Source organism: Posidoniimonas corsicana (genome assembly GCF_007859765.1).
GTDB classification, from domain to species: domain Bacteria; phylum Planctomycetota; class Planctomycetia; order Pirellulales; family Lacipirellulaceae; genus Posidoniimonas; species Posidoniimonas corsicana.
In genome coordinates this window covers 1,503,738-1,561,197 of the sequence record NZ_SIHJ01000001.1, presented here as the reverse complement: position 1 = coordinate 1,561,197, position 57,460 = coordinate 1,503,738, and the positions used below count along the sequence as shown (strand labels likewise).

At 66.7% G+C, this 57,460-nt stretch carries 45 protein-coding genes (1 of these 45 running past the window's edge); 21 read left to right on the top strand and 24 right to left on the bottom strand.

Annotation, left to right across the window (positions count from 1 at the left end; all coding sequences use genetic code 11):
* A protein-coding gene (locus tag KOR34_RS06020) for a beta strand repeat-containing protein (RefSeq protein ID WP_146563104.1) crosses the window boundary here: on the bottom strand, positions 1-2,226 show its 5' portion. It extends 2,250 nt beyond the left edge of the window; 2,226 of the gene's 4,476 nt are visible here — the first part of the coding sequence; the start codon lies at positions 2,224-2,226; its stop codon lies off the left edge, out of view.
* Positions 2,227-2,396: 170 nt separating this feature from the next.
* On the bottom strand, positions 2,397-2,546 hold the full coding sequence (locus KOR34_RS26455) for a hypothetical protein (RefSeq protein WP_197531186.1): 150 nt from the start codon (positions 2,544-2,546) through the stop codon (positions 2,397-2,399).
* Here KOR34_RS26455 and KOR34_RS06015 point away from each other — a divergent pair.
* A complete protein-coding gene (locus KOR34_RS06015) occupies positions 2,545-2,826 on the top strand; it encodes a DUF2089 family protein (protein WP_197531185.1) in 282 nt (93 codons plus the stop codon). The two genes, KOR34_RS26455 and KOR34_RS06015, sit on opposite strands and share 2 nt — an antisense overlap.
* 41 nt (positions 2,827-2,867) lie before the next feature.
* Positions 2,868-4,100, top strand: coding sequence for a tetratricopeptide repeat protein (locus KOR34_RS06010; protein ID WP_146563100.1), 1,233 nt, complete (start codon positions 2,868-2,870; stop codon positions 4,098-4,100).
* A 555-nt stretch (positions 4,101-4,655) separates the two neighbouring features.
* Here the strand turns inward: KOR34_RS06010 and KOR34_RS06005 are convergent.
* Positions 4,656-5,510 carry a formyltetrahydrofolate deformylase gene (locus tag KOR34_RS06005; protein WP_146563098.1) on the bottom strand — a complete coding sequence of 285 codons (855 nt, stop codon included), beginning with the start codon at positions 5,508-5,510 and terminating at the stop codon, positions 4,656-4,658.
* A gap of 70 nt (positions 5,511-5,580) precedes the next feature.
* Positions 5,581-6,489 (bottom strand): HDOD domain-containing protein, encoded by a 909-nt coding sequence (locus tag KOR34_RS06000; RefSeq protein WP_146563096.1) that lies wholly within the window; start codon positions 6,487-6,489, stop codon positions 5,581-5,583.
* A 275-nt stretch (positions 6,490-6,764) separates the two neighbouring features.
* Between KOR34_RS06000 and KOR34_RS05995 the strand changes: the two genes are divergently transcribed.
* Positions 6,765-8,228: an AAA family ATPase gene (locus tag KOR34_RS05995; RefSeq protein WP_146563094.1), complete on the top strand. Its 1,464-nt coding sequence runs from the start codon at positions 6,765-6,767 to the stop codon at positions 8,226-8,228.
* A gap of 19 nt (positions 8,229-8,247) precedes the next feature.
* Here the strand turns inward: KOR34_RS05995 and KOR34_RS05990 are convergent, their stop codons facing one another.
* Positions 8,248-9,435 carry a competence/damage-inducible protein A gene (locus KOR34_RS05990; RefSeq protein WP_146563092.1) on the bottom strand — a complete coding sequence of 396 codons (1,188 nt, stop codon included), beginning with the start codon at positions 9,433-9,435 and terminating at the stop codon, positions 8,248-8,250.
* Between the two features lie 209 nt (positions 9,436-9,644).
* On the opposite strand from KOR34_RS05990, the gene KOR34_RS05985 reads away from it, so the two are divergent.
* On the top strand, positions 9,645-10,808 hold the full coding sequence (locus KOR34_RS05985) for a hypothetical protein (protein WP_146563090.1): 1,164 nt from the start codon (positions 9,645-9,647) through the stop codon (positions 10,806-10,808).
* Positions 10,809-11,186: 378 nt separating this feature from the next.
* Here the strand turns inward: KOR34_RS05985 and KOR34_RS05980 are convergent, their stop codons facing one another.
* Entirely contained in the window at positions 11,187-14,300 is a 3,114-nt protein-coding gene (locus KOR34_RS05980) for a secretin N-terminal domain-containing protein (protein WP_197531184.1), read from the bottom strand.
* Positions 14,301-14,557: 257 nt separating this feature from the next.
* On the bottom strand, positions 14,558-15,178 hold the full coding sequence (locus KOR34_RS05975; protein WP_197531183.1) for a glycine zipper domain-containing protein: 621 nt from the start codon (positions 15,176-15,178) through the stop codon (positions 14,558-14,560).
* Between the two features lie 227 nt (positions 15,179-15,405).
* Between KOR34_RS05975 and KOR34_RS05970 the strand changes: the two genes are divergently transcribed.
* On the top strand, positions 15,406-15,993 hold the full coding sequence (locus KOR34_RS05970; RefSeq protein WP_146563084.1) for a type VI secretion system tube protein Hcp: 588 nt from the start codon (positions 15,406-15,408) through the stop codon (positions 15,991-15,993).
* A gap of 3 nt (positions 15,994-15,996) precedes the next feature.
* On the opposite strand, the gene KOR34_RS05965 is transcribed toward KOR34_RS05970, so the two are convergent.
* Together KOR34_RS05965 and KOR34_RS05960 are read right to left on the bottom strand one after the other, a co-directional pair.
* Entirely contained in the window at positions 15,997-17,433 is a 1,437-nt protein-coding gene (locus KOR34_RS05965) for a DUF1593 domain-containing protein (protein ID WP_146563082.1), read from the bottom strand.
* Between the two features lie 35 nt (positions 17,434-17,468).
* Positions 17,469-18,755, bottom strand: a complete 1,287-nt coding sequence (locus tag KOR34_RS05960; RefSeq protein WP_146563079.1) for a DUF1593 domain-containing protein — start codon at positions 18,753-18,755, stop codon at positions 17,469-17,471.
* A gap of 916 nt (positions 18,756-19,671) precedes the next feature.
* Here KOR34_RS05960 and KOR34_RS05955 point away from each other — a divergent pair.
* From KOR34_RS05955 to KOR34_RS05945, 3 genes are all read left to right on the top strand, one after another.
* Positions 19,672-20,928 carry a trans-sulfuration enzyme family protein gene (locus KOR34_RS05955; protein ID WP_146563078.1) on the top strand — a complete coding sequence of 419 codons (1,257 nt, stop codon included), beginning with the start codon at positions 19,672-19,674 and terminating at the stop codon, positions 20,926-20,928.
* 103 nt (positions 20,929-21,031) lie between these two features.
* The gene (gene acpS, locus KOR34_RS05950) at positions 21,032-21,415 is read left to right on the top strand and encodes a holo-ACP synthase (protein ID WP_146563076.1); all 384 of its coding nucleotides are present in this window, start codon (positions 21,032-21,034) and stop codon (positions 21,413-21,415) included.
* Between the two features lie 92 nt (positions 21,416-21,507).
* Positions 21,508-22,521 carry a hypothetical protein gene (locus KOR34_RS05945; RefSeq protein WP_146563074.1) on the top strand — a complete coding sequence of 338 codons (1,014 nt, stop codon included), beginning with the start codon at positions 21,508-21,510 and terminating at the stop codon, positions 22,519-22,521.
* A gap of 47 nt (positions 22,522-22,568) precedes the next feature.
* On the opposite strand, the gene topA is transcribed toward KOR34_RS05945, so the two are convergent.
* Positions 22,569-25,247: a type I DNA topoisomerase gene (topA, locus tag KOR34_RS05940; RefSeq protein WP_146563072.1), complete on the bottom strand. Its 2,679-nt coding sequence runs from the start codon at positions 25,245-25,247 to the stop codon at positions 22,569-22,571.
* Between the two features lie 305 nt (positions 25,248-25,552).
* Between topA and KOR34_RS05935 the strand changes: the two genes are divergently transcribed.
* Positions 25,553-27,982 (top strand): hypothetical protein, encoded by a 2,430-nt coding sequence (locus KOR34_RS05935; protein WP_146563070.1) that lies wholly within the window; start codon positions 25,553-25,555, stop codon positions 27,980-27,982.
* 32 nt (positions 27,983-28,014) lie between these two features.
* Here the strand turns inward: KOR34_RS05935 and glgB are convergent, their stop codons facing one another.
* The 3 genes from glgB to KOR34_RS05920 all read right to left on the bottom strand — a co-directional run bounded on the left by glgB (position 28,015) and on the right by KOR34_RS05920 (position 31,312).
* The gene (gene glgB / locus KOR34_RS05930) at positions 28,015-30,240 is read right to left on the bottom strand and encodes a 1,4-alpha-glucan branching protein GlgB (RefSeq protein ID WP_146563068.1); all 2,226 of its coding nucleotides are present in this window, start codon (positions 30,238-30,240) and stop codon (positions 28,015-28,017) included.
* A 38-nt stretch (positions 30,241-30,278) separates the two neighbouring features.
* A complete protein-coding gene (locus KOR34_RS05925; protein ID WP_146563066.1) occupies positions 30,279-30,929 on the bottom strand; it encodes a hypothetical protein in 651 nt (216 codons plus the stop codon).
* A 164-nt stretch (positions 30,930-31,093) separates the two neighbouring features.
* On the bottom strand, positions 31,094-31,312 hold the full coding sequence (locus KOR34_RS05920; RefSeq protein ID WP_146563065.1) for a hypothetical protein: 219 nt from the start codon (positions 31,310-31,312) through the stop codon (positions 31,094-31,096).
* Positions 31,313-31,740: 428 nt separating this feature from the next.
* Here KOR34_RS05920 and KOR34_RS05915 point away from each other — a divergent pair, with 428 nt between their 5' ends.
* From KOR34_RS05915 to KOR34_RS05905, 3 genes are all read left to right on the top strand, one after another.
* Positions 31,741-32,145, top strand: coding sequence for a hypothetical protein (locus tag KOR34_RS05915; protein WP_146563063.1), 405 nt, complete (start codon positions 31,741-31,743; stop codon positions 32,143-32,145).
* 105 nt (positions 32,146-32,250) lie between these two features.
* Complete coding sequence (locus tag KOR34_RS05910) at positions 32,251-32,685, top strand: hypothetical protein (protein ID WP_146563061.1); 435 nt, start codon at positions 32,251-32,253, stop codon at positions 32,683-32,685.
* Positions 32,686-32,812: 127 nt separating this feature from the next.
* Positions 32,813-33,604: a DUF1559 family PulG-like putative transporter gene (locus tag KOR34_RS05905; RefSeq protein ID WP_146563059.1), complete on the top strand. Its 792-nt coding sequence runs from the start codon at positions 32,813-32,815 to the stop codon at positions 33,602-33,604.
* A 3-nt stretch (positions 33,605-33,607) separates the two neighbouring features.
* On the opposite strand, the gene KOR34_RS05900 is transcribed toward KOR34_RS05905, so the two are convergent.
* From KOR34_RS05900 to KOR34_RS05890, 3 genes are all read right to left on the bottom strand, one after another.
* Positions 33,608-34,939, bottom strand: a complete 1,332-nt coding sequence (locus tag KOR34_RS05900; RefSeq protein ID WP_146563057.1) for an HD domain-containing protein — start codon at positions 34,937-34,939, stop codon at positions 33,608-33,610.
* Between the two features lie 56 nt (positions 34,940-34,995).
* Positions 34,996-35,694, bottom strand: coding sequence for a hypothetical protein (locus KOR34_RS05895; RefSeq protein ID WP_146563056.1), 699 nt, complete (start codon positions 35,692-35,694; stop codon positions 34,996-34,998).
* Between the two features lie 116 nt (positions 35,695-35,810).
* Positions 35,811-36,308: an acetolactate synthase gene (locus tag KOR34_RS05890; protein ID WP_146563054.1), complete on the bottom strand. Its 498-nt coding sequence runs from the start codon at positions 36,306-36,308 to the stop codon at positions 35,811-35,813.
* 190 nt (positions 36,309-36,498) lie between these two features.
* Between KOR34_RS05890 and KOR34_RS05885 the strand changes: the two genes are divergently transcribed.
* From KOR34_RS05885 to KOR34_RS05875, 3 genes are all read left to right on the top strand, one after another.
* Positions 36,499-36,888: an acyl-CoA thioesterase gene (locus KOR34_RS05885; RefSeq protein ID WP_146563052.1), complete on the top strand. Its 390-nt coding sequence runs from the start codon at positions 36,499-36,501 to the stop codon at positions 36,886-36,888.
* 133 nt (positions 36,889-37,021) lie between these two features.
* Entirely contained in the window at positions 37,022-37,612 is a 591-nt protein-coding gene (locus KOR34_RS05880) for a DJ-1/PfpI family protein (protein WP_146563050.1), read from the top strand.
* A gap of 416 nt (positions 37,613-38,028) precedes the next feature.
* On the top strand, positions 38,029-39,582 hold the full coding sequence (locus KOR34_RS05875) for a class I adenylate-forming enzyme family protein (RefSeq protein ID WP_146563048.1): 1,554 nt from the start codon (positions 38,029-38,031) through the stop codon (positions 39,580-39,582).
* Positions 39,583-39,787: 205 nt separating this feature from the next.
* On the opposite strand, the gene KOR34_RS05870 is transcribed toward KOR34_RS05875, so the two are convergent.
* On the bottom strand, positions 39,788-40,531 hold the full coding sequence (locus KOR34_RS05870) for a gamma-glutamyl-gamma-aminobutyrate hydrolase family protein (RefSeq protein ID WP_146563046.1): 744 nt from the start codon (positions 40,529-40,531) through the stop codon (positions 39,788-39,790).
* Between the two features lie 550 nt (positions 40,532-41,081).
* Entirely contained in the window at positions 41,082-41,789 is a 708-nt protein-coding gene (locus KOR34_RS05865) for a CPBP family intramembrane glutamic endopeptidase (protein ID WP_146563045.1), read from the bottom strand.
* A 94-nt stretch (positions 41,790-41,883) separates the two neighbouring features.
* On the opposite strand from KOR34_RS05865, the gene KOR34_RS05860 reads away from it, so the two are divergent.
* Complete coding sequence (locus tag KOR34_RS05860) at positions 41,884-42,960, top strand: 3-oxoacyl-ACP synthase III (protein WP_146563043.1); 1,077 nt, start codon at positions 41,884-41,886, stop codon at positions 42,958-42,960.
* Positions 42,961-43,008: 48 nt separating this feature from the next.
* On the opposite strand, the gene KOR34_RS26450 is transcribed toward KOR34_RS05860, so the two are convergent.
* Both KOR34_RS26450 and KOR34_RS05850 read right to left on the bottom strand, forming a co-directional pair.
* Positions 43,009-44,592 (bottom strand): serine/threonine protein kinase, encoded by a 1,584-nt coding sequence (locus KOR34_RS26450; RefSeq protein ID WP_228714524.1) that lies wholly within the window; start codon positions 44,590-44,592, stop codon positions 43,009-43,011.
* A gap of 464 nt (positions 44,593-45,056) precedes the next feature.
* Positions 45,057-45,872 (bottom strand): enoyl-ACP reductase FabI, encoded by an 816-nt coding sequence (locus KOR34_RS05850; protein ID WP_146563041.1) that lies wholly within the window; start codon positions 45,870-45,872, stop codon positions 45,057-45,059.
* Positions 45,873-46,072: 200 nt separating this feature from the next.
* Here KOR34_RS05850 and KOR34_RS05845 point away from each other — a divergent pair, with 200 nt between their 5' ends.
* The 4 genes from KOR34_RS05845 (at position 46,073) to KOR34_RS05830 (ending at position 52,818) form a co-directional block, all read left to right on the top strand.
* Positions 46,073-48,010 carry a S16 family serine protease gene (locus KOR34_RS05845; RefSeq protein ID WP_146563039.1) on the top strand — a complete coding sequence of 646 codons (1,938 nt, stop codon included), beginning with the start codon at positions 46,073-46,075 and terminating at the stop codon, positions 48,008-48,010.
* Between the two features lie 215 nt (positions 48,011-48,225).
* Positions 48,226-49,686, top strand: coding sequence for a Gfo/Idh/MocA family protein (locus tag KOR34_RS05840; RefSeq protein ID WP_146563037.1), 1,461 nt, complete (start codon positions 48,226-48,228; stop codon positions 49,684-49,686).
* A 277-nt stretch (positions 49,687-49,963) separates the two neighbouring features.
* Complete coding sequence (locus KOR34_RS05835; protein WP_228714523.1) at positions 49,964-51,322, top strand: MFS transporter; 1,359 nt, start codon at positions 49,964-49,966, stop codon at positions 51,320-51,322.
* A gap of 38 nt (positions 51,323-51,360) precedes the next feature.
* Positions 51,361-52,818 (top strand): sulfatase family protein, encoded by a 1,458-nt coding sequence (locus KOR34_RS05830; RefSeq protein ID WP_146563036.1) that lies wholly within the window; start codon positions 51,361-51,363, stop codon positions 52,816-52,818.
* 7 nt (positions 52,819-52,825) lie between these two features.
* On the opposite strand, the gene KOR34_RS05825 is transcribed toward KOR34_RS05830, so the two are convergent.
* Positions 52,826-53,257, bottom strand: coding sequence for a 3-hydroxyacyl-ACP dehydratase FabZ family protein (locus KOR34_RS05825; RefSeq protein WP_146563034.1), 432 nt, complete (start codon positions 53,255-53,257; stop codon positions 52,826-52,828).
* On the opposite strand from KOR34_RS05825, the gene KOR34_RS05820 reads away from it, so the two are divergent.
* Entirely contained in the window at positions 53,229-54,158 is a 930-nt protein-coding gene (locus tag KOR34_RS05820; RefSeq protein WP_146563032.1) for an SHD1 domain-containing protein, read from the top strand. The genes KOR34_RS05825 and KOR34_RS05820 overlap by 29 nt on opposite strands.
* Before the next feature lie 93 nt (positions 54,159-54,251).
* Here KOR34_RS05820 and KOR34_RS05815 read toward each other — a convergent pair whose 3' ends face one another.
* From KOR34_RS05815 to KOR34_RS05805, 3 genes are all read right to left on the bottom strand, one after another.
* Positions 54,252-54,731 carry a putative signal transducing protein gene (locus KOR34_RS05815; protein WP_197531181.1) on the bottom strand — a complete coding sequence of 160 codons (480 nt, stop codon included), beginning with the start codon at positions 54,729-54,731 and terminating at the stop codon, positions 54,252-54,254.
* Positions 54,732-55,354: 623 nt separating this feature from the next.
* Complete coding sequence (locus KOR34_RS05810; RefSeq protein WP_146563028.1) at positions 55,355-55,651, bottom strand: hypothetical protein; 297 nt, start codon at positions 55,649-55,651, stop codon at positions 55,355-55,357.
* A gap of 24 nt (positions 55,652-55,675) precedes the next feature.
* On the bottom strand, positions 55,676-57,166 hold the full coding sequence (locus KOR34_RS05805; RefSeq protein ID WP_146563026.1) for a phytoene desaturase family protein: 1,491 nt from the start codon (positions 57,164-57,166) through the stop codon (positions 55,676-55,678).
* Positions 57,167-57,460: the final 294 nt, after the last annotated feature.

Here is a 57,460-nt window from a genome sequence, read left to right as displayed (position 1 = left end):
CGGGTTGGTGTCGTTGATCGCCACCGCGATGCCGGCCGTGCCGTTGCGGGTGACGTCGCTGCTGACCGTGACGTTGGCGGCGGCGTCGTTGATCTCGATGCTGGTGGCGTCCTGCGTGGTGATGCTGGCGCTCTGGACGGTCACCGCCCCGGCGTTCTCGGTGATGGTCACCGTGCCGCCGGACGTGGTGGTGTTGTTCACGGTCGCGGCGAAGTCAACCGACTCCTCGTTCCGGTAGATCTCGGCCGCCTGGCCGTTGATGTTGGTCACCGTGTTGCTGGAGCCGATCGCCACCGTGCCGGTGGTCTCGGAGACCGAGAAGCCGACCGCGCCGGCGGCGCCGCCGGTCAGGCTCGAGTTGATCACGTCGACCATGCCCGCGGTGGTGGTGAACGACATGCCCACCAGGCCCGAGCCGCCGCCGTCCCAGTCGTAGCCGTTCACGTCCAGCGTGCCGCCGCTGTGCGTGTTCGACACCGCCAGGCTCGTGGCGCCGTTGTTGGTGCTGGTGATGTTGGTGATCGAGATCGCCTCGTTCAGCGTCACGTTGGGCGAGCTCGGGTCGGCCGTCGTGGCGGCGTCGATGCTGATGTCGTTGCCGCCGACGCTGTCGAACGTGATGTTGTCCAGCGTGGCGTTGAACGCGATCGTGGTGTCGGAGCCGTCGACGATCTCGGCCGGCGTGAGCACGATCGCGTCGCCGGTGGTCCCGTTGATGGTCAGGTCGTGCAGGTTCGGGTTGCCGGCGCCCGCAGAGCCGTCGATCGCGGTGACGCCGCCATTGATGGTGAAGCCAGCCACCTCGTTGTCGTTGGCCAGGACCACCGCGGCCGCGCTGGCGGCCGTGTTGTTGATGATCGGCGAGACGCCGGACATGGCGCCGTCGCTGCTCTCGGGCAGGGCGATCGTGCCAAACTGGTCGGTGTTGATGTTGAACGTCAGGTCGTTGCCCTCTCCCAGCAGACGCTGGAAGTCCTGCAGCGTAGCGGTCTGATCCGCGTAGGTGGTGTTGGCGTGGACCAGCACGATGTCGCCGTCCTGGCTGGCGCCCTGAACGGAGTCGAGCGACTGCAGCGGGTTCTCGAACGAGCCGTCGCCGCCCGCGGCCGCGTTGGAGTCGACGTGCACCACGCGGATCGCCTCGGACTCGCCGTCGCCGTCGAAGTCGTGCGTCAGCTGGTCGATCTGGCCGGCCACCTGGTCCTGGTAGACCGGGACGTAGTCGTTACGGATCACGCGTTCACGGAACCGGTCGGTCAGGTCGCCGCAGAATTGGGTGTTGGTCCGCGTGCGGCCAATAAACCAGGTGATGCTGAACACGGTGTTGGTGGCGAACAGGTCGTCGTCGGTGACCTTGAGCTGCAGCGCCAGGTCCGGCGTGGCGAAGCCACGGACGCCGAGCTGGTAGCCCGCGGTGTCGACGCCGTCGCCGCCGTACAGGCCGTAGCCGCCTGCGAACGCCCAGAAGTCGTTGTTGCCGACCCGGCGGGCGGCCTCCAGCTCCGTCAGGTGCATCGCGTTGTCGCGGCCGGTGAGCGTGTCGGTGCCGATGTTGAAGCCGCTGTAGCCGAGCCCGTCGCCGGCGATCTGCGTCTCGCCGAGCAGGGTTTGATTCTCCAGCACGAACGAGGCGTTGGCCCGCAGGTCCCACCGCTCGCCCAGGAGCTCGCCCGACAGGCCGAGCTGCGGGAAGAAGTTGTCGTTCTGGGTCGAGGAGCCGTCGGCCCAGATGCTGACGCCCAGGACCTTCTGGTTGTCGCCGAGCAGGGAGTGGTCGATGTCGATGATCGTCCTGGCGCCGAGGCCCAGGTTGAAGCCGACCTTGGACTCGTCGTTGAGGGTCACCTGCCCATCCAGGAACCAGGCGCGGTCGCCGTCCTGCTGCATGAACATCGTGCCGAGGTCCAGGTTGCCCGCGGACTGGCCGTAGCTCTTGGTGTTGTACTGGGCGCGGAGGTGGCCGCCGAGCGACGGGCTGTAGCTCATGCCGCCGCCGCTGTACGACGAGGGGCCGCCGTACGGCGCCGCCGGCGGCAGCTCAGAGCCGGTCACGCCGGAGGACATCGTGCGGCTGGGCGTCGAACCCGCCGCGCCCGTGTCGCCCGTGCCGAACAGGTCGGGCGGCAGCGACAGCGTGCCGCCGCTAGAGCCTTCCTGGGCGGATGCGGAGGAACTGCATAGGCACAACGCAACTGCGAGGGCGGCAAGGCTGCAACGAACGGGCATGTCGGACTCCGAATATCGGACGATCGTATTGGCGGTAGATGCGGAAGAGACCTTGGGCCGGGGCCCAAGGCGGCGGGACAGTAACCGCGGTTGCCCGGCAGAGCAACCCCAGTTTCTCAGAAATATCCCCCAATTCTTGCCAGGTCCTCGTCAGACACAAAAACAACTTCCTAGTCGGCTGCGATTCCTGTTTTTGAAAGTTTTTGACACACCGATTGAATATTATTAAACTCTCGTCGAACCACTGCTAACGGAATCCAGCCCATGCCGCCCACCAACCAATGCCCGTTCTGCCAGCGAACGATGGAGGTCAGCGTCATGCGATGCGAGCCCTGCGAGGTCGAACTGCGGGCCGCGTTCCCCGCGTCTCGGCTGGCGGACCTGCCGACCGAGCACCAGCGGTTCATCGAGCTGTTCGTGCTTGCCGGTGGGTCGCTCAAGCAGATCGCCGAGCAGGCGGGCGTGTCGTACCCGACGGTCCGTTCGCGGCTGGACAAGGTGATCCTCACGCTTCGCGAGTCCATTGAGGCGTCCAACCGGCAGGCCAACAAGAAACCAACCACGCTGCCCGACGCTGCGCAGGTGCTCAAAGCGATCTAGCACCGCGCGTCCGGCGCCCCTTCCCTACCCCCGCTCGAGCCATGAACGATCCGGCTGCCACCAACGACGCGCTCTCCGCGGTTCTTGCGGACAGCGACTCGCTGCTTGCTGATTCCCTGCTGCAGGACGACCGGCGGCGGCGTCGCCGACGGCGGCTTGTGGCGATCGTGTGCCTAGGAGGTGCTCTGATGATTGGTATCGCTGTTGTGTTAGCGGCCGGCGGCCTGGCGGCCGTCGCGTCGGACGCGGGCGCGCAGCCCGCTTCGGCGTTGAGCCAGGAGGGCTGGAAGCTGTGGCAGAGCGGCCAGATGGCCGAGGCGGAGAAGAAGTTCGAGGCCGCCGTCGAGCAAGACCCCAAGGACGTGAGCGCGTGGAATGGGCTCGGCTGGGCCCGCTTCAACGGCGGCGACTCGGTCGGCGCGGTCGAGGCGTTCGACCAGTGCGTCAAGCTAGCGCCCAAGCACCCGGCGGCGCAGAACGGGCTGGGGCAGGTCTACCTGAGCTGGAACGAGTACGAGCCGGCGGAGAAGCACCTCAAGAAGGCCGCGCCCAATGCGCCGGCCGCGTGGTTCGGCCTCGCGCGGCTGTACATGCTGACCGGCGAGTACGACCAGGCGAAGCGGTGGATCCGCAAGTCGCTGACCCAGCAGCCGGGCGACGCCGACCTGAAGCGGCTGCTCGAGTCCGCCAAGAAGGGAGAGCTCGACGAAGAGACCCGCGCCAAGATGGTCGGCCCCGGCAGGCCGTCCGAAGCGGAGCAGAAGCTGGCGGCGGACCCCGACCGGCTGACCGTTCCGCAGGCGTGGCAGCTGCTCAACCGGGGCCAGCCGGACAAGGCCGCCGACGCGTTCGCCAAGATCCTGGAGGTCGACGCGGACAACTTCGGCGCCAACAACGGCATGGGCTTCGCCCTCCTGAACGCCGGCGAGGCGGGCAAGGCGAAGGCGTACTTCAACAAGTGCCTGGAGCTCGAGCCGAAGGCGGCCGGCCCGATGAACGGCCTGGCCCGCTGCCTGTACTCCGAGGACAAGCTGGACGAGGCGATCGCGCTGTGGGAGAAGATGCAGAAGCAGAACCCGGGCGTGAACGCCGCCACGGTCGGGCTGGCTAGCACCTATCTGGAGCAGGGCGAACACGCCAAGGCGCTGCCTTACTACCAGCAGCTGCTCAAGGCCTACCCCAAGAACCAGCAGTACCGCCAAGCGGTTGAGGCGTGCGAGGAGGCGATCGCCCAGGGGAAGGACGCCGAGTCCGACAAGAAGAAGCAGAGCTGAAGAAGGGTGGCCGGCAGGGCCGACCCGCGGGGCCCCACCGTTTGGCGACAGAAGGCCCCACGCGCCAAGCTCCTACCGACCACGCGCTGAAACCCAATGTAACCTGACGGGCCGCGCGGTGCGACGCACCGAGCGGCCCGTTTTGCGTGCTCGTCCGACCTGCTTCTAGGAGAGCGGAATGCAATCCGCTGCGGGGCTGTCTCGCCAGGTGTCGCGTCCAATCGGGGGGCGGCTTTCGCTCGGTTAGTTGCTGAAACCGGCCACCCAGCGCGTTCTAATACGGGGTGCGGGCGGTTGGACGCCTATCGAAGTCAGGGATAGCGAGCACCCCGGCGCCAAGCGTCACGGCACTGCCGTTTTGTCCGATCTTGATTGGCAAGAACGGACAAAACCCCGGCAGGCCGTTCCCGAGGAGGTCAACATAATCGACTAGCGCGAAAGCACTTACAGAAAAAACAAGGGATCATACGCCCCGAGTTTTGTCCCCTCCACGCGTGTTTTTGGACAAAACACTTCGGACAGAATCGTCGGCTACAGGGTGGTGCGCGGGCCGGTTTAGCTGAGCGCCACCACGCGGTTGAAGTGCAGCTGCACCTCGCCGTCGACAACGCGGCGGACGCCCTCGACCAGGCAGTCGGGCTCGTTGTCCTCCTGGCCGCGGCGGACGATGTCCTCCAGCGGGGTGCCGGGCGGCACGGTGAAGGTCGCCTGGTTGATAATCTGGTTGCCGGCGTCCAGCTCCGGCACGATGAAGTGGCACGTGGCGCCGTAGGTCAGCATCCGGCTGGCGTAGGCCTCGTGGTAGGGCCGCATGCCGGGGAAGCTGGGCAGAAGCCCGTGGTGCAGGTTGATGATCCGCCCGCCGGCGTAGCTCCAGCAGCTGGCCGGCGGCAGCACCCGCATGTAGCGGGCGAGGATGACGTAGTCCACCTGGTGGTGGTCGCAGATCTGCAGCAGGCGGTCGTCGTCGGGGCTGCCGGCGTCGTCGCCGATCGACTCCCAGGGGACGTCGAACTGCTCGGCAAGTCGGCGGCACTTCTTGCGGTTGCCGATCATGACGGCCGCCTCGGCCTTGATGTGGCCGTCGCGGATGCCGCGCAAGAGGGCGAGCGGGGTCTCGGGTCGGTAGGTGACGCAGATCGCCAGCCGCGGCTTGCGTCCCTGGCGGTCGGGGCTCCAGGTGCGGATCGACAGGCCGGTCGACTTGGCGACCTCGGCCATCGCGTCGTCGACCTCGCCGCGGACGGCCGGTTCGATCTCGACGCGGGTGAGCATCGAGAACACCGAGTGCTCGTCGTGGTCGAACATCTGGATCTCGGCGATGTTCGCGCCCAGACGCGTCACGGTGTGCACGATCGGGTCCGCCAGCCCTCGGTTGTCGGGGCCCACGGCGGTGATGATGAGCTGCATGGGGGTCCTCTGTTCCTGCTGGGACCAGTCGGGATGCCCGCATTCTAGCAGAGGCGGGCGCCGCGATGAATCAGCGGTTGGTCAGCTCCGCCACGCCCTGCAGGGTCACGTCGAGTTCTTCCCACAGCCCACGGAGCTTCTTGTTGGTCAGGTTCAGGTGCTCGATGGCGTCGTCGGCGACGATGCGGCGGCGGTCGATCGAGCCGTGGCCGCAGCGGGTCACGAGGTAGTTGGCGGCGGCGATCAGCGCGGCGAGGTCGCGGGACTCGGGCGGCGCGGCCATCGGCGCGTGGTGGAACTCGATCGCCTCGATCGTCTTGCGGCCGAAGCCCACCCGCGAGGCGAGGTAGGCGCCCAGCTGCGCGTGGTCAAACTCCAGCACTTCCTGCTCGGCGTTCACCCAGTCCTGGCCGGACGTGAACCGGACGAACACCCGCGGCGCGTGCTCGGGCATGTGCTGCTCCAGCACGTTGAGGCCGAGGTCGTGCACCAGGCCGGCCAGGTAGGCCGCCTCGGGGTCCTCGATGCCGCAGCGGGTCGAGATCAGCCGCGCCACGGCGGCGGTGCTGACCGAGTGGTCCCATAGCTGGCGGGGGTCCAGGTTGCCCACAACGGACGGCGCCTTGAACTGCTCGGACATGGCGATCGTGAGGGCGACGTTCTTCACCTTGTCGACGCCCAGCAGCGAAACGGCCGTCTGCAGGTCCGACACCTCGTTCCGCAGGCCGTAGTAGCTGGAGTTGATGAGCGTCAGCAGACGCACAGAGAGCGCCTGGTCCTTCTCGATGACCATCCGCAGGTCTTCGGCGCTCGGCTCGGCGCGGGTCGCGACGGCCAGCACCTGGGGCACCATCGAAGGCGGCGACGCGAGGTTGGCCAGGCGGTCGAACAGGGCCTCGAGTTTCGGGTCGACCGAAGCGCTGAGGTGCGCCGACGTCTGCGGCTCGTCGGCCGCGGGGGTTTGCGTAGTGGCACTCACAGTAGTCGTCGCCAGAGGTGATGGGTTTTCGCCTTCAGCCGGGTCCCTTGGCCGGGTACTGATGAAGCCTATCACACGACTTTGGAGGGAGCGGACGGCGCCCACCGGGGTCCGTCATTTCTGACCCTGCGCGCCTGTCGCACCCGCCCGGGCCGCTACAGACGGACCAGGCGAGCGCCGGCCCGCAAGCCGCTTGCCTAATCCCGCACATGACCTAGGTTTGAGGTGGCCCCGGCCGCTCCTTATTACCGCGTCTCCCTTTGGTGGGTCTCAGCATGTCCAACGCCCCGCTCGCACAAGACCAAGCGCCCGCTCTCGACGGGCAGCAGCGGCTCGACGAGTTGATCAGCCGCATCAACACCCTGACATCGGACAGCGGCGCCGGGGTGGAGCCGTCGGCCGCGGCGGCGCCAACGCAGTCGGCGCCGCCCTCCCCCTCCCCGCAGCAGCCGGCGCGGCGCCCTGCGCACGCGCCCCGCGCCGAGTGGCGCCCGGAAGAGCCCAAGTCATTGGCCGCGGGCGGGCTCACGGACAGCGAGGTCGAGGACCTCATCCTCAAGCTGCTGACCAGCCGCAGCGAGGCGACCGGCCGGCTGATCTCCGAGACCGTCCGGCTGCCGTTCGGGCTGGTCGACCCGCTGCTGCAGAACCTCAAGCAGGACCGCATGGTCGCCCACAAAGGCGCGGCCATGATGAACGACTACGTCTACCAGCTGACCGAGCTGGGCCGCGAACGCGGCAAGAAGCTGGTGGAGCACTGCACCTACTTCGGCAGCGCCCCGGTCACGCTCCGCGACTACGTAACCGCGGTCAAGATGCAGACCATCGCCGACCAGCACCCGACCGAGGCGGACCTGCACCGCGCGTTCGAGGACCTGCTGATCGACAAGCGGATGCTGCGCCGGCTTGGCCCCGCCATCAACTCCGGCCGCGGCCTGTTCCTCTACGGCGCGCCGGGCAACGGCAAGACCAGCATCGCCGAACGCGTCACCAAGGCGTTCGGCCAGTACGTCTGGATCCCCCGCGCGTTGGGGATCGACGGCGAGATCCTGCGGCTGTTCGACCCCAGCATGCACGAGGAGGCGCCGCTGGAGGCCGAGGACGGCCTGATCGACAGCAGCCGCGCCGACCAGCGGTGGGTCCGCATCCGGCGGCCGACCATCGTAGTGGGCGGCGAACTCACCATGGACGCGCTGGAGGTGACGCTCAACACCGCCACCAACGTCAGCGAGGCGCCCGTCCAGCTCAAGAGCAACTGCGGCACCCTGGTGATCGACGACTTCGGCCGCCAGCGGATGACCACCGACGAGCTGCTCAACCGCTGGATCGTGCCGCTCGAAAAGCGGTACGACTTCCTCAACCTGGCCAGCGGTAAGAAGATCCAGGTGCCGTTCGACCAGCTGATCGTGTTCTCAACCAACCTCGAGCCCCGCGACCTGGTGGACGACGCGTTCCTGCGTCGTATCCCGTACAAGATCGAGGTCAACGACCCCGAGGAGGGCGCGTTCCGCAAGCTGTTCGAGATCATGGCGCCGATTGTCGGCGTGCAGTACGACCAGGCCGCGCTGGAGTACCTAATCGCCACGCACTACAAGGCGGTCGACCGGCCGATGCGGTGCTGCCAGCCCCGCGACCTGCTGCTGCAGATCCGCAACTTCACCCGCTACGTCGGCGGCGACCCGGTCATGTCGCCGGAGAACTTCGACGCCGCGGTGGAGAACTACTTCGCGGTGATGTAAACCGGCGACGCGGTCGCCTCTACTCGGCGCCCATCAGCCGCTTGCGGAGCTCGTTCAGCGCCAGCTTGGCGGAACGGTCGGCATTGATGTCCGGGTGCACGGCGTTCGGGATCTGCCGCAGCCGCACCCCGCCCTCGTAGGCGATCGCAACCACGACCGACTCGACCGGCAGGTCGATTTCGCCGCGGGCGAGGACCAGGGCCAGGTCGGCGCCGCGGTCAGCCCGCAGCCGCTCGGCAGCGGACGAAGCGGCGCGCTCCCCCCGCTGCAGACGAGGCGTGACCTCGCTCGACAGCACAACCTCTCCGTTGGGGTCGGCCTGCGCCAGCCAGTGCACCAGCAGGCCGTCGGAGGCCGCGTCCCACACGGCAAGCGTCTGGCCGAGCGACGCCAGGGCCCGCAGCACCACGTGCTGCAACTCTTCATCCTCCTCGCCGAACACCAGCGCGCCGAGCGTCTGGCGGATCTCGTCCTCGGTGGGCGCGATCGCCGCCCGGCAGGCCGCCTCGTCGGCGCCCGAGGCCGTGATCCGCAGCGTGATGGTCGCCTTGTGCACGGTGATGCCGACCAGCGGCTCGCGCTGGCGGGCGATCAACTCGGGCATCATCTGCTCCAGGTGGCTTTCGCCGACCCCAAAGCACTTCAGCCGCCGGTGCCGGATGGTGCGGGGCGCGGGCTGCAGCGTCTGGATCGCCGGCAGCACGCTGTCGGTCCACATCGGCTTCATCTCTGCCGGCACGCCGGGCAGGGCGAACAGAGAGCACGGCCCCTGACCCGGCCGGTCCACCGACATCGCGACGCCCGGCGCCGTGCCGTGCTCGTTGCCGATGGGCCGCGCACCAGCGGGAAACATCGCCTGCAGGCGGTTGCGTTCGGGCATCTCGCGGCCACGGGACGCAAACATCTCTTGGATCTTGGCGAGCGATACTTCGTCCAGCTCGAGCGGCACGCCCGCGGCGGCGGCCATCGACTCGCGGGTCAGGTCGTCGGCCGTGGGGCCCAAACCGCCGGTTGTGACGACCACGTCGGCCCGGCTGATGGCGGCGGAGAACGCGTCCACGTTGGCCCGCAGGTCGTCCGCCACGGTGGTGTGATAGAGGACGTGCACGCCCGCGTCGGTCAGGCGACTGGCCAGCCACTGGGTGTTGGTGTCCAGCCGCTGGCCGGTGGTCAGCTCGTCGCCGATGGCAATGATTTCGCCACGCATGCAGCAATCCCTAGCCTGGGAGAGTAGTTTCGTTCAGTCGTGCATTGTGCCCGCGGCGCCCCAATTCGCCCAGGGCGTTGACCGGCATGTTTCCAGGGTGGCGTCTAGCCGCGATTACAATAGAGTTTCACCGAAACCTGCTAGGCGCCCAGGCGGTTTAATCCGCTGCGGCCTTCTACCCCTACGCCCCCAATTCAAGACGCCCCCAGATGCTTGTCAGGAACCTGCTTGTCGCCTGCGTCGCGGCGGCCCTCACCGTTTCGTCGCTCCCCGCCCCCACCGAGGCTCAACCGCCCGGTCGGGGAGACTTCCGTCGCGGCGGCGGCGACGAGGAGGGGGGCCGCGGTCGAAGAGGACGGGGGGGTGAAGAGCGGGGACGCGGCGGGTTCCGCGGCGGTCCCCCTGGAGGGGGAGAGGAGCGCGGTCGGGGAGGCTTCCGAGGCGGCCCTCCCGGCGGCGGTGAAGAACGCGGCCGGGGCGGTTTCCGCGGAGGGTTCCGCGGCGGCCCGGGCGGCGGGGATGACCGCGGCCGCGGACGCGGCGGCGATGACGATGACCGGGGCGGCAACCGCGAGGACCGCCGGGCCGGCTTTATCCGCTCCTGGGACCGCGACGGCGATGGCTACGTCACCAAGCAGGAAGTTCCCGAGCGGATGCACGGGTTCCTGGACCGCCTGGCCGAGCAGGCCGGCGTGTCGGCCGACGGCCGCATCAAGGTCGAGACGCTCGCCGGCCTCAGCCGTGGCGGCGACAACGACGACCAAGCCAACCCCCTCGATTTCGGCGAACCTGCCGAGGAGAAGCAGACGCCGGGTTTCGGGATCTCCGTCGGCGGTGACGCCGGCACATCGGGCTTCATCCCGTCGACCGAAGAAGAGCTTGAGGGCGCGCGTGACTCCGCCGATGGCCTCGTTCGGCGGTACGACGAGAACCGCAACGGCATCCTCGAACGGGATGAGTGGACAAAGATCAGCGGCAGCCCGGCCAACGCCGACACCAACCGCGATGGAAAAATCAGCCGTACCGAGCTGATCAACCGGCTGATTGTAATGCGTCGGGCCCGCGGCTCCAGCGACGACGAAGACCGGGAGGAATCCGACCGGGGCTCAGACCGCCGCGAACGGGACCGTGACCGGTCGGCCTCTTCATCAGGCGGCGGCGAGCGCCGCTCCTACCGGTTCGTCACGGCCGAGGAGCGGATCCCCAAGGACGCCCGGAGCTGGATCACCGATCACGACAAGAACGGCGACGGTCAGGTTGCGATGCACGAGTACAGCAGCAACTGGACCGACAGCCGGGTCCGCGACTTTGCCCGCTACGACGCGAACTCCGACGGCATCATCACGCCCGAAGAGTACCTGTCGAACAAGTAAGACCGGGCTTCGCTGCTGCGGGTTCCAGGGAGATTGTCGCTATCCCGCGACGCCTCCTCACCCCCGTTCTGTCACATCCAGGCCGGCCCCATGCCGTACGGGTTAGGCCTGACCGGTGCTGGAGAGTGAGTTCTCCCCCAACGCGAGAACGCCACCCCCACTTTGCTGGTGTGGAGGCTGTGGCGATGCCGCCCGGACGGCCGCCCCTAAGAGCGTTTCAGGCAATGCGGAGGCGCGGCTGAATTGCCTTCGAATCATCGCCCCTCTCTCGCCGCCGTCCGCGGGGAGGAAGGCGGAGCGTCGCATGCCTAGGGCGCGACTACCTAAGTCAGCCCACGTGTCGGAGCAGTTGGGCTGCCAGTTCCGGCTGCCGCCCGGCTAGCGACCGCGGCCGCCACCGCCACCTCGGCCACCGCCGCCGCCACCCCGTCCTCCACGTCCACCGCCGCCCTCGCGGGCACGCTGCAGGTTGCGGAAGAACTCCATGCGGCGGCGCACCTCGTCGGCGTTGTTCTGGTTGTTGCCGCGGTTGCGGTTGTTGTCGCCGGCGTTGGGTTGGTTGGTGGTGCTGGAGGTCACGGCCTGGGCGCCCAGAAGCGACTCCAGCGCGTCCTTCACCGCTTCGGCGTTGGTGTGCTGCAGCGAAACCACGCGGGTCGACTGCGGGGTCTCGAGCCCCTCGGCGTCGAGCTGCCGGACGAGCTGCGCAACCTCTTCGAACAGCGGGTCCGGCGCTCGGACGATAAGAGCGTTGCTGCGGGTGTCAACGCCGATCGACATCTTAGACGGCTCCTGGTCGATCCCACCGCCGCCGCCCCCACCACCGCCGCGTCCGCCGCGTTGGAGCATCCGCATCAAGTCCCGCGGGTTGGGCTGGTCGCCCCCGCCGCCACCGCCGCCCTGCAGCCGGTCGGAGTACACCTGCTTGACGACTTCAGCCACGGCCGCGGCCGACGAATTCTCAACCATGATCATCCGAGCGCGGCCGCCCGCCTCGACCGAGGCCGGGCCGGTCCGCTGGTCGACGATTTTCAGGAGCTGCTCGACCATGTCGAGGTCCTGGGGATTCGCGTAGACAATTAGCGCGTTGAGCCGCAGGTCGGGCACGATATCGACCGCGCCGGAGCTGAACCCAGCGGAGCTGCCGCCCAGCCCGCCGAGGCCGAGCAGGTCGCCCATCATGCCGGCGCCCATCTCGTCCATCATGCCGCCGGCGATGTCGCCCATCAGGCTGCCCCCGCCGCCCGAGGCGCCGAAGATGGCGCCCAGGATCTCGCTGGCGGAGCTAGCCTCGGCGTACTTCAGGTAGAACACGGCGAACTGCCGCCCCCCGCTTGTCGGCCCGGCGGCCGAGCGGAGCAGGTCCTCAAACTCGTCCAGCGCCTCGGTGTCCTCGCTGGCGAGGAGCAGCCCGCCCGGCCCTTCCGCGACGACAATCGTCGCGCCCGAGGCGGTCTTGAATTCTTGTGTCGGGCCGGTCGGCAGCGGCTGCTGCTCGGCGGCGAATCGGAACGGCGACGTGCGGGCGTGCGAGGCGCTCGGGTCGCGCGGCGTCGGCTCCGGCTGCGCCGCGGCCGGTTCTTCATCGCCGCCCTGGTCGAGCCAGCGGTAGAATTCGTCCAGCCGGGGATCGCCAATGGCTGGTGCTGTTGGCTGGTTGGGCTGGGCTTCCTCGGCGCCGCTGGGGCGGTACTCGCGGATGTCGGAGTCGGCCGACGGGGTCACGATGCGGATCTTGTTGCTGCGGAGCGCGGGCCAGACCTGCTGGACCTGGGCCAGGGCGCCGCGGGCGGCGGAGCCGGTCAGCGGCACCATGCGGATGTTGCCGCCCGACCCGCTGGCGAGCGCACCGCCGCCGCTGGAGCCGAGCTGGCTGAGCAGGCTCTTGATCTCGCGGATCTGGGGCGGCGTCGCGCGGACGATGAGGCTGTAGGAGTTGAGGTCGGCCTCGACGATCGGCGCCTTGGGGTCGGGCTTCTCGGCGGTGCCGGTGTTGAACAGCTTGTCGACGGCCAGCTTGGCGAGCGTCGGCTCGACGCGGTCCAGCGCGATCACCTCCACCTGCCGCACGTCCTGCTGCATCTGGTTGAGCGTGGCGCGGATCGTGGCGTGGTCCGATGGGCGGGCCAGGGCCACCAGGTTGCCGGTGGCGGCGTCGGCCGCGATGCGGGCGCCGGGGGCGTCGGCCAGCAGCGTCTGCAGCACTTTCAGCACCAGCTCGCTGTCGATGCCGCCGGTCGAGTACACCTCGAGCTGCGGCGTCTCGACCGAGCCGGCGCCGGCGGCGGCGTCCTGCTTGTCGACCAGCCGCAGCACCTCCTCGACCCGGGCGATCTCCTCGGCGTCGCCGCGGGCGAAGATCTTGCCGCCCAGCGGGTCGACCGCCAGCTGCAGCGTGCCCGCGGGGGTGGCCAGCGCGTCGCTGGGGATGCCGAGCATCTGGCGGATGATCGGCAGGGCCTCGTCCACCATCACATACTGCAGGGCCAGCTCGCGGATGTCGCCGTCGCCGGGGCCGTCGATCGACTCGATCACACGGCGGATCGCCTTGATGCGGCCCACGGTCTCGGTGACCTGGATCATGTTGGCCTTGGTGAGCACGATGATCTTGCCCTGCGGCCCGACCATCGCGTTGAGCTCCTCGGCCAGGTCGCCCGACGGCATGCTGCGGACGTTGAACAGCACCCGCACCAGCTCGTGCGAGCCGTGCTCGTCGAGCTCGTCGACCGACACGTCGGTCACCAGGTTGGGCGGGATCTCGTCCTCCAGGTTGATCAGCAGCAGCATCCGGTCCTTGCGGACCAGCGTGTAGCCCTTGGTCTGCAGCACGTTGTTAATGACGTCCATCGCCTCGCCGACCGTGTAGCGGCGGTTGTCGCGGTAGTTGAACGTGCCGCTCGGCGGGGCGTCGAGCACCAGCGACAGGTCCGCCTGATCGGCGAACCAATCGAGCACGTCCTCCCACGGCTGGAAGCGGAAGTTGAACGACAGCCGCCCATCGCCGTCGCGGGTCGCCGATTGGTCGGCTGGCGACGCCTCGCGAGGGGCTTCGGCCCGCGCTGGCGGCGCGTCGTCCCGGCGAGAGGTCGTGGGGGCATCTTGCGGGGCAGCCGGCGCGGCGGGGTCGGCGGTCGGCGATTCGGCCTGCGCCTGGGCGGGCGGTTGCTGCATCGACTCCACCTCGCCCAGCACGTGGGCCACGGCGTCGTAATGCGGGCTGGGGTTCTCTTGAAGCAGCGCAGTCAGCTTGGCCTGCTGGTCGTCATTGAGGATGGCGAGGGCCTTCCGCTCGGACTCCAGCCGGAACGGCGCCAGGACGGTTTTCTGCTCTTCGGCCGGCAGCCGGCTGGCCTTCATCGCGGCGTCGATGCCGTCCAGCTCGCGCTGGTCGGCGAGCGCTGTGAGCTGCTGGCTCTGCTCCGGGCTGAGGCCGAGTTGCCGGGCGGCGTCGGGCTTTACGAGCAGGTCGACGAAGCCCACAAGTTCGGGCATGGCCGCGGAGGCTGCCCCGGCGAGCAGGGACACAGCGATCAACATCGCCAACGGGAGGTGGCGGACAACAACGGCCATACGGAGCATCACCCTGTTCACGGTCCTAAGACCGCGCGTCACCCGCGCGGCCGAGTATGCGAGTGGGCGCGGCTGCGCCCTCTCAGAACGTGGCCTCGGGGACACCCCAGAAGGCCTAACCCCACTATAGTTCGACAGTTACGTCAAATCCAATCCGCGGGGCAGGCGGGCGACGGCAATCAATGCCCGACGCTGACCGACCACCCTACGCGGGGGCCGCAGGCACGCCGGTGGTAGTGGTGGAAGTGCCGCGGTGGGGGATAAAACACCGGCGCTCCGTAATGGTGTTCCTCGATTATCACCGGTTGGGCGGCCGACGCCTGGGCCACGGCCGGCTGGGCCGGCGGGTTCATCATGGCCTGGATCGCCTCGGTGGGCACCCCATTTTGAGACAGCAGCACCACCTCGTTGGCGGTCAGTGGGTGGGCCACGCCGGAGGTCTGAACGTACTGCGTGATCAGCCGCGGGTCGACGCCCGACTTGCTCATCGCGATCACCTCGTCGACGGTCGCCGCGCCGGCCGATACCTGGCGTCCCATCTGGGTGGCGATCGCCGCCCGGTTTTCCGCAGCCAGGCGGTCCATCTCGCCGCCGACGGCGCCGCCAGTCAACGCTCCGATGCCGGCGCCAATCACCGCCCCTGCGCCGGCGTCGCCGGTCTGGCTGCCCACCAGGGCGCCGATGCCGGCGCCCGCCAGGCTGCCCGCGGCCGCGCCGCGATCCGCGTAGTACGGAGAACGACACCCGGCCGCCAACACGGCCAGCAGCGTCAACCAGGCGTAGGGGGTGCGCATCGTCATGGTTCCGAACATCGGCCGGGGCGGGGTCGGGCCTAGAGGCAGGCGTGCTAGCGTCGTTAGAGTCGCCCGGCGACGTTCGCAGGACGGCCGCGGCGGGTCAAGAGAATCTGGGGAGCGTGTGGCGGGCCGCGGCCGCCGCCGGTGATAGACCAGCATGCAACATGCCGCCCGCAGCGATCCGCAGGACGGCCCCCTCCACCTCACCCCACCTTACCGGAGTCAGAACCATGTCCCGCCAACGCCGCCTGTCGCGTGTTGAGTCCCTGGAGTCCCGTCAGCTGATGGCCGCCGACCTGGGCGCCGCCGATGTCGCGCCGACCGAGGCGTACGACAACACCGAATGGTTCATCGCCGACTCCTTCTCGTTCGGCGTCGAGCGTGAGATGAAGGAGAGCGGCGAGAAGGGCGGCACCGCCGACATCAACATCGGGGTCGGCGAGCTGCAGGAGTGCACCATCAGCAAGTCGATGGACTCCGCGTCGATCGACCTCGCCCACACCGAGGCGGGAGACTCCGGCGAGCCGATGTGCTACCTCAAGTACAAGCTGGACCGCTGCTTCGTGAAGAGCTGGTCCATCAGCGGTGACGCCGACGACCGGCCCACCGAAGAGGTCGCGATGTCCACGGCGCTGGCCCAGTTCGCCATCAACGGCAACTCGCCCGGCACGGCCGAGATCGACTTTGTCGAGGTGGCCGGCAGCGGCGACGCCGACGACCGCCCGACCGAGGAGGTCGCGTTCTACTACAACAAGATCGCGTTCCAGTACGCGGCGACCAAGGACGGCGAGATCTTCGAGAACGAGGAGAGCCGGTAGCTGCTACTCCTGTACATCAACGACAACCCGCCGGTAGCGGGTCAGCGGCGGGGCGCCATGGTCGGTGACCGCCAGGATGATGTGCATCGTGCCCGTGCCCGGCGGCATCACCCTGCCGCTGGGCACGGTGAATGAAGCCTGCGGGCTGTTGGCGTTCTTGATGTCCAATGGCTGCCCGGTTCGGCCGTCGGAGGTCGCGAGCGTGCCCACCTCGCCGTAGTAGAACCAGTGGTAGTCGAGGTCGTCGCCGTCGGGGTCGGTGGTCCCGGTCGCGTCCAGGTCGACCCGGCCCCGCGGCTGGGCCGTCAGTCGGTCGGAGTGGGCCAGCTTCACCACCGGCGGGTGGTTGGCCTGGTCGAATGACTTGGTCGTCCAGTCGATGCGGGCGGCGAAGTCGTTCTGGTAGGCCGGGCGCCACCGCCAGATCGTGGCGTGGTTGCCGCTGTGCCATCGCCCGTCGACTCCCATCACCTCGTCCACCGTGTCCGACCAGAAGGGCCGGGTCTCGGGCTCCTGGAACCACTTCTGCATCCGCGGCGTGTAGTGCTCGTACCGCCCGCCCCAGCCGCCCCAGTTGGGGTGCTCGGGCGTGTTGAGCCCGTTGTTGACCAGGCCCAGGAAGCTGGGCGTGTCGCCCTCCATCAGGTACTCGGTGTGGGGGTGCTCGGCGCCTAGGGGGCCGTGGTGTTTGCGGATGTGCTTGTCCAGCCACTCGTTGCTGACCAGCTCGAAGTCGGCCCCGGTGAACCGGCCGTGGAACCGATCGCCGCTGATGCCGCTCCAGGTCGCGTAGTGGTAGGCGCCGCCGGCGTGCATGCCGGGGCTCGCGACGTAGAACAGATCAGGGAACGTCTTGCGGATCCAGGGGCCGCTGTTGTCCTGATCGGAGATCGTGTAGACGCGGAGCTTCGCGACGAACCGGGCCAGCTCCTCGGGCGAACGGGTGGCGCGAACCTTCCACAGCGCCTGCGCCAGCACATTGGGGCCGCCCCACACCGTAACCCACAGAGGGCGTGGGTCGTCGCGGCCGGCGGCCTCGATCAGCAGATCCGAGCCGGTCGAGTCCTTCCCCTCCCCGACCGCGTTCATGCCGTAGTCGGGCAGGCCCTCGCGGATCACCGACCGCAGGTGCTCCGCCGTGGGGTAGCCGGGCTCGTGCAGCAGCAGGTTGTCACGGACCTTGGCGTAGGCGTCGACGATCTCCTCGATCCGCCAGCGGGCGGTCTTGCTGTGTTGGTGGATCGACGTGGTCGCGACCAGCCCCTCGATATCGAAGTGGTTGGCGTAGGTCAGCAGCCGCACCATCGACTGCGCATCGTCTGGTTCGTTCTCGATGTCCGTCAGCACTAGCAGTCGCTGCTTGGCGTCGGCGGCCCGACCAACGCCGGCGCCGGCAGTCAGCATAAACAAGATTAGAAGCGCGGCGTTTGGGTTTCTCATAGCAACAATCTAGCGGTCAAGTTGTCGAAAACCTACTAGGGCCGGCAGCGGTCCATACGCTCGGCGAAGTCGGCTAAAAAGTCCTTCCGCCAGCGGCTCACCGACTTCGCGCCGGGGTGCACGCCGACCGCCTGGGCCGGGTCGGGGTCGTCGATCCACCAGTTGGGATGCCGCGTCGAAACGCTACGGGTCCGCGCTGCCGACGCCGGCGTCGCTTCAAACTGTGCGGTCAGACCGTCGAGCGCGGCGTGATCGCTCTGGACCTTGACGTCCCACACCTTGGCGTCGCGCGGCGAAAAGCGGAAGCGGAGTCCCCCCTCCTCCACCACGCCCGGCGACGGCGGCCGGCCGCCCGAGAACGTCATTTGCGTGTGGTGCTCGGGCAGGTAGCCGTCCGGGGTGTGCAGCACGAACTCGGTTACGCCAAACGCCTCGGACTGGGCATCGCGGGTGGGGAGCCCATGAAAAACGGTCTTCCTTCCATCCCAGATCCGCACGTAGCTGCCGCCCCAGCCCGGCGCGGCCGGGTCGTCCGGCACGCCGTGCAGCAGCCGAGCGACCGACGGCGTGTCGCCCATCTTGAGGTCGTCCTTGGCGTCGACGAACAACGCCCCCAACGCGCCGTGACCGGCGACGTGACTGGCGACGAACCGGCGGTTGTCCCACTCGCCCTGCTGATCGCCGCCGGTGAACCAGCCGCGGTAGGTGGCGTTGGCCTCGATCATCCACAGTTCGGGGTGGCGCTGCTCGATGTAGTTGTACGCGTTCACGCTCCACTTCTTGTTGGGCCCGCCGATGAAGTAGACCCGCAGCTTGGGGAGGATGTCCGGCGCGTCATGCAGGGCCTGGGCCAGGTCCTCCAGACCGCCCCACACCAATACGTGCAGCGGACGCGGGTCGTCCCGCCGGGCGGACTCGATGATCCACCGCGAGCCCTCGGTCGGCTCGCCAAGCCCCGAGGCGCCCGGCAGCTCCGTAGCGCCCTGCTTGCAGACCGCGCGGAGCGTGTCGGCGGTGGGGTAACGCTCGGAGTGGCGGGCCAGGCACGGGTAGTCCTGTTCGTAGGCGTCGATCACCCGCAGCAGGTCCTGCTTCCGACCAGGGCCGTAGGGCGAGGCGACCAGCCCCTCTATTTCGAACAGGTCCGCGTAGACCAGCAGGTGGACCATCGACTGGAAGTCGTCCGGGTCGGTGCCGCCGATGTCGGTCGAGACCAGCACCCGGTGGCGGGCGCCGTCGGGTGCGGCGTCGGCTGCCTGGGCGACCTGGGTAGCGCAGCCGCCGCAAGCAGCGGTTGCCAATAGGATTGCCAAGATTGGCATTGGGAAGAGGAGACGGTGCATCGGAGATCCCAGCATCACTCTTATGCGAACGAAGAGAGAGACGGCCGTCAGATCAATCAACGGCAGATGCAACAAATCTATCGACTCGCCTATCGGTTTTCAGCAAACGTGTCTCAATTCAAGGAATGACTACTAACGATCGTCCGTCCAATCCTGTTCTCACGACGGCGGCGTGGCCTGGTCCGCTGCTGCGCCGCCGGTCGTCAGCATGCCGTCGATGACCTGACCCACAGAACGAGTCCGGCTCAAAGGTGACTTTGTTGTAGAAACCGGCCACCTGGTCGCTTCCAATAGTGGCATGCGGCGGATTCCGTCCGCTCGTTCTTTGGAAACCGGACCCGCTCGGTAGGCGCTGCGCCGCGTCGCCGGTCAGGATGAGCTCCGCGCAATCTCGCATCGCCGACTTTTGTCCCTATGGGCGCACCACCTTGGACAAAAGTCGCCGCCCGCAGGCCAGACGCGGCGCGGCAAGCCGTTATTCAAAAACAACTTACGGCAATGGCGGATGACGGTACGGGCCGACTTTTGTCCCTAAGAATCGATAGCGCAGAACGGGACAAAACTCGAGCTGCCGCGTGCCGGCCTTGCCTTAGCGGCGGCTGATTGGCGGCGCGGCGGCTGGCCGGCCTCTTGAAGGAGCCCCTAGAATAAGCTAAGCTTATGGCAATTCGGGATTTGTGGCCGCTTGCAGCCGAAACTGCTAAAGAGCCAACGCACCAGCCAGCTATGATCATCGACTTCGGCTGGTCGTACTCCAACGCAATGTTTCTTCCGCGCGTAGTCTGATCGACGCCGTGGAACGCCAAGTAAGCCGCGAGCCTGAACTAGGTTGGCGGCTTGTTTCGTATTGGCGCCGTCAGCCTCCCCCACTTCACCAGCGCGAGGCGCGCCAACGATGGCTACGACGGAAGCGATCCAGAACAAAGTGCAAGAAGCAAAAAGCAATCCCGAAGCCGCCAAGCAACCGCAGGCCGGGCTGACCTCCCAGCCGGGCGCGTCGACCGTCGCGGTGCACGCGGGCGAGGCCCGGCAGAAGCCGGGCGACTCGATCACAGACCCCATCTTCTGCGCGTCGACCTACACGTTCACCGACACGCAGTCGATCATAAACTTCATCGAGCAGGACCAGCCCCGCGAGGAGTACGGCCGCTACGGCAACCCCGGCGAGAAGGTGGTCGAGGCCAAGCTGGCCGCGCTGGAAGGCGCCGAGTCGGCCGTGCTGTTCTCCAGCGGGATGGCGGCGTTGGTCGGGCTGCTGATGGCCAAGCTCAGCCAGGGCGACGAGGTCATCTTCTTCGACGAGTGCTACCACCGCAGCCGACAGTTCTGCAAGGAGCACCTGTCGCGCTTCGGCGTGGTGACCCACGAGGTCAAGACCGGCGACTACCAGGCCCTGGAGGCGACCATCACGCCGCGCACGCGGTTGCTGGTCAGCGAGTCGCCCACCAACCCGCACCAGAGCTGCGTGGACCTGGAGCGGTTCGCCGAGATCGGCCGCCAGCACGAGGTCGAGACCATGATCGACGCCACGCTCGCCACGCCGTACAACCTGCGGCCGATCGAGGCGGGCGTCGACTACGTGCTGCACTCGGCCACAAAGTACCTGGGCGGCCACAACGACCTGCTGGCCGGCGTGGTGTGCGGGTCGAAGCAGCAGATGGCCAGCATCCGCGACCTCCGCGGCGTGATGGGCGCCGTCAACGGCCCGCAGAACATCTACCTGCTGAACCGTGGCCTGAAAACCTTCGAGCTCCGCATGCAGCGGCACAACGAGAACGGCCTGGCCGTGGCGCGGTTCCTGGAGGAGCACCCGCGGGTGCAGAAGGTGTACTACCCCGGACTGGAATCGCACCGCGACCACGAGGTGGCAGCGCAGACGATGCGGGGCTTCGGCGGGCTGGTCACGTTCCTGGTGAAGGACGCCGACTGGCGGGCCACGGCCGACGTGGTCGACGCGGCCAAGATCTTCCGCATCGCCCCCAGCCTGGGCGGCGCCGAGTCGCTGATCGAGCAGCCGCTGGTGATGAGCTACTACAAGCGGACCCCGGAGGAGCGCAAGCAGTTCGGCATCCCAGACAACATGATCCGCCTGGCCTGCGGGCTGGAGAACGCCGAGGATCTGATTGCCGACCTGGGTCAGGCGCTGGGTTAGTTGGGAGTTGGAGGGCGCTCGGCGCTAGTTCTCCGCAGCCAACTCGCGCGTTCTCCGATTTCAAACAACAACTAGCTCCCAGCGTCTTCCAACAGCGTGCCCCATGATTGTCGGCATCGGCACGGACATCATCGAGACGCTCCGCATCGCCAAGATGATTGAGCGGCACGGCGAGCTGTTCATCAACCGGGTCTACACCGAGCACGAGATCAGCTACTGCAGCGCCCAGAAGGCGGCCACGCAGCACTACGCGGGCCGCTGGGCGGCCAAGGAGGCGGTGCTCAAGGCGCTCGGCACCGGCTGGGTGCGGGGCATCTCGTGGCGGGACATCGAGGTCTTCAAGCAGCCCTCCGGCGCGCCGGTGGTGCGGCTTCAAGGGGGCGCCCGCGACGCACTGGAGCGGTCCGGCATCCAGCGGATCCACCTCAGCATCAGCCACTGCCGCAGCCACGCCACGGCCTACGCCGTGGCGGAGAGCGACGACTGAATCGTCGTGATTTGCGGAACTTCCGATGGATCGGTGGCGTACCCTTTATTAGCGCCATCCGCCCCGCCGCATTCCAACGAAGCCGCTAAAGCATGCCAAAGCGCCTGACGCTGCTCCTGCTGTTGATCTCTGCCTCCCCCGCCGCTGCGGGCGAAAACGCCGAAACGGTCGCCGACTGGGTGGCGTCGGCGCTGTCGGGCAAACCGAAGGTGCTTGCCCCGGGCGTCCACGTGGTGAAGGAACCGATCGTGCTCGATGGGGTCCACTCACTGAAGCTAGAGGGCCCCTCCCGGACGCTGATGGACCCGGTCGGGTGGGGCCGCGCGTGGTGGGCGGGCAACAAGGGGCGGGCCTGCATCATCTGCTTCGACCTGCCGGAGGGAGAAGCCGGGATTCAGATGGTTGGTTGTCGGGCGATTGAGCTCAAGGGGGTGAACCTCTGCCGCACGACCCCTGGCTGCCTGGTCACGGACCAGAACGCCAAGGGGAGAAACTCAGGGGACCACACCTTTGTTGACTGCGGCTTCTACCACCGCACACGGGCGCCGGATGCCGGCATCGCTGACCCGCTGGGCGGGCTAGGCCTAGGGGAGAACAATGGCAAGTACGGACTGGGCGTCTACGGCGACAACGGCTGTGACAACTACGCGTTCGTCGACTGCGTGTTCCAGAACCTCGAGCGGGGGATCGACCTCGACTGCCCCCAGACCACGCGGATGATTTTTGTCCGCACCCACTGGCGCCGCTGCGGGCTGATGGGCTACTTCAAGCGGTCGGGCAATATCACGTGCTACTCCTGTGCGCGGTACAGCGGCGGGCCGTTCGTGCTGGAGCAGTGCCCGAGCGCACTGACCTCCGTGACCTGGATCGGCGGTTGGATCGACACGAACCGCAAGACGGCGGACGCGGTCGGGATGGAGCCGCTGGTCGACTTCAGCCGCAACCCAACGGGGCGGCTGCGTCTGGTAGGCGGCAACGGGCGCAAGCTCGGCAACCTGGCCGAAGGGGTAACCTCGCCCCCGCTGATCGTGCCGCCCAAGAACCGGGACAAGCTGGACGTGAGCATCCACGGGCAGTGGTCTGAGAGCCAGGCCCTGCTTCCGTAGGAGAGCGGCCGCCACACGAGCCACCGATCGCGCGCCCGAAACTAACGCTACTCCTTCTTGGCCGCTTTCTTCTTAGCAGCCTTCTTGGTCGTTTTCTTCGCTGCTTTCTTCTTGGCGGCCTTCTTCTTGGGCGCCTTCTTTTTCTTCGACCCTCCGGCGGCCGCTCGGGCCGCTAGCAGGTTGAGGGCCTCGTTGAAGTCGAGCTCTTCCGGGTCGGCGCCCTTGGGGAGCGACGCGTTGGTCTCGCCGTCGGTGACGTACGGGCCGTAACGGCCCTCCAGCAGCTGAACCTTGGTCCCGGTGACCGGCGATTCGTCGAACACCTTGATCGGCGGCTTTGCCGCGCCACGGCCGCGGCCACGGGCCTTGGGCTGGTTGAGCAGTTCGATCGCCTGCTCGACCGTGACGTCCAGCGGCGACACGTCGGCCGGCAGGCTGCGGGTCTCATCGCCACACTTAACGTACGGTCCGTATCGGCCGTTGTAGGCGGTGATGACATTCTCGAGCTTGGGGTGAACGCCGAGCTCCCGCGGCAGGCTGAGCAGCTTCAGGGCGGTCGGGAAGTCGACGTCGTCGACGCTCATCCCCTTGAGCAGCGAGGCGTTCTTTGGCTTCTCGTCGTCCTCCATCGTGCCACGCTGGACATAAGGTCCGAAGCGGCCGGTCTTGAGGTAGACCGGCTTACCGGTCTCCGGGCAGGTTCCCAGCGGCTCGTCCGCCTTGGCCGCCTGGGCGAGCAGCTCAAGCGCGTAGTCCAGCTTCACCTCGTCGGGCGGCAGTTCCTCGGGGAGCGACGCGGTGCGTTCGCCCTTCTCGACGAACGGCGAGAACTTGCCCACCCGCACAAACACCTCGTCGCCTTCGGCGTCGCCGATCTTGATGCGGCTGATGGTGCGGGGATCGATGTCGTCGATCTTGTTCTCAAGCTGCTTCTTCAGGCCGGGCTTGCCGTTCCCGAAGTAGAAGCCCTTGAGGTACTCCAGGTACTCTTTCTCCCCACGGCTAATCGCGTCGAGGTCGTCCTCCATCTCGGCGGTGAACTGGTAATCGACCAACCCGCCCAGGTGGTCCTCCAGCAGCTTGATCACGCTGAACGCGACCCAGGTCGGGACCAGCGCCCCGCCCTTCTTGAACACGTAATTGCGTGCCTGGATGGTGTCGATAATCGACGCGTAGGTTGACGGCCGGCCGATGCCCTTCTCTTCCAGCGCCTTGGTGAGCGCGGCCTCGCTGTACCGGCTGGGGGGCTGGGTGGTGTGGTCCTTGTTGAGCATCTCAACGCAGGTCAGCTTCTCGCCCTCGACCACGCTCGGCAGGGCCTTCTCCTGGTCGGCCAGCTCGGCGTCCGGGTCGTCCGACCCCTCCACGTACGCCCGCAGGTAACCGGGAAAGTCGATGGTCTTGCCGCTCACCTGAAAGACGCAGCCGCCGCCCTCAATGGTCACCACGATCCGCCGCCCGCGGGCGTTCTCCATCTGGCTGGCGACCGTCCGCTTCCAGATCAGCTCGAAGATCTTGAATTCGTCGGAATTAAGCGAGCTGCGCATCTCCGACAACAGCGGGAACGGGTGGCCGGCCGGGCGGATCGCCTCGTGTGCCTCCTGGGCGTTCTTAACCTTCCCGCTGTAGGTGCGGGGCTCGGCCGGCAGGAAGGAATCGCCGTACTCGCTCGCCACCAGGTTGCGGGCGTCCTCGACGGCCACCTTCGCGAGGTTGGTCGAGTCGGTACGCATGTAGGTGATGTGGCCGTTCTCGTACAGGCTCTGGGCGGCGCCCATGGTGCGACGGGCGGTGAACCCCAGCTTGCGGTTCGCCTCCTGCTGGAGCGTGCTGGTGGTGAACGGCGCGTACGGCTTGGTCGTGTACGGCTTCTCCTCGACCTTCGTGACGGTGAACTCACCGGTGCGGAGCTTCTCCGCCAAGGCTTCGGACGCCGGGCCGTCCAGCAGCAGCATGTCCGGCTTCTTCAGCTTGCCCGTCATCGGGTCGAAGTTGGACCCGCTGGGGATCTTCTTCCCATCCACCGAGACGATCGCCGCTTCCAGCTTCTGGCCGTCCTCTTTGGCGAACGTGCCGATCAGGTCCCACCAGGTTGCGGACACGAACGCCATACGATCGCGTTCCCGCTCGACGATCAGGCGGACCGCCACACTCTGGACGCGGCCGGCGGACAACTTCGGTCGGACCTTCCGCCACAAGAGGGGGGAGACCTCGTAGCCGTACAGCCGATCGAGGATGCGGCGGGTCTCTTGGGCGCGGACCAGGCCGTCGTCAACCTCGCGGGGCGTGGCGAGCGCGGCCTGGATGGCGTCCTTGGTGATCTCGTGGAACACCAAGCGGTGGACCGGCACCTTGGGCTTAAGGAGCTCCAGCAGGTGCCAACTGATGGCCTCCCCTTCGCGGTCTTCGTCCGTCGCGAGGTAGAGGGTGTCGGCCTTCTTCAGCTGGTCTTTCAGCAGCTTGATCTGCTTCGACTTGCCGGGCGAGGTGACGTAGATCGGAGTGAAGTTGTCCTCGACGTTGACCCCCAGGTTTGCCCAGGGTTCCCCCTTGTACTTGGCAGGGATCTGCTTGGCGCCCTGCGGCAGGTCGCGGACATGGCCTACCGAGGCCTCGACCGTGAAGCCCTTGCCGAGGTACTTGCCGATTGTCTTGGCCTTGGCTGGCGATTCTACGATCACCAACGCGTTGCCGCTCGCCCCGTTTGCCGCCTTCTTCTTGGCCATTGCTTCCTGACTTCTCGCTGCGTCCTTCAGCGGCGCGACTCAACGCGGCCGCGGGCGGCCTGGATGTCGCCGCCCTGAGTCATGGTAGGACGTGCTACCGCTCTGGGTGAACTGCTGTTAGTCGAATTTCGGCCGCGGGAGTCGCCCACACTCCCGATTGCCATTGCATTTACGTCAATCTGCCATAGAATTGCCCGCTTCTAATCGATTGGTCGGGTTGTCAAGGATATAGGAACCCGCCGCAGACGCTGTCAAGTGTGCCCCCGGCCGCTGGAGAGCGCGATTGCTCACCCCTAAAGCAGAAAATGGCCAATTCCTCCTTCGATTATTTCCGCAAGAACTCCAAGTTCGCAGTCATCCTGTTGGGCGTGCTGTGCATTATGGCGTTCGTGGTCGCCGACCCGCTGATGCAATGGATGAACGCGGCCCAGACCGGCGGCTCGGCCAGCCGCCGCGGCGAGGTGGCGGTCACTTGGGACGGCGGCAAGCTCACCGAGGGCGAGCTCAGCTCGCTGGTTTCCAAGCGCAACATCCTCGTCGCGTTCCTACGTCAGGTGGAGCAGATGGGCGCCTACGAGGCGATGCTGGCCGGCGCTCCGGCTAACCTGCCCACCCGCGTGCAGCCCCTCCGCCTGCCGACCGAGTACGAACAGGGCGTTGAACGCGATGTCCTGCAGAAGAAGATCCTGGCCGATGCGGCCCGCAAGACGGGCATGGTGATCGGCGACGAGACCATAGTCGACTACCTGATGGCCCTGGGACGCGACCGGGTCGACATCAACGCCATGCGGGAGATGATCAGCAACATCAACCTGGGCCGCACGCGGGCTACCCCAGAGTTCATGTTCGATCTGCTCCGCGAGGCCCTGCTGGCGCAGAGCTACCTGTCCAGCTACGCCTATACGCAGGCGACCGTGACCCCCGATCAAAGGTGGAACGACTGGCTCAAGGTGAACGACCGCGTGGTTGTCGAAACCGCGGCGCTCGACGTCGACGGTTTCGTCAGCGAGGTCGATAGCCCGAGCGAGAGCGAGCTTGAGGAGTACTTCGAGAAGTACCGCGACGTCATTGCCGCCCCGGAAATTGTGGACAACCGAGAGCTGCCCTCCCCGACGCCCGGCTTCCGCAAGCCGGCCAAGGCGAAGCTGCAGTACGTGCGTACCAGCTACGAGGAGGCCCTCGCGGCCGCGATGGACGAGGTGACCGAAGAAGAGATCGCCGAGTACTACGAGACCAACAAGACCCAGTTTGTGAAGCTGGGCGGTGACCTCCTGATGTCCGAGGACGATCTGGAGGTGGAGCCCGTCGACGATACGCCGGACGAACCCGCAGACCCCGCCGACAGCGAAGACTCGGGTTCCGACAGCGAGACGCCTGCGAGCGAAGCCGACGCCGACAGCACCGACGCGGACTCGGTCGAAGAATCCGCCGCCGATGCTGAAAACGACGAAACGACTTCCCCCGCGCCCGAGCAATCGAGCGTCGTCGGACAGGCGAGCCCGTTCCGCCTGGCGAGCTTCCAGGAAGAAGAAGACGCCGCAGATGATGCAGCTGCGGAAGAAACTGTCGAGGTAGAAGCCGAGGCCGAACCGGCCACTACGGAAGAAGCGGACGACGCCAACGTGCTCGACGAGTTCATGGCGGGCGGCGACGACGAGGCGCCGACCGACGAGCAAGCCGCGGACGACTCGCCCACGGCGCCTGCCGCGGAGTCGGAGGAGCCCGAGGTTCAGTACCAGCCGCTGGAAGAGGTCTCGGAAGAGATCCGCGACACACTGGCCCAACGCAAGGCGGTGGAGAGCCAGCGGCAGAAGGTCGATGACCTGCTCGCCGTGCTGAAACGGGATTACAACGTCTACTTCACGCAGCGAATCGACGCCGAGGCGGCCGGCGAAACGCCGCCCGAACCCGCCGAGGCGTTGGTCGATTTCAAGAAGCTTGCAGCCGACAACGGCCTCCAATTTGGCGAAACGGAGCTGCTCACGTTCTTCCAGATGCAGGAAATGGAAGACCCGCAGCTGATGTACTACTTCCAGCAGGTCGACCAGGCCCGGCCCCTGGCGGTGCAGGTGTTCCGCCGCGGCGGAATGGAGCTCTATGAGCCCGACTCCGCGTACGACACCGACCGCAACTTCTACCTGGTCATGAAGATCGAGGCGGTGGAGGAGAGCGAGCCAACGCTTGACGACATCCGCGACGAGGTGGTCGCCGCCTGGAAGCACGAGAAGGCGGCCGAGCTGGCGCTAGCCAAGGCCAAGGAGCTGGCCAAGGAGGCGACCGACGCCGGCCGCTCGCTCGAGGACTTGTTCGGCAACCGCAGCGAGCTGACCATCGCGGAGTCGGACATGTTCGCTTGGCTCGAGCCGGTCGGGGCGTCGGCCACCGGCATGTACGCCCTGCGACTGGACGACCCGGGATCGATCGAGGGCGCCGGCCCGGACTTCATGAAGGAGGTGTTCAGCCTGGGACCCAACGAGGTCGGCGCAGCGCTGGACAACGGCCAAGACCACGCCTATCTGATCCGCGTCTCGCAGCGTGAGAAGTCGCGATCCGAGCTGCGTCAGGCATTCCTGTCAGAGTGGCAGGTCTGGCCCGGCATCTTCAGCATGCAGCGGGACCACGTCCGCGACGCCACCCGCGCGGTGGTGATGGACCTGCTGGGCGGCGTCGAACCCGACTGGAAGCGGACCGCGGACGTCTCGCCCATGGACCGCGAGGCCGCCGAGGGCGCGTAGCCCGAACGGCGTCTCGCGGGCATCCACTGGGCCTAGCGGCGCGGCTTCAGCACCACAGTCGAGAGCGGCGGAAGCGAGATCTCCAGCGACGCCGGTCGGCCGTGGCTCTCCATCGGCACGGCCTGGATGCCGCCGTCGTTGCCCACGTCGCTCCCGCCGAAGTACGTCGAGTCGCTGTTGCTGATCTCTTCAAACCAGACCGCCTCGGGCACGCCGAGCTTGTAGCCCTGCCGGGGGACCGGCGTGAAGTTGCTGCAGACCAGCAGGTAGTCCTTCGGGTCCTTGGCCTTCCGCAGGTAGGCCAGCACGCTGTCCTCGTGGTTGTGGCAGTCGACCCACTCGAACCCGCCGTTCTCGAAGTCGACCTCGTGGAGGGCCGGCTCGTTGCGGTACAGGTGGTTCAGGTGCGACACGTACTTCTGCAGCCCCTCGTGGCTCTCCCACTGCAGCAGGTGCCACTGCAGCGACTCGTTGTAGTTCCACTCGTGCCACTGCCCGAACTCGCCGCCCATGAACAGCAGCTTCTTGCCCGGGTGGGTCCACATGTAGCCGTACAGCAGCCGCAGGTTGGCGAACTTCTGCCACATGTCGCCCGGCATCTGGTCCAGCATGCTGCCCTTGCCGTGCACCACCTCATCGTGGCTGAACGGCAGGCAGAAGTTCTCTGTAAACGCGTAGATCAGGCTGAAGGTCAGCTCGTCGTGGTGGTACTTGCGGTGGATGCTCTCGTGGTGGAAGTAACGCAGGGTGTCGTTCATCCAGCCCATGTTCCACTTCAGGCTGAACCCGAGACCGCCCACGTACGTTGGCCGCGAGACGCCGGTCCACGCGGTGGACTCTTCGGCGATCGTCAGCACACCGGGGTACTGCAGGTGGGTCTCTTCGTTGAACCGCTTGAGGAAGTCGATCGCCTCGAGGTTCTCACGCCCGCCGAAGCGGTTGGGGATCCACTCGCCGTCCTCGCGGCTGTAGTCGAGGTACAGCATCGAGGCCACGGCGTCGACCCTCAGGCCGTCGATATGGTACTTGTCCAACCAGAACAGCGCGTTGGAGATGAGGAAGTTGCTCACCTCGTTGCGGCCGTAATTGAAGATCATCGTGCCCCAGTCGGGGTGCTCTCCCTGACGCGGGTCGGAGTGCTCGTACAGGGCCGAACCGTCGAACATCCGCAGGCCGTGATCGTCCTTCGGGAAGTGGGCCGGCACCCAGTCGATAACCACGCCGATGCCACCCTGGTGGAGGGCGTCGATCAGGAACATCAGGTCCTGAGGGGAACCGTAACGGCTGGTGGCGGCGAAGTAGCCGACCGTTTGGTAACCCCAGCTGCCGGTGAACGGGTGCTCGCTGACCGGCATCAGCTCCACGTGCGTGAAGCCCATCTGCTGGCAGTACTCCACCAGCTGCGGCGCGATCTCGCGGTAGCTCAGCCAGCGGTCGGGGTCCGCTGGATCACGGCGCCAGCTGCCCAGGTGCAGCTCGTAGATCGAGATCGGGGCGTCGAAGCCGTTGAGCTTCTCGCGCCCGCCCATCCACTCGCTGTCGGACCACTCGTAGCTGTCTAGATTCGTGACGACGTTGGCCGTCTTGGGCGGCACCTCGGCGGCGAAGGCGTACGGGTCGCACTTCTCCACAACCCGGCCGCTCTGCTGCTTGACCGAGAACTTGTAGAGCGTGCCGTCAGTGAGGCCGGGCACAAACAGCTCCCACACCCCCGAGGGGATGTGCTTTCGCATCTGGTTCAGCTTGGCGTTCCAGCCGTTGAAGTCGCCCACGACGCTCACGCCCTGCGCGTTGGGGGCCCAGACGGCGAAGTTGACGCCGGTCACACCGTCGATCGTGCGGAGGTGGGCGCCGAGCCGCTCGTAGCTGCTCCAGTGCTTGCCCTCCCCCAGCAGGTGCAGGTCGATATCGCCGAGCAGGGGTTCAAACGCGTAAGGGTCGTGCATAGTCGTCCGCTCGCCGTTCTTGTCGATTACCTGAATTGCGTAACTTGCGCCATCCAGTTGGCTAAGACCACTATCTTCCGTGGAATGAATCGCCTCGTACAGGCCCGCCGGGTGGATCCGCCGCATCGGCCGCGCCTCTCCATGGGCCGCGTCGACCACCCAAGCCTGCTTTGCCTCCGGCAGGAAAGCCCTGACAGCTAACGCTTTACGCCCGTTGTCCTCCACCTGGTGCGGGCCCAGCAGGGCAAACGGGTTCTCGTGATGGCATCCGATCAGCGGCGAGATCGCCTCGAGCGGAACTTGGGTGCGCATAATGACTTGTGCTTTCTCTTCTCGGGCAGGGGACGCCTTCATCCGGCTGACGCCTGGGCGAAGCCAGACGCCGCATCGTTGTGGTGATCGATCCGCAGCCGGTTGCGTTTCTCCGCTTTGCGGATCACCAGTAGGGCTGGTTCACGCAAAAACGTCGCCGGTCCCGCGGAAGTCGAGCGAGACGCGGCAGAAGGTTGGAATCGAGCGTCGGAGACCCGGGTCGCCGATTCGCCCCTGAGGGAAGCTGGTTGGAAATCGGGGGGATGGGTCGCTTGGAACCCAGCGTGGTCGGCCACGCACAGTCGCCAGGATCGACACTGCACGCTGTGGATCTGGAGGGCCTGATCGATCCGCTGCCAAAGATCGTGGTCGCGGATCGTTACGAGCCGTCCAAACCGCTCCCACTTCCAGTCGTTTGCCTTCCAGTTGGCGAGACCGCTGCGGAGGCCGTCCCGCAGTGTGCGGCTAGAGGTGAGCAGTGTCACGCGGCCGGGCCGGGGAATCGCCTCGAGCCCGCGGACGAGGGCAAGCAGGGCAAGCCGGTCGTGATTGAGACCAGGCTCGCTGTCGCTAGCGGCGACGAGCTTCCCGGTGGACTGGTCGGTCAGGACGAACCGCCACTCACCACAATCTGCTTGTGGAAAGAGGGCGTCGGCTTGCAGGACGTATCGGGGGGTGGCAGGGAGCATGGCGGGCAGGGTTCAGGTAGCGGTGGCGCTCTGCCGCTACGCGGAACAGAGCCCCCCAGGGACCTGAATTACCCTATCGTCCGCCTCCACCCAGAACATCCAGTCCAACAGCTAGCAGTTGGACGTTTTTTCTTGGCCACACCTGCCGTGGGGCCGATCGTGACCTACGGGGAAGGCGGAGTCGCGTCCCGGAAGAAGCACCTCAGCCCCTCGTCGAGTGCTAGAATCGACTCGTACTCTTCCTTGGCGCCATGCTCGGTGCGGATGAGGTGGTCAAGCCGCGCAATCGAGGCTTCGTCGGCCAGACCGTCGATGGCTGCCCACCCCAGCGCGAGCACCTCGCTCTGCTGATCGCCCTGCTCACAGCCAGACGCGAAGTTCATCGGAGTGCCGCAGTCAGGGGTCGAAGGGGAAGGCAGTCCGAAATCCATAGAGCTCATCGGTGAGCACTCCTAGCACAGGGGTTGAGTCAACGGGTGAATCCCTAGGCAAACACTGGACCAAACCGCCTGCCGAACATCCCAGGCTGTGCTAAACCGTTCCAAACAAAGGCTTTCCGAGTAGTCGCAACTGCTGTCAGAGCCTGCATTTAGCCGAACACCTACGCGAACGCCGCGCGACTGCTAGGCGCCCATGCTCAGCAACTTGGCGCCGGGCGCAGATCCCTAAAACACCTTCCATCCCGATCCCGTGGGACCCGGCCAGCCGGACATTTCCGCGAAACCGCCCCCCAAACCGGCCGCATGGCCCACACTTGAGTAGCGAGCGATCCCAATCAGCAGGGCCCAACCCACCGGCCCGGGAGGCGATCATGCGATTCGGCATCTATCTCTATCACCAGGGCGTCATTACCGCGGAGCAGCTGATTTCGGCCGTCGAGGAGCAGCAGCGGCACACCCCACCTGTTGGTCAGCTGGCTATCGAGGCGGGGCTCGTGTCCGTGCACGACCTGTTCGACATCGTGAAGGCCCAATCCGGCCTGAAGCGAGACCGGTTCGGCGACATCGCCATCGAAATGGGACTGATTTCCAGGTCCGAGCTGGCGGAAGTCCTGATGACCCAGTCCGACCTCCGCCCCCCACTGCGGGAGGTGTTTGTTGAGCTGGGCGTCCTTACCGCCGAGGCCGCGGAACTGTACTTCGAACGGTTCCAGCGACACATGGACGACACCGGCGTCTTCAAGCTGCCGCACTCCCTGGCCAGGGCCACCACTTAGCCGAATACCCCATTTCGGCCCTGTTATTGCTCTGTTTTTGGCCCGCGACTATGCTGACGGTGCTGCGGCGATTGGTTCGCTGCACCGCCATCCAGGGTTCGGTCCATGGCCAAAGCGTTCCGGAATCAGACGTTGCGGGCGGTAGTTGTCGCCCTGTACGCGCTGATCGCCGGAGCCGACCAAGGACTCCACTACCTATCTCCAGGCGGATCATGCCACGGCTCAACCGCTGACGCGTGCTGCGCCGACGGCTGCAGGCACGCCGAGTCGCCGTTCTTGCGGTGGCGCGACACCCAGCCGTGTCCGGCGGACGACGGCGTCCAGCAGCTCCGTTCCGAGGCTCCCCAACGGTTGTGTGCGGACTGTGTGATCTGCCAATCGCTGCGGCAGCTGGTGGCGCAGCCGACCGCGGACTCGCCCGCGCTGGTCGCCTGCGGCTTGACCACCCCTGCCCTCCTCGGCTCACCAGCGCAGGCCGAGCTCATCACCCTCGGCGTCCGCGCCGCACGTGGCCCCCCCACCCCCGTCACCGACTGCTGATTTCGGTCGCGGCTCTGCCGAGCCGCTTCTCCCTCAGGACATCCGGCGCCCAGATGCGCTGGAAAGCTCCCCAGTCCTGAAGCTTGCGATTCCTTCTCGGCGCGTGCAAAGCGCAAAGATACTAGCTATGAACAAGAAAGCCTTCACACTCGTCGAGCTGCTGGTGGTGATCGCCGTGATCGGCGTGCTCATCTCGCTGCTGCTCCCTGCGGTTCAGGCCGCCCGGGCGTCGGCCCGCCGGATGCAATGCTCCAACAACCTCAAGCAGCTTGGCATCGCAATCCAACTGTACGCGAACGACCACCGGGGCCGCTTCCCCGAGGTCGGTCTGTCGGAGCACGACCACGACCACGGCGATGATCACGACGACCAGCATGACGACGAGCACCACGATGAGCCGGTGTCGTGGATCTACTCGCTGGCCCCGTACACCGAGCAGTCCGACAGCATCCGGATCTGCCCCGACGACCTGCGACCCGAGACGCTGCTCGAGCGTCAGCATGTTTCCAGCTACGCGTTCAACGCCTATCTGGTGATCAAGACCGACCCACGCCCCGCGTACGACGCCTCGGTCCGCAACCTGTTCGACCTGCCGCAGAGCCACAACACGATGATGCTCTTCGAGGCGCCGCCCACCGAGCACCACGACCACGCCGACGATCATGAAGAAGAGCACGCGTTCTTCGACCACGTCGACTCGCACGAGTGGTTCGTCGATGATCACGGGCACGACGACCACGACCACGGCGAAGAGGCCTCCACGCTCGACCGCATCCAGCACGACCTCGCCATCGAGCGGCACTCTGGCAACTGCGCCAACTACCTGTTCGCGGACGGCCACGTGCACACCATCCCGTCCTCGCAGATCGCGGAGTGGGCCGCCGAGGGCTTCAACTTCGCCGAGCCGGCCCAGCCGTAGCGGTCAGCCAACCCGGTCGATCGCCTCGGCCAGCAGCTCCGGCAGGTTCCGCAGGTCGCGCATGTCGTCGGCCAGGCGGGGGTGCACGAACAGCCTGACCCGTTTGACGTAGTCGTCGAACTGCTCGCGGGCCAGGGTCCGCACCACCGGCGAGACGTCGCCCAGCCGGCGGTAGGCGCGGTCCTTGGCGAAGTACACGTCCAGGTTGAACTCCACCTCCAGCCCCACCGGCGGCGCGTCGAACAGCACCTCGTGCGGCGCCACCACCCGCGACATCGCGGTGCTCGCCACCGAGGCGAACTGGTCCGCCACGGCCGCCAGCCACGGGAACGGCTTGCGGGCCAGCCGGGCGTAGAGCTGCGGCTCCTCGAACAGGCTGTACTGGGCCAGCCGCTTGTAGAGCCGCCGGCTCGAGCCGAACAGCGCGTCCAGCAGATCGCCCGCCGGGCCGTCGCCGGCGGCGGCGCGCATGGCGTCGATCATCGGCTGCTCGGTCAGGCGGAACAGCGAGTCCATGTCGAGCGACCCGCTCAGCAGGTAGAAGGCCCGCTGCAGCATCGCCGTGGCCGACCGCACCGTGTGGTGCCAGTAGACTTCGCTGAACATCACGTAGCGGGCGAAGACCATCATCTCCGCGGCGGTCTTGCCCTTGTCGGTGATCGCCAGGCCGTCGCCGGCCTCGTTCAGGCAGAGGCTCTGGATCAGCCGGCCGCGGTCAAAGTTCTGCCCGTAAGGCACGCCCGCGTGCAGGCTGTCGCGCATCAGGTAGTCGACCTTGTCGACGTCGATCGGCCCGGAGAGCATCGACTTGAGAATCTTGCTCTTGCGGTCGGTCGGCTTGCCCGAAAGCAGCGTCACGACGTCCCGCGGGTTGACGCCCCAGTCGTCCCGCAGCGCGTCCGCCACCTCGCCCTCCAGCAGGAAGCTGTTGGCGAAGTGCTCGTGGTCGGGCGTCTGCGGCAGGCAGATGTCCTCGATCGGGTGGCAGAACGGCCAGTGCCCCAGGTCGTGCAGCAGCGCCGACACGAGGAACAGCTCGGCGTCCTGAACGCCCACCACCGCCGCGAAGCGGTCGTCGCACGCCAGCCGCGACACGTAGTCCACCGCCGCGCGGAACACGCCCAGCGAGTGCTCCTGTCGGGTGTGGTTGGCGGCCGGGTACACGTGCGCCACCAGACCCAGCTGGCTGATCCGCGTCAGCCGGCGGAACTCCGGCGTGTCGATCAGCTGCCGCACCCGCGGCGTCAGCGGCACGTCCATCCCAGGCGGGATCCGCACCAGTCCGGCCGACCCGCGCAGGCCGGCGATCTCGGGGATGTCGAGCAGCGTGGACACGTTCGCCCAGGTCTAGAGGGACGCGCGGCCGGCGCCGCCGCGCGGGGAATCAACCGTTACGTGACCAGCCCCGGCAGCGCCGGCAGGTCCATCACCAGCCGCAAAGCGACGGTCACGACAAAGTAGAAGCCGGCCAGCAGCGCGGCGTTGAGCGGCTCCAGGTCGAACGCCACGAACGCGGCCAGCCCGCCGATCGCCAGGGCGAAGCCAACGGCGAACAGCATGTGCACCATTTCGAGCTGCCGGATCGGCCAGTCGCCGCCGCCGAAGTAGTAGCCGATGTAGCAGTACACGCCCCAGCCGGCCGCCATCGCCAGGCCGCAGCCCAGCGCCCGCAGCCAGGCCTCGCCGCCGCTGTAGGGCTCTAGCTCGTTGTCACGCAGGATTGGGTAGCCGGCCCAAGCGATCAGCGGCCCCAGCAGCACGGCGCCGCCGGCCAGCGCGACGATGCTCTTCTCCTCCTGGCCCCGCAGCAGGAACGCGGCCAGCAGCATCAGCAGCACCACGCCGCCCACGGCGCCCGCCATGATCGGGTTGAACTTGGCGTCCTTCTTCTTGGCGGTCTTCAGGACCGACCGGCCCTTGGCGTCCTTGGGGCCGCTGGTCTCGTCCGGCGCGTGGATGACCACCTGGTCTTCCAGCTTCGGGATCTCCATGACGGTCTTGCACTGCGGGCACGGGCCCTTCTGGCCGGCGAACTTGTCGCTGACCTTGAATCGCTTGTGGCAGCCCGGGCACGTGACATCAATCGGCATGGGTACGGTTCGGTTCCGCGGCGGTAGCGAGAGCAGGAGGGTTCAGAGGGGTCGGGCGGCTCAGCACGACGCGGCGGGGCAATGCCGCCGCCAGCGGCTAACAAAGCAACCGCCGCCTACGGCTTATCATAGTCCTTCAGCTCATCCTCGTGGATGAGGTGGAACCCCTTGGATTCGAGGGTTTCCAGCGTGTGTTCGATGTTGTCGACCATCAGCGCCACGGCCGGGCGTCCGGTCGGGCGGACGATCAGCGGGTAGACCTGCGAGATGTTGATCTCCGCCGCCAAGAGGGCCGTGCAGACCTGCAGCATTGGCTGGGGCGAGTCCGGCAGCTCGACGCCCACCAGGTCCGACTCCACAATCGCCAGGCCGGCCCGCTCCAGGATCTCGCGGCCCACCTCCGGGTCGCTCAGCAGGAACCGCACCAACGCGCACTCGGTCGAGTCCGAGATCGTCAGCGCGACAATCCGCACGTTGCTCCCCTCGAAACGCCGCACCACCTCCATCAGCTGGCCGACCCGGTTCTCCAGGAACACGGTGAACTGACGGATGGTCGGGTAGTCCCGCCCCCGGGCGGTCATGAAGTCGGAGCCGAGTCCTTCGCCCGTGCTCATCACGGATGCCCTTGGTTAACGGTTGCCGAGGTGGATCGCGAGAGGCTACAACGAGGCGTCGCGGCGGTTCCGCCCGCCGGCGCCGGCCCCTCGAAACGGCCGCAAGTGTAAGCAATCAAAGGCCTTGTTGCAACTCGGCCGCCCCTCGGGCAACCCGTCAGCGGGTCGCCCCCTCCCCGCCGAAGCCTGCATGTCCCGCGAATACGAGTTCGACCTCACCGTCCGCTACTACGAGACCGACGGCCAGGGCGTGGTGCACCACGCCAACTACTTCAAGTACTTCGAGATCGGCCGCATCGAACAGCTCAAGGCCACCGGGTACGACTACGCCGAGTTCGAGCGGTCCGGCCTGATGCTGGTGGTCAGCAAGATCTCCTGCAAGTACCACCGCCCGGCCCGCTTCGGCGACACGCTCACCATCTCGATGCGGACCGAGCGGGCCCGCGGCGCCCGGATCGACCACAGCTACCAGGTCAAACGGGGCGGCGAGCTGATCGCCGAGGCCCAGAGCACCATCGCCTGCGTCGACCGCAACGGCCACGTGCAGCGGATCCCCGAGTACCTAGAGATCGACGAGTAGCGGCACGGCGCCGTGCCGATCAGCCGAGCGGCGTAAGCCCCGTTCGATCGTGGTCGGCCCGCGCTGCAATCCTGGGGCTGACGCCCCGCGGCTGATGCTGAGTTAAACAATCTCCCCCTTCCCTGTGCCCGCAATGATGCCGAAGAAAATCCTCATCCTCGCCGGCGACTTCGTGGAAGACTACGAGGTCATGGTCCCGTTCCAGATGCTCCTGATGCTGGGCTACGAGGTCCACGCGGTCTGCCCCGACAAGGCGGCGGGGGATGTCGTGCCGACGGCCATCCACGACTTCGAGGGCGACCAGACCTACACCGAGAAGCGGGGTCACAACTTCGCCCTCAACCGCGACTTCGCTTCCGCCCAGGCCGCCGACTACGACGCGCTCGTGCTGCCGGGCGGCCGCTCGCCGGAGTACCTGCGGCTCAACCCGGCGGTGATCCAGCTGGTGCAAGACTTCAACGCCGCCGGCAAGCCGATCGCCGCCACGTGCCACGCCGCCCAGCTGCTGGCGGCCGCCGACGTGGTCCGCGGCAAGAAGTGCCAGGCCTACCCCGCCTGCAAGCCGGACGTGCTGCTGGCCGGCGGCGAGTGGGACGAGCCCTCGGCCGGATTGGACAGCGCGTGTGTCGACCAGAACCTGGTGACCGCCCCCGCCTGGCCCGCCAACCCGGCCTGGATCAGGGCGCTGGCCGGCCAGCTGGGCGCGTCGATCTCGATCGACTGACGCTGCCTCGTACGGCTGACGCTGGGCGGGACATTTGTCCATTTTGGCGCTAACGATCCTTAGGGACAAAAGTCGGCCCCTACCGGTCGAGTCGCTTCGCGATTAACCCTTGCGCAGTAATAGCTTACGCCAAACGGCGTTCCCAACGAGCAGCGACTTTTGTCCCCGGCAACGCATCGATAGGGACAAAAGTCTTCCGCCGGCAGTTGTGGGGAGTGGTGGTGGCTTCCGCGCGCAACGCCACCCGCAGCCACCTTTCATTGGACCGCGCCGGGTGGCCGGTTTCGACAAAGAAATCGGCAGAAGGTGGTGTTCACTCCGCCGTCTCCCACGGCCGATTCTGGTCGATTTCAGCTGCGCCGATCGGCTACACTCGCGGGAGCACCCGCTCAGTCGTCGAACCTATCCGACCGGCTATGCCCTCGCCCGCTCCTCCATCGACGCCCACCGACCTCATCGGCGGCTGGCTGACCGTTGGGCTAGCCAAGGACCCCGATGCGCTGGCCCTGGCGTCGGCCACAAAGAACCTGAGCTGGCGCGAGCTCCAGCAGCAGAGCTCGCGTCTGGCGAGCGGCTACCTGTCGCTCGGGCTTTCGCCGGGCGACCGCGTGGCGTCGCTGATGCCCAACCACCCCGAGCTCATCGTCCACTACCTGGCCTGCCTCAAGGCCGGTTTGGTGGCGACGCCGCTCAACTACCGCTACACGGCGGCGGAGATCGACCACGCGTTGGCGGTAAGCGGCGCGGCGATGCTGCTGCACCACGCCGAGCGTGAACCCGACATCGCGGCGACACAGCAGAGCGGGCGCCTGCGGTGCGGCCTGGTCCGCTGCGGGGCGCCCGATGCGCGGGGTCCCCAGCTGGAAGAGCTGCTCGACCGCCCCGCCGACCAGCGCGACCTCTCCCCTCCCCCGCCTGACTCGCCGGCGTTCATCTACTTCACGTCCGGCAGCACCGGCAAGCCGAAGGGGGTGACCCACACGCAGCAGACGTTCGCCTGGATGACGCTGCTCACCATCCGGGGGCTGGAGCTAACAGCCGACGACGCGTTCCTGTCGGCGGCTTCGCTGTCGCACATCGGCGGCTCGCTGTTCGGGCTCGCCACGCTCGCCCGCGGCGCGCGGCTGGTTATCGCCCGCCGCGGCGAAGGGCCGGAGGTGCTGCCGCTGCTCCGCAACCACCGCCCCACTGTGCTGTGGATGCTGCCAGCGGCGCTGATCGCGCTCGTCCGCGACCACGACGCCGGCCGCGCCGACTTTTCCTCCGTCCGCTGCTGCTTCTCGGGGGGCGACAAGGTGTCCGCCGAGCTGGAACGCGAGTTCACCAGCCTGGCCGGGTTCCCCGTCGACGAGAGCTACGGCATGACCGAGTGCGGCCTGACCACCATCAACCCGCCGGCGGGAGAGAACCGGATCGGCTCGGTCGGCCAACCGATCAGCGGGTATGAGGTCTCGCTGCGCGACGACTCCGGCGGCGAGGTCCCTACCGACGAGCCGGGCCGGCTGTGGCTCCGCTCGGCGGCCAACACGCCCGGCTACTGGGACAACCCGCGGGCGACCCGCGAGGCGATCGTCGACGGCTGGCTCGACACGGGCGACGTGATGCGGGCCGACCCGGAGGGCTACCTGTGGTTCTGCGGCCGCAAGAAGCAGATCATCATTCACGACGGGTCCAACATCTGCCCGCAGGAGGTGGAGGAGGCGGTTGCCGGGCACGCGGCGATCGCGTCGGCCGGCGTCATCGGCGTGCACGACGCCGTCCACGGCGAGAACGTGCGGGCGTACGTCACCCTCCGCGAAGGCGCGCCACGGCCGACAACCGCCGAGGTGATCGCCTTCGCCCGCCAGCAGGTCGGCTACAAGGCGCCCGACGAGGTCGTGGTGCTGGACCGGATGCCGCTCAACGCCACCGGCAAGGTTGACCGGGTGGCGTTAAAGCAGATGGCAATGGAGCGACTGGCGACGGGATGACGTCAGCAGCCAGCAGGAGGATGAGACTTCACCGGCCTCTGTAAAAAGTTATGGCCCGGCAAGACGATCCGTGTCTTGCCGGGCCATAGTCCACGCGGGAAGCAACAGCGCAGGCGTCCATGCCTGCTGGGTCGTGCGGCTCCCTCCCCCATGGAGCTATGCCGTCCGCGGAGACGGCACAGCCAGGCTCGAGGGTCGCGGCGGCCTAAGCAACCAACCGCATGGCCGAGGCGCCTTCCTTAGCGCCCATCAGAAACTCTTCGAAGATCCGCAGGTCGAGCGCCGACGCGGTGTCGGCCTCGGGGTGGAACTGCGTGCCAATGACAAACCAGTCCGGCGTGTTCGACTCGATCGCCTCGATGACGCCGTCCGGGCAGCGGGCGCTGACGTCGAAGCAGGGCGCCAGCTCGTCGATCGCCATGTGGTGGCGGCTGTTCACCCGCAGCTCGCCGTCACCGTAGACGCGTTCCATCAGCGTGCCGGGGGTCAGCTCCAGCGTGTGGCGGTGGTCCGGGTCGATGGGGTCCTTATGCGGCAGCGCGCCGGGCACGTCCTCCGGGATGTGCAGGAACAGGTTGCCGCCCTGCGACACGTTGAGCAGCTGCATGCCGACGCCGATGCCGAAGGCCGGGATCCGCATCTCGCCGACCAAGCGGGCGAGCATCCGGTCGAACGACTCGCGGCGGCCGTCCATCGGGCGGACCGACGAGTGCAGCATCCAGCCGTCGCGACGCGGGTCGAGGTCGGCGCCGCCGATCAGCATCACGCCGTCGACCTGGCTGAGCACCTGACGCACGTCAGCCTCGTCGGCCAGCGGCGGCAGGATCATTGGGATGCCGCCGATCTCGAGGATGGCGTCGTAATACCCCGAGGCGAGGTACGAGTAGGCCGGCTTGTCGGCGGCGGCGGCGCGGTAGTCGGCGTTGATCGCGATAACTGGCTTGGACATGACTCTGGAATCCCTTTCCACAACACCCACGCGGGGTGTCGTCCCTGATAGTGCGGGGTCGTTCCGAATCGGCGCCCGGACGGGGAACTAGCGCCCACGCGGCTAGGCCGTGTGGCGATCACAACGATTTCAAGGCGGCCCTCCGCACCCCAGGGCGCGGCGGCTGGTCTCGAGGCGTGCCTGCCCGGCAATGCGGGCAACGTGTCTTCCCTAACACGCCAGCGTGATCTGTGGTCGGCGGGGGAGCCCAATCGGCGCCGCGACGGCGGCGCCAGCACTCCCGCTCTGATATCCCTATCTGGTTCTCGAGGCGGCACGGCTCCTTATGATGACAGCCGTGTCACTCGGCTGCGTTCGGGGGGATGCAAGTCGCTAGAGAGCCTACCGAACCGATCGCGAGGAGCAACGCGCCGCGATGATTTTGGGCCGCGGCAAAAGTGCTTGCACAAGATCGTGTGCCTTGGGCGGTTTTCCTCCCTGAACGTCTTGGACGTTTGTGATGGATTTCACACTTCCAACACGCGCATTTACCAGCCCGATTGGTCGCGGCTCAACCCGCGAACACAATCCGGTAGCCAACGGCGAAAATCGCCGCGTCCACCAGCAGATGGCCCAGCCAGGGGCCGACCAGGCTGCCGCTGCGGAGGTAGAGCCAGGCCCAGAACGCCCCGCCCACCGCCACGCAGAGGCTGAGCGCCGCGGTGGCGGCCGGCGAGTGTGAGAAGTAGGTCGCCAGCACCACCACGTGGTGCAGCATGAACCCCAGCGACGAGGCCATCACCGCGGCCGGGACCGAGATCAACGTCCGCAGCCGGCCGAACACGAACCACCGCCAGTAGTACTCCTCCAGCAGCGAGTGGACCAACGCGTAGAACACCCCCACCAGGGCGAACCGCCACGGCTGGTCGATCCCCAGGCTGGCCACCTTCTCGTGCACCGGAGCGAGGGCCGGGCCCATGACGGCGCCGCCCGCCAGCAGGTCGTAGCCGAACCAGGTGACCACCAGCACCGTCAGGCCGAACGCCACGCCGATCGCGGCGTTGGCCCAGCCGCCCCAGTTCCAGCGGGGACGCAGCCGCAGCACCCCCAGCACCCACACCACCGGCAGCAGGAACTGGACCCCCTTGCCCACCCCGTAGATCGCCTGCTGCGCCGCTGAGGGCAGGGTCGCGGCCAGCTTGAAGTACGCCAGGGTCACCACCGTCGGCAGCAGCAGCGCAAAGACCATCAGCCAACACTCGGACTTGCGGGACGGCACACGGGGCTCCGGGGACGGGGTCGGTTTACCAGGCAGGGGTCAAACGATAACCTTGGGTACGGCTTTCTCGCCCCCATAGTTTAATCGCAACGCTATGCAATATTCGCGTGTCTGCCTCGAAGGGCTCGGCTGCGTCCTGCCGGAAGAACGGGTCACGACGGCCGAGATCGAGCAGCGGCTCGCCCCCCTGTACGAGCGTCTCCGCCTGCCCGAGGGGCGGCTGGAACTGATGTCCGGCATCCGCGAGCGGCGGTTCTTCCCGCCCGGCACACGGCCCAGCGACATCAGCATCGAGTCGGCCAACCAGGCGATCGAGGCGTCCGGCATCGACCGGCGTCACTTCGGCGCGTTGGTGCACGGGTCGGTCTGCCGCGACTTCCTCGAGCCCGCCACCGCCTGCCGCGTGCACCACGAGTTGGGCCTGCCCAGCGACTGCCTGGTGTACGACGTGTCCAACGCATGCCTGGGCGTGCTGACCGCCGCGGTGCAGGTGGCCGGGATGATCGAGCTGGGCCAGATCCGGGCCGGCGTCGTGGTGGGCACCGAGTGCGGCCGCGCGTTGGTGGAGAACACCATCGAGCGGCTCAACGCCGACACGTCGCTCACGCGCGACTCGGTGAAGCTGTCGGTCGCGTCGCTGACGATCGGCTCGGCTTCGGCCGCCATGGTGCTGTGCGACGCCGAGCTGAGCCAGACCGAGAACCAGCTCACCACGGCCGTCTGCCGCAGCGCTACCTCGGGCCACGACCTCTGCCAGAGCGTCGGCCTGGCCGAGGTGATGCAGACCGACAGCGAGACCCTCATGCGGCGCGGCGTCGAGGTCGGCGCCGAGACCTTCGCCCAGCTGCGTGAGGAGAGCGGCTGGGCGGTCGACGAGATCGACAAGACCTTCTGCCATCAGGTCGGCTCGGCGCACCGCAAGATGATGCTGGACCGGCTGGGCATCAACCCGGCGATCGACTTCCCCACGTTCGAGTGGCTCGGCAACACCGGCTCGGCCGCGCTACCCGCGGCGCTCTGCCTGGGCCGCCAGGAGGGCTGGCTCGACCCGAACGACCGGGTCGCGCTGCTGGGCATCGGGTCGGGCATCAACTGCCTGATGATGGGCGTCGAGTGGCGCGAGAGCCCGGTCCTGGCCGGCGAGGTCGGCGCGGCGGTAACCGGCGCGTAGAGCGCGGCCTAAGTTCAGCCGCCGCGTCGAGAATACGGACGCTCGCGGCTAGTTGTTGGCGATCGCCACCACCACCGCGATCAGGATCAGCGCGGCCAGCCCGCCCAGCACCCACGCCAGCCAGGGCGTGCGGTTGTACGGGCTCCGGTACCCCGGCGGGTGCAGCGGATTGTACTCTCGGCGCGCCTGGGCCGCGGCCAGCGCGGCGGCCTCGCGTTCTTTCTCCTCGAACTCCTCTTCGAAGATCGAGCGCTTCTTGGCTGACGGCGACGACGCGCCGCCCTTCTTCGACCCCGTCGGCGACGAGTCGTCTGACAGCACACCCGACGATGGCGACGCCGGCTTGGGCTTCTTCTTGGGACCGTCGCCCTCCTCGTCGAGCGGGGCGAGTTCCAGGTCGTCCTCGTCAACGGGCGCGGTGTCCGGGCCGTTGAGCTTGGTGGTGTCGCGCATCGGCGACGACAGCCCACCGCTGCTGTTGGGGGACAACCCGGGCGTGGCCATCGGCGGCTTGACAGAGAAGCGGCTCAGGATGCCGCTGCCGACGCCGCTCCCCTCGCCGTGGTCCTCGGTGCTGGCGCCGCCCGGCTTGCGGCCGCGTTCGGCGAGCCAGGCGGTCAGGGCCTGCCCCACCTCTCCGGCGGTCTGGTAGCGTTCCTCCGCCCGCTTGGCCATCATCCGGCCGCAGATCTCGACGAGCGACAGCGGCGCGTCGGGGCGGAACTTGATGATCGGCTCGGGGGTCTCGACCTGGTGCTTAAGCAGGCGCTCGCTGATGGTCCCCTCGGGGAACGGCGGGCGGCCCGTCAGCAGGTAGTACAGCGTGCAGCCCAGGCTGTAGATGTCGGCCCGCTCGTCGGCGGTGTGGCTGTTGAGGGCCTGCTCGGGCGCCAGGTAGTCGGCGGTGCCGAGCACGTTTTCTTCGTGCGCCAGCGTGAGCGACGCCTCGTCGTCGTTGGCCATCTTGGCCAGGCCCAGGTCGAGCAGCTTCACGACCTTGTGCTGATCGACCAGCAGGTTGGCGGGCTTGATGTCGCGGTGCACCAGGCCCATCTCGTGGGCGTGCTGCAGGCCGTTGGCCGCCTGCACGATGTAGTCGGCGGCGGTGATGAAGTCGAGCGGGCCGTGCTCGGCCACGATCTGGTGGAGGTCCTTGCCGTCCACGTACTCCATCACGATGTAGTGGACGTTCTCCTCGCTGTCGATGTCGTAGGCGCGGACGATGTTCGGGTCGTCGAGCCGCGCGACAGCACGGGCCTCGAGCTGGAACCGCTCGAGGTAGGATTTGTCTTTAACGCGGTTGCGGGGCAGAACCTTGATGGCCACCCGGCGTTTCATCATTACGTGCTCGGCAAGGTACACGCTGCTCATGCCGCCCTTGCCGATCTGGCCCAGCAGCTTGTACTTGCCTAGACGGAACCCCTTGTGCTTGCCCGCTAGCAGCTTCTCCGACTGCCACTTGGTGAGCATCTCGGCCTCGATCAACCGATCGACAATCACCTGATTGTCTTCGGGCAGAGCGCCCCCAGACGCCTGAGCCAGCTCGTCGAGGAAGTCGTCAAGACGTCCCTCTTTGATGAGCCCGCTCTTGCGGATTAGCTCGACAAGTTTGTTGGCGGTCAATTCAGGCATGAGTGACGGGCCAGCAAGGGCTCGGCGCTCGGTCTCGGTTCCGGTGCGTGAACTAGCGTCCCTCAACCCTGGACGGCAGTCGCGATGGCGAGCCTCGGACGACTCACCACTATTCGCGGCCGGCGGGCCAGAATGTTGCGGTATCGATTGTCTTCCTGACCTCTTCTTCCTTTTGCTCTCCCAGACTTGGGAGTCCACCTGAGAAAAGGTGCTCTCCCAACGGCAGCCTCTTATGCCAGTTGAGTGAGCCACAGCCAGCCTTGCGAGCTGACTGCTTACTAGCATGGTATCACTAGCTACCTAAGTCTGCCAGCTTCTGCCAGTTACGAAAACTCCGTTTCGTCCGATTGCGGCTGTCCGACACGTAAGATCGGCCCCACCGCCACGATCGTTTCCGCCGGTCCTTCCCCGCCCCGAGGGGGGATCCAACCGCGCCCGCCCGCCGCTTTGGGTTCACCCGCAATCTAGGGGCGGTTCTCCACCGCCGACCGGACAATCCGCTCGTCGAAGTAATTCACCCGCATCCCGGCGTCCAGCACCAGGTGCTGAGCGTTCATCCCCGACGACCGCGGGCTGAGCAGGAACGCCGCGGCAGACGCAACCTCATCGGTCTGCACCGCTTGGCCCCGCAGGGTCGCCTGCTCCGCAAACAAGTACGAGTCGACGTAGCCTGGGATGCCGGCCGAGGCCGAGGTTTTGAGCAGACCGGGGGCGACCGCGTTGAACCGGACCCGCGAGAAGCCGCTGAACGACTTCGCCAGGAACGCCAGCGACGAGTCGAGCGCCGCCTTGATCGGCGCCATGTAGCCGTAGTTCTCGCTCGCCATTTCGGTCGTCGAGATCGACACCGCCACCACCGAGGCGTCCTCCGCCAGGCAGCCCTGCAGCGCATTCGAGAGCGCGACCAGCGAGAAGCACGAGATGTCGAACGCCCGCAGCATCGCCCGCCGGGTGGTTTCGTGGAACGGCCGCATGCCGTCCTCGTAGTCGGCGAAGGCGATCGAGTGCACCAGCCCGTCGAGCTTGCCGTACCGCTCGGCGACGCTGGCCGCGAGCCGGTCGATCTGGTCCTGATGCTCAACGTCGCACACGAGGATATCCTCATCGCAGCCTAGCAGCTTGGCCAGCTGCTCGCGGCGGGCGTCGCTGCGGACCGAGTACACCACGCGGCAGTCCGCGGCGGTCAGCACCCGGGCGATGTGCCAGGCCACGCTCTTGCGGTTGGCGACACCGCACACCAGGACGGTTTTTCCGGAAAGCTGGAGAAAGTCTTCGGGCATGTCGGATCGGGCGGGGGGACGGGTCCGCTACGTTATCAATCACCGCCCGGGGAGCGGCAAGGGCCCGCCACGGTCCGGCGCCCAACGCCCGGACGGATGCCAGTGGGCGTTGGTGGAACAGGGCCACCGGCCTGCTTAAACTGTGTCCGGCCGCAGCAGCGGCTGCCAGGTGCTAGTCCTCAGCCCGATGCGAGGCCCCCATGCGACCGTCGATTGCCGCCCTGCTCGCCGCCCTGTCGATTCTTGGGACCGTGAACGCCGCAGGAGCGGGCAGCCCCACGGGCGACCCGGACCGGCATGTCGAGATCAACATGCTGGGCTACTTCACCGTGGCCGGGCAGTCGTTCGGGGCGTGCGACAAGGTCACGATCTGGTACGACCACTCCCAGGACAAGCGGACGCGGGTCGCGTTCATCGAGGACGAGATCGACGGCTACGGCGAGATGTGGCGGGCCGCCGCCTGGCAGGCGGTGCTGGTCGCCGCCGACCTGTGCGGCCGCGACCTCTCTGGCGTGCGGATCTTCATGGAACGCAACGGCCGCGTCGACGGCCCCAGCGCCGGCGCGATCACCACCATCGGCGTGCTGGCCGCCCTGCGGGGCGACACCGTGCGGCCCGATGTCGCGATGACGGGCACCATCAACCCCGACGGGACGATCGGCCCCGTGGGCGGGGTGCCCTACAAGATCAGCGGCGCCGCCGCGGCCGGTATGAAGCTGGTGCTGGTCCCCTACGGTTCGCGGACCGAGCTCGACCCGAACACCAAGAAGCAGATCGACCTGGTGCAGCACGGCGAGGACCTGGGCGTTGAGGTGCGTCTGGTGGGCGACATCTACACGGCGTACCAGCTGGCCACCGGCGCCCAACTGCCCCGCGCCGCGCCGGCCGCCAGCCCGTCGCTCAGCAACCGGTCCTACCAGAGCATGCGGGTCAAGACCGACGAGTGGCTGGTGCGGTACCGCGACCAGCTGGCGAAGTACCGCGAGGTCCCCAGGGCCTACCAGAGCGACTACACCGACGGCCTCATCGCCGACGCCGAGGAGTTGGTCGCGCGGGTCGACTCGCTCAACGCCCAGGGCCTTGCGCCGGTCGCCTACTCCGACGTGAGTGAGGCCGCCTACTACGCGGCCTTCGCGTCCGAGGTGGCCCGCGCGATCTGGGTCGACGACAAGCGGGGACGCGAGCAGGCGCGGCTGTACGTCGAGCGGTTCGCGCAGACGGCCGCCAAGATCCGCACCGCCAAGCAGAAGCTCAAGAACTACCAGCCCAAGACGCTGGGTCAGCTCGGCCCGCTGATCTACGGCTACGCGATGCTCACCCAGGCGATCGCGTTGGAGCAGATCGGGATGGCGATCGTCAGCGGCAAGCTCGAGCTGCCGATGTTCATGGAGATCGAGGACCCCGACGAGGAAGAGATCGAGCGGCTGCTCGAAGCGGTCGAGTACCTCCAGCAGGCCGCCTACGACTGCGAGTACATCGACGACCTGCTCGACCTGAGCGACGACCTGCAGGGCCGCCCGCTCCCCAGGGACCTGCCAATCGCGACCACCACCGAGTTCTTCCGCCGTGCGGCCCAGGCCAACCTGAACCAGTACGAGAAGACCGTCATCGACTCCAAGGCCGCCGCCGCGCACGTCAGCTTCGACCGTGCCCAGATGGACGCGCTGGTCGATGACCTCGACTACCTAATCGTCTGGTGGAGGACCAAGCGGCCCCACGCCAGCCTGATGACCGACTTCGACGAGTCCCAACGGCCGTACGTCAAGCTCGGCCAAGCCCTGCACACGTACTCCCTCTCGTCGGTGCTGCTGGCCAAGGACTACTCGCTGGGGCTCGTCACCGATGACGAGGGCGAGGTGACCGGCGTGCGGCGCGACGCCGCGCTGGAGTTCATGCTCGAGTTCTCCGAGGACCAGGTCCGCCGCAACATCCAGCTGCTGCGGGATGCCGGCGTGGACCCGGCCGACCTGATCTGCACCAAGATGTGCGCCGACGCCCTTTCTCGACGCGAACCGCTCGACCGGCTGTACGCGCTGCAGCTGCTGTGGGAGGCCAACATCACCGCCCGCACGATCGCGTACCTGGGCGGTTTCGCCGACGTCAGCGCCGACGCTGCCCCGGCCGCCGCGGCGCCCTAGCAGCGGGTCTGGCGCCCGGCGGGAAGACATCCTTCTTTTTGCTGAAATCCATGTAACCGATTGGCGTTTTGTGGAGCGCTGCGAGACGCATTTTTTGCAAGCGCAACGCCAATTTACGACGCTTTTCGGTTATCATGACAGCCTGCCCATCACGGCCGACGGGGCGTCGGGCCGAAGTGTATTCTCGAGATCTATCGCACAGGAGGATTCGTTACATGCCCCAGGATCAAGTGAACCGCCGTGGCTTCATCGCCACCACCGCAGCCGGCGCCGCGCTGGCGGCCGCGCCGGCCATCGCCGCGAACGACGCCAACGCCAACAGCCGACTGCGGCTGGGCTACATCGGCGTGGGCGGCCGAGCGCAGGCGCACATCAACCACGCCCTGCAGCTGCAGAAGGAAGAGAACCTGGTTGAGATCGCCACCGTGTGCGACGTCTTCAACCGCTACCGTGACGACACCGCCAAGCACGTCGAGAACGAGTCCGGAAAGGCGCCCAAGAAGACCGGCGACTACCGCGACATCCTGAACGACGACTCCATCGACGCGGTGGTGATCTCCACCCCCGACCACTGGCACGCCAAGCAGACGATCGACTCGCTCAAGGCGGGCAAGCACGTCTACTGCGAGAAGCCGATGACGCACTCCGTCGAGGAGGCGCTCGCCGTGCACCAGGCGTGGAAAGACTCGGGCCTGGTGATGCAGGTCGGCGTGCAGTCGACCTCGCTGCCGGTCTGGCAGTCGATCAACGAGAAGATCCGCCAGGGCGACCTCGGCAAGGTCATGCAGTACCAGACCGAGTTCTTCCGCAACTCGGACATGGGCCAGTGGCGTTACTACGGCCTGTCTAAGGACATGAACCCCAGCAATATCGACTGGGACATGTTCCTGGGCACCGAGTTCGGCCTCGCCCCCGCGATGCCGTTCGACCGCGCCAAGTTCGCCCAGTGGCGTTGCTACTGGGACTTCGGCTCCGGCATGTTCACCGACCTGTTCGTGCACCGCACCACGTCGATGCTCAAGGCCACCGGCCTCCGCTTCCCGGGCCGCGTGGTCGGTGCCGGCGGCATCTACCTGGAGTACGACGGCCGCACCGTGCCGGACGTCGCGACCGTGGTGGCCGACTTCAACGAGGGCGTCCAGGGCCTGGTGACCGCCACCATGTGCAGCGGCGAGACGCCCATCAAGCAGCTCATCCGCGGCCACAGCGGCTCGGTGGTGCTGGGCGTCGGCGAGGAGTTCTCCGGCTACGACTTCGTCGCCGAGCGTCCGCAGGTGCACCACGAGCGTGGCCTGAAGGACGAGCGGATCGAGGTCGGCAAGATCAACAACACCTCGAAGGCCCACCTCAAGAACTTTGCCGAGGCCGTCAACGCCGGCGACCCCAGCAAGGTGAACTGCTCGCCCGAGCTGGGCGCCGCGGCGATGACCATCGTCAAGCTCGGCTCACGCAGCTACCGCGAGGGCAAGGTGTACCACTTCGACCAGGACAGCATGTCGTTCTCCGACGGCAACCCGTCTTGGGCCGAGAAGTGGGAGGCCCGCTCCGCCGAACGCGGCGAGCCGTCGCACGTGGCGGGCTGGGAAGCCGGCGACCGCGGCAGCAAGCTGTTCCCGCGGCCCTACCAGAAGCTGGAAGGCCCGTGGGTCGACGGCAAAGACCCGGCCGCGACCTAGCGCCGCCCGGCGCCAAGAGCAACGACCAACGCCCCGCCGTGGCCCGCCCACGGCGGGGCGTTTTTTCTGTCGACCGCGCCGACTAGGCAAACCCGTTGGGCGCTAAGCGGCGTCGCCGTTGCAAGATTCGTCGCCCGATCGGTTTCCCCGGGCGGCGCCAGCAGTTATTCTGTTGCCAAGCTTGTGCGGACGCGTTTCGCGCCGCGTCATCAACGAGCGATCTCAACCCCGGGCGCCCCCGCGGCGCCGGTTCTTATCTGAGCACAAGGAGTGCGGAGTGGGCGTAGCAACACGACTCAGCGTGATGATGTTCCTGCAGTTCTTCACCTGGGGCGCGTGGTTCGCGACCCTGGCTATCTGCCTCGGCGCCCAGGGGCTCGACGACTCGATCGGCAGCGCCTACCAGAGCGCCCCCATCGCGGCGATCATCGCGCCGCTGTTCCTGGGCCTGATCGCCGACCGACTGTTCCCGTCGCAGATCGTGCAGGGCGTGCTGATGCTGATTGGCGCGGGGCTGATGGTCGCCGCCACACGCGCCGTCGAGGCCGGCGACGGCCCGCTGGCCGTGTGGCTGTTTATCGCCTACATGCTGTGCTACATGCCGACCCTCGGGCTCGGCAACTCGATCGCCTTCGCCAACATCGACGACCAGAACAAGTTCCCCGCGATCCGCGTGTGGGGCACCATCGGCTGGATCGTCGCGGGCCTGATGGTGGGCGCCCTTGGCTGGTCGGCGTCGACCAAGATCCTCTGGCTCGGCGCGATCGCGTCGGGCCTGTTCGGCGTGTACAGCTTCACGCTGCCCCACACGCCGCCCCCCGCCAAGGGCCAGCCGATCGACATGAACAGCCTGCTGATGCTCGACGCGTTCCGTCTGATGAAGAGCGTGCCGTTCCTGGTGTTCATCGTCTGCTCGACGCTCATCTGCATCCCGCTGGCGTACTACTACAGCTTTACCTCCAAGCTGCTGCTGCAGACCGGTTTCGAGCAGGTCGCGTCGACCATGACGCTGGGCCAGATGAGCGAGATCATCTTCATGATCCTGATCCCGTTCTTCTTCCGCCGCCTGGGCGTGAAGTGGATGATCCTGGTCGGCATGGCGGCCTGGGTGGGCCGGTACCTGCTGTTCGCCTTCGGCGCGCCCGACCAGGTCACCTGGATGCTGCTGCTGGGCGTGCTGCTGCACGGCATCTGCTACGACTTTTTCTTCGTCACCGGGTTCATGTACACCGACCAGAAGGCCTCGGCGGCCGTGCGCAACCAGGCGCAGAGCATGCTGGTGTTCTTCACCCAGGGCGTGGGGATGTTCTTCGGCTACATGGTGGCCGGCGACCGCTTCAACTCGACGATGACCAGCCAGGCCGACCTGGAGGCCGCCATCGCCGCCGCCCGCCCCGAGACCGAGGTCGGCTTCTTCGAGGCGTTCACCAAGATGTTCAGCCAGAACATCCCCGAGGGCGTCGACCCCGCACTGCTCTCAGAGACCATGGCCCAGTGGAAGGAATTCTGGCTGCTGCCCGCCGGCATGGCGGCCGTGATCTTCGTACTCTTCCTGGCCGCGTTCCACGAGAAGCCGGAGGTCGAACAGGCCGCCGCCGAGCAGCTCGCCGAGCCGCCGGCAGAAACGCCCGCCTAGCGATCCGGTTCCGTCACGCTGCACCGTTGGGAAACGCTATGCATCGCCTGTGCGTCGCTTCGCTGCTGATGCTGCTCGCCGCGGCGCCCTGCCCGGGGGCTGAGCGGCCGCCCAACGTCGTGGTGATCTTCATCGACGACATGGGCTACGCCGACATCGGCCCGTTCGGTGCGGAGGACTACCCGACCCCGCATCTTGACCGCATGGCGGCTGAGGGGCGGGTGATGACCGACTTCCACGCCGCCACGGCAGTGTGCAGCGCGTCCCGCGCGGCGCTGCTGACCGGCTGCTACCCGGAGCGGGTCGGCATCGCCGGGGCACTCGGCCCCAGGGCCCGCATCGGCCTCCACCCGGACGAGGTCACGATTGCCGAGCTCTGCCGGGCGCAGGGCTTCGCCACCGCCTGCTTCGGCAAGTGGCACCTGGGCGACCAGCCCGAGTTCCTGCCGACCCGCCAAGGGTTTGACGCGTGGTTCGGGCTCCCCTACTCCAACGATATGTGGCCGCAGCACCCGGACCTGGCGCGGCTGCCAGCCGACGCTGCGAAGCGGAAGAGCCGTTACCCGAACCTGCCGCTCTACGAGGGCGAGCAGATCATCGACGACGAGGTGACCGCCGAGGACCAGGCCCAGCTCACCACGCAATACACCGAGCGGGCGGTCGAGTTCATCGACCAGCACGCCGACCGGCCGTTCTTCCTGTACCTGCCGCACACCATGGTGCATGTGCCGCTGTTCGTGTCGGACAAGTTTCACGGCAAGAGCGGCGCCGGGCTGTTCGGCGACGTGGCAATGGAGCTCGATTGGTCAGTCGGCCAAGTGCTCGACGCGTTGCAGCGCAACGGCGTCGACCAGAATACGCTCGTGGTGTTCACCTCCGACAACGGCCCCTGGCTCAGCTACGGCGACCACGCCGGCAGCGCCGGCCCGCTGCGTGAGGGCAAGGGCACCATGTTCGAGGGCGGCTACCGTGTGCCCTGCGTGGTGCGTTGGCCCGGCCGGATCCCCGCCGGCAGCTCGTGCGACGAGCTCGCCAGCACCATGGACCTGCTGCCCACCATCGCCGCGCTGATCGGCGCTGAGCCGCCCGCCGACCGCACGATCGACGGACGCGACATCTGGCCGCTGCTCTCCGGCGAGTCCGGCGCCCTGAGCCCGCACCAGGAGTTCTACTGCTACTACGGCCGCGAGCTCCGCGCGGTGCGTGACCGCCGCTGGAAGCTGCACCTGCGGCACCGCTACCGCACACTCAGCGGCCGGCCCGGCGGGACCGGCGGCACGCCCGTTGGCTACGACCACACCACGATCGGGCTCGAGCTGTTCGACCTGAAGTCGGACCCCGGCGAGACGACCAACGTCGCTGGCGAGCACCCCGACGTGGTAGAGCGGCTGCAGGCGGCGGCGCAGCAGGCCCGCGAAGCCCTGGGCGACACTCTCACCAAGACCCAGGGGTCCGAAGTCCGCCCACCCGGCCGCGTCGAGCGGGCGGGCAAGTAGGGCGGCGCTACCGCGGCTCGGCCAGCGTGCACGCGAATTCGAACCGGCACGCCAGCTTGCCGGCGTTGGTCACCCGGGCCTTCATGAAGAACGCGTCGGCCAGCCGTTCGGTCAGCTCGACCGAGATCTCGACCGTGTCACCCGGCCGCACCATCTGGCGGAACTGCACGTTGTTCGCCCGCGTGGCCACCGGCACCTTGCCGTCGGTCTCGCTCCCCAGCATGCCGCTGAGCATCACGGCGCCCGCCTGCATGGCCGCCTCGCACAGCAGCACGCCCGGCGTGATCGGGTAGTCCGGGTAATGGCCCGCGAACCAGAACTCGTCACCGCTGAAGGTCTTGGTGCAGGTGATCGTGTTCTCGCCCCGCTCGGTGACCTCGTCGATCAGCAAAAACGGCGGGCGGTGGGGGATGGCGGAAAGGATTTCTTCGGTGGGCATTGGAACAATAGGGTCTGTTGCAGGGTGCATGCAATGCACCGGTAAATTAACATTAGGAGGGCGATACACGCACTCCACGCGGATCAAGGAATTAAGCACTTCAGCGACGGCTTCTACGGCCATTCGCTCGTGGACCGTGTCTGGTGCTGAAACGCGAGATCAGTCTACCATGCCAACTCTCTGCTACCTCCCACTCGCGATTGTACTAGTCTCATCATTGCTGAGCACTTGCACGGCTGATGAACCCCGTGTCTGGCGCAGTGAGTCAGGACGGTTCTCCTTCGAAGCTTCGTTCTACGCAAAGTATGACGATGTGTTGGAGCTTCGTCGAACAGATGGGACCCTGCTCCGAATTCCAATCCCGATGCTCTCCGAAGACGATCGCGAATATGCTGCGAAGTCTGCCGAGAACTCGTTTACCATCGCCGGCATTGCTCAGATCGCATCGCCGCCAGGCTACCACTGGACGCTTGAACGAGAGCTCACCACCGACCTAGGCGCCCTAAAGGTTTTTGCGTGCACAGCACATGGCCCAGAGAATGGCGCCATGGTGATGACGGTCTCCCCTCAGGTAGCCATAGGCAACCGAACTCGAGTCGCTCATCTCAAGGGGCACTGGAATGGAATAGTTGAGACAATTCATTCCAAGGGTTGGCAAGTTGTTGTCACGACGAAACCTCCGCTCGACGGCGTGATACCAGATCGTGTCGAGTATGAATTAACCACGCTCGACCCAGACAAGAACCCAACCCTAATCCGCGGAGTTACTGTCTTTAGCGGAGAGCGGACGTTTATCTTCCAAATTCGCGAAGCAGACAATGTGAAAGAGTCGTCGCTTCATTCGATATCCGAATCCTTGAAGATTCACGAGTATCCGTCAGGATCGCAAGCAGGATCCTAACGCGGCGCGGGCTCCGCCCGTGTGTGGCACGCGTCGTACTCTGAGCAGCCTTTCGCGCTGCGGGCGTCGCCTCAGCTAATCGACAAGCAGCGTCTACTCCGGCACGTCGATAAACTCCCGGCACTTGGGGCAGGTCTCGACGCGGCCGCGGCGGTTGCCCGGCATCTTGAGCGGAGCGCCGCACTCTTCGCAGTCAAACTCGATGTCTTCTTGGCTTTGCTTCGCCTGCAGGGACCGCCGGTGCTCGTGAAGGAAGCAGGCGGCGCGTTCCGCGTCCTTCTCATGCACCAGCACCTTCACCCCGCCTACGGCGTTGGAGAGGAACGCGTTGACGCTGACGATCCCCTCGTTGTCGAGGCAGCAATTAATGCCCTCCTGTTGGAGCAGCGACACCGCGACGCTCGCCTCGTTGATATATCCGAAGGAGGCTACCGTGACGATGCCGTCGCCGTGCACGCCGCGTGGAATCGGAAGCCCGTCCGTCTCCGACGCTGCTCCCGCCAGCTCCGCCTCGCCATCAGGCCGCGATTCCGTCTGCGGTGACTCGAAAGGGTTTACCGGGTCTGGTTTCATAGGCGGAGCTTTCCTAGAGCCTCGGTGGATCCTATCCACCCAAACACACATTACTGACAACGCACCCACCTGACATGATTCGGACTCATTTCAATGTTCCACCGGGAACGACTTTTCAAGGTGCACATCGTAAGAGAAAATGTGGGTGGGGTCAGCCTGAGAATCCGTGACAACCTTACCCAGCCATCAAACGACCCTCCCCCAATCGCGAGGGGCGCCGCCTCTATCAAGTAAGGCCCCACCTCTGCGGGCGGTGGCACCAACTCCACGGCGTCGTTTCCACGGCAAAGCCGCACACGGACAGCGCCGTCCGACAGTTCCGCAACACCTTCCGGGGCGCCCTCGTCCGCAGTGAACCCAATGAGGCTCGCCCAAAACTGTCGGGCGCCGGCCACAGTATTCTCAAGCTCCAGATCGCCATCGGCGTCGAATGGCAGGTCAACGCTTGATAGGGTGCGTCGAAACAATCCATCACTCCTGCATCGCGCTGATCACTCAGGAGACAGGCAAAAGCCCCAGACGTAGGGTGTATTCTATGCACGAACTAGCTGCACATGAAACATGGTGCATTGCGTCCACCCTACAGACTCGTTTGAAGAGCTAATCGCGTTCGGTCGCCGGGCTCAACTAAACTCTCTGACGACGATCGAATCTCGAAATCCGCTGGCGATTTCATCAATCTCGTCTGCTAGGAGTGTCACCTCCCAACGCGGCTTAGTGCCTTGTTCAGGAAATAGCACGAATGAGTACTGGTTGCCACCCCCACGGTCTAGTCCGCCGTAACCAGCTTCGGTTTGGATCAGGTCGTCCGATGGGATCGTTGCGAGATCGTCTTCGGAGCCAATCAAATCGTTGGCATGCTGCAGCAACTCCACGACGTGAGCAGGAAGAGTCACCGACTTCTTTACACCTTCACCCATAGCTTAGCTTCCCTCTGTCCGCTCCTACCCCGCCGACACATCCTCCACCACGCCCCGCTCCACGCTGCCCGTGTTACGGCTGGCGTTGTTCTCAAGGCAGCCGTCGACCTCGTTGGCGACGATCACGCCGTAGTTCATCGCTCCCAGCCAGCCGCTCATGATGATGCCCACGCTGCCGGCGTGGTACAGGCCATCGACCTGCTGCGGCAGCGCTCGGCTGACGGCCAGGCCCTCGAACTTGGTGCCGAAGCTCGCGCCTTCCGGGTGGTGCGTGTAGTGCTGGAAGCTGCGGGGGGTGCTGGCCTCGACGTGGTCCACCCGGTCGCGCACGCCCGGCACGTACTTGTCGAGCGCGTCGAGCGTGGTCTCGCAAAGGTCGGCCTTGCTGGCCTGGTACTCATCGTCGGGCAGGTCGGCCCAGTCGGAGAAGTGGGCGTTGGTGCTGCTGACCACCAGGCACCGAGGGTCCTTCTGCGGGCGGGTCTTCGGGTAGTAAAAGCTGTAGGTGCGGCTGGTGATGTCGCGGGACAGCAGGGCCTCGGTGCGGAAGTACGAGGCGGTGCTGCTGAATAGGAGGTCGCCCAGCTCGTTCACGTCGAGCCGCTCGTCCTCCTTCATCGCGATGTACACCTGCGTGCTGCTGTTGTTCAGCCGCACGGCCTTGGCGTCGTCGATGAAGCCGCGGTCGAACTTCTCCTCGCCGACCAGGTCGAAGATCGTCTGCCGCACGTTGGCGTTGCTGACCACCGCGCCGCAGCGGATGGTGCGCGTGGCGCCCTTGGCGTCGATCTCCACGGACTCGACGGCGCCGTTCTTGACGTTGACCTTCTTTACGTCGCAATTGATGCGGATGTCGACGCCCGACTTCTTCAGCTCGTCCTCCATCTGGCCGATCAGCTTGTCCGTGCCGCCCTGGAACGTGAACACGCCCTTGGACATGAAGTTGCTGAACACGATGCCGTAGCTGATCGCCGGGTCCTCCAGCGTGCTGCCGTTGGCGTAGGTGATCGGCTCCATCAGCAGCCGGGTCACGTCCTCGCGGCCGGGGAAGAACTTCTCGAACAGCTCTCCGGTGGTCATGCCCTGGTCGTCGTAGAAGTTCATGCCGCGGGCGGTGTCGAAGAAGTCGTTGACCGTCTGTGGATCGACCTTGAACTTCTCGATCAGCTGCTTCGTGAAGTCCTCGCGGGTGAAGCTGGTCCAGAGCGAGAACATCGGGTTGTCGAACCGCACGCCGTCGAGCTGCACGATCGACTCGGCGATCTCCTTGGACCAGTACCGGCGGCAGCTCTTCACCATGCCGAACGGGAAGCCGTGCAGCGAGATGTCGAAGATGTGCCCGCCCGGCCGCTTGAACCAGGTGGCCATGCCGCCCAGCTTGTAGTGCTGCTCGAGCAGCAGCACCGATCGGCCCTGCCGGGCGAGGATGTTGGCCGAGGTCAGCCCGGCCAGGCCCGAGCCGATCACGATGACGTCGTAGTATTCCTGGGCATCCTTGAGGAAGTCGCGTGGCATGGGAACGGTAGGCGGTCGAGGGTCGGGGGATGGCAATCCTGTAGTCTAGCAATTTGGGCCGCCGCGGCCGATGGGCGGCGGGCCACAGGGTTCTGTCACTTTTGTCCCTGATGTCAGGAAATCGATTCTTAGGGACAAAAGTCGGGCCCTGCCGCGGCCCCGAGGTGCGTTTCACGCTTGTATAACAGCGTCTGCATCACGCGAGGCCACTTGATCGCGGCGACTTTTGTCCCATGCGGCGCGCAAGCCGGGACAAACGTCGCGGTTGGGGAAGGTGCGGCCCGTGATAGCCGC

Bases quoted from the DNA above. Each gene is read 5' to 3' on its own strand.
- KOR34_RS06015 (WP_197531185.1), top strand. From the start codon at position 2,545: ATGCGATGCGAGCCCTGCGAGGTCGAACTGCGGGCCGCGTTCCCCGCG.
- KOR34_RS26455 (WP_197531186.1), bottom strand. From the start codon at position 2,546: ATGACGCTGACCTCCATCGTTCGCTGGCAGAACGGGCATTGGTTGGTG.
- KOR34_RS06010 (WP_146563100.1), top strand. From the start codon at position 2,868: ATGAACGATCCGGCTGCCACCAACGACGCGCTCTCCGCGGTTCTTGCG.
- KOR34_RS06005 (WP_146563098.1), bottom strand. From the start codon at position 5,510: ATGCAGCTCATCATCACCGCCGTGGGCCCCGACAACCGAGGGCTGGCG.
- KOR34_RS05995 (WP_146563094.1), top strand. From the start codon at position 6,765: ATGTCCAACGCCCCGCTCGCACAAGACCAAGCGCCCGCTCTCGACGGG.
- KOR34_RS05990 (WP_146563092.1), bottom strand. From the start codon at position 9,435: ATGCGTGGCGAAATCATTGCCATCGGCGACGAGCTGACCACCGGCCAG.
- KOR34_RS05985 (WP_146563090.1), top strand. From the start codon at position 9,645: ATGCTTGTCAGGAACCTGCTTGTCGCCTGCGTCGCGGCGGCCCTCACC.
- KOR34_RS05980 (WP_197531184.1), bottom strand. From the start codon at position 14,300: ATGCCCGAACTTGTGGGCTTCGTCGACCTGCTCGTAAAGCCCGACGCC.
- KOR34_RS05975 (WP_197531183.1), bottom strand. From the start codon at position 15,178: ATGACGATGCGCACCCCCTACGCCTGGTTGACGCTGCTGGCCGTGTTG.
- KOR34_RS05970 (WP_146563084.1), top strand. From the start codon at position 15,406: ATGTCCCGCCAACGCCGCCTGTCGCGTGTTGAGTCCCTGGAGTCCCGT.
- KOR34_RS05965 (WP_146563082.1), bottom strand. From the start codon at position 17,433: ATGAGAAACCCAAACGCCGCGCTTCTAATCTTGTTTATGCTGACTGCC.
- KOR34_RS05960 (WP_146563079.1), bottom strand. From the start codon at position 18,755: ATGCCAATCTTGGCAATCCTATTGGCAACCGCTGCTTGCGGCGGCTGC.
- KOR34_RS05955 (WP_146563078.1), top strand. From the start codon at position 19,672: ATGGCTACGACGGAAGCGATCCAGAACAAAGTGCAAGAAGCAAAAAGC.
- acpS (WP_146563076.1), top strand. From the start codon at position 21,032: ATGATTGTCGGCATCGGCACGGACATCATCGAGACGCTCCGCATCGCC.
- KOR34_RS05945 (WP_146563074.1), top strand. From the start codon at position 21,508: ATGCCAAAGCGCCTGACGCTGCTCCTGCTGTTGATCTCTGCCTCCCCC.
- topA (WP_146563072.1), bottom strand. From the start codon at position 25,247: ATGGCCAAGAAGAAGGCGGCAAACGGGGCGAGCGGCAACGCGTTGGTG.
- KOR34_RS05935 (WP_146563070.1), top strand. From the start codon at position 25,553: ATGGCCAATTCCTCCTTCGATTATTTCCGCAAGAACTCCAAGTTCGCA.
- glgB (WP_146563068.1), bottom strand. From the start codon at position 30,240: ATGCGCACCCAAGTTCCGCTCGAGGCGATCTCGCCGCTGATCGGATGC.
- KOR34_RS05925 (WP_146563066.1), bottom strand. From the start codon at position 30,929: ATGCTCCCTGCCACCCCCCGATACGTCCTGCAAGCCGACGCCCTCTTT.
- KOR34_RS05920 (WP_146563065.1), bottom strand. From the start codon at position 31,312: ATGAACTTCGCGTCTGGCTGTGAGCAGGGCGATCAGCAGAGCGAGGTG.
- KOR34_RS05915 (WP_146563063.1), top strand. From the start codon at position 31,741: ATGCGATTCGGCATCTATCTCTATCACCAGGGCGTCATTACCGCGGAG.
- KOR34_RS05910 (WP_146563061.1), top strand. From the start codon at position 32,251: ATGGCCAAAGCGTTCCGGAATCAGACGTTGCGGGCGGTAGTTGTCGCC.
- KOR34_RS05905 (WP_146563059.1), top strand. From the start codon at position 32,813: ATGAACAAGAAAGCCTTCACACTCGTCGAGCTGCTGGTGGTGATCGCC.
- KOR34_RS05895 (WP_146563056.1), bottom strand. From the start codon at position 35,694: ATGCCGATTGATGTCACGTGCCCGGGCTGCCACAAGCGATTCAAGGTC.
- KOR34_RS05890 (WP_146563054.1), bottom strand. From the start codon at position 36,308: ATGAGCACGGGCGAAGGACTCGGCTCCGACTTCATGACCGCCCGGGGG.
- KOR34_RS05885 (WP_146563052.1), top strand. From the start codon at position 36,499: ATGTCCCGCGAATACGAGTTCGACCTCACCGTCCGCTACTACGAGACC.
- KOR34_RS05880 (WP_146563050.1), top strand. From the start codon at position 37,022: ATGATGCCGAAGAAAATCCTCATCCTCGCCGGCGACTTCGTGGAAGAC.
- KOR34_RS05875 (WP_146563048.1), top strand. From the start codon at position 38,029: ATGCCCTCGCCCGCTCCTCCATCGACGCCCACCGACCTCATCGGCGGC.
- KOR34_RS05870 (WP_146563046.1), bottom strand. From the start codon at position 40,531: ATGTCCAAGCCAGTTATCGCGATCAACGCCGACTACCGCGCCGCCGCC.
- KOR34_RS05860 (WP_146563043.1), top strand. From the start codon at position 41,884: ATGCAATATTCGCGTGTCTGCCTCGAAGGGCTCGGCTGCGTCCTGCCG.
- KOR34_RS26450 (WP_228714524.1), bottom strand. From the start codon at position 44,592: ATGCCTGAATTGACCGCCAACAAACTTGTCGAGCTAATCCGCAAGAGC.
- KOR34_RS05850 (WP_146563041.1), bottom strand. From the start codon at position 45,872: ATGCCCGAAGACTTTCTCCAGCTTTCCGGAAAAACCGTCCTGGTGTGC.
- KOR34_RS05845 (WP_146563039.1), top strand. From the start codon at position 46,073: ATGCGACCGTCGATTGCCGCCCTGCTCGCCGCCCTGTCGATTCTTGGG.
- KOR34_RS05840 (WP_146563037.1), top strand. From the start codon at position 48,226: ATGCCCCAGGATCAAGTGAACCGCCGTGGCTTCATCGCCACCACCGCA.
- KOR34_RS05830 (WP_146563036.1), top strand. From the start codon at position 51,361: ATGCATCGCCTGTGCGTCGCTTCGCTGCTGATGCTGCTCGCCGCGGCG.
- KOR34_RS05820 (WP_146563032.1), top strand. From the start codon at position 53,229: ATGGCGGAAAGGATTTCTTCGGTGGGCATTGGAACAATAGGGTCTGTT.
- KOR34_RS05825 (WP_146563034.1), bottom strand. From the start codon at position 53,257: ATGCCCACCGAAGAAATCCTTTCCGCCATCCCCCACCGCCCGCCGTTT.
- KOR34_RS05815 (WP_197531181.1), bottom strand. From the start codon at position 54,731: ATGAAACCAGACCCGGTAAACCCTTTCGAGTCACCGCAGACGGAATCG.
- KOR34_RS05810 (WP_146563028.1), bottom strand. From the start codon at position 55,651: ATGGGTGAAGGTGTAAAGAAGTCGGTGACTCTTCCTGCTCACGTCGTG.
- KOR34_RS05805 (WP_146563026.1), bottom strand. From the start codon at position 57,166: ATGCCACGCGACTTCCTCAAGGATGCCCAGGAATACTACGACGTCATC.